Genomic DNA, 56,082 nt, shown 5'->3' with positions numbered 1-56,082 from the left:
CATCCCAATAGTAGCCACGGCGGCTGCGCTCCCCTAAATCACGCCCCTGATGGCCATGCCACCAATCGCGATCGCGCCAATCGTAACCGTCCCAGTAATTGCCGCGTTTGTCCTGGTCACCAATCTGCAGCGAGACCCCCGGCAGCAAATCAATATTGACGCTGCTGGCATGGGCGATGTGGGCGATGGGCATGAAAAGCGCCGCCAGAATGGCTGCGGTAAACAGAGGTTTAAACATTTAGGCTCCCTTGGCCGAATACCGATAATGAAGCACGTTCATCGGTATAGGTTTTGGCCATGCAAACGGTTGTTATCCCTCGCTCTTTAACGCTGTGCGTAAAATCCCTGAGGTATTTATCTGAGAGATGTTAACGCCGTGGGGCGGCCGCGCCTTTGGGCAAATTCTGAAAGCCATGGAGAACACCGGGGATTGGGAGTTATCTGAGGAGAGTGGTGAGAAAACCGCCGATACCCTACCGGCGGCTTGTAAGCGATTACATCAGGATCTGCTCTATCTTGGCGATCTCTTCTGCGCTGAATTTACGGTTGGCCAACATACCGACCGCATCTTCAATCTGGCTGACTTTGCTAGCACCGATCAAAACGGAAGTGACGCGATCGTTACGCAACACCCAGGCTAGCGCCATCTGCGAAAGCTTTTGGCCACGCTGCTCTGCTAGCGCGTTCAGTTGGCGAACCTTTTGCAGTTTCGTTTCGGTAATCTGTTCGGGAGTGAGGGATCGGCTACCGCTCGCTGCGCGGGAATCAGGCGGAATGCCTTGCAAATAGCGATCTGTCAGTATGCCTCCGGCCAGCGGCGAAAAGGCGATGGACCCTACGCCATGTTCTTCCAGCGTATCCAGCAACTCGGGTTCGACCCAGCGTTCAAACATCGAGTACTTTGGCTGGTGGATCACACAAGGAGTGCCAAGCTGCTGCAGAATGGCAAATGCCTGCCGCGCCCGTTCGGCCGGGTAATTCGATAATCCGACATACAGCGCTTTCCCTTGGCGGACTATCAAATCCAACGCCGCCATGGTTTCTTCCAGCGGCGTATCCGGGTCAGGGCGGTGATGGTAGAAGATATCCACATAGTCGAGCCGCATGCGTTGCAGGCTCTGGTTCAGGCTGGCGACCAGGTATTTCTTCGATCCCCAGTCACCGTAGGGGCCAGGCCACATGGTGTAGCCCGCTTTGGAGGAGATAATCAACTCATCGCGATAAGGCTGGAGATCCTGATGCAAAATGCGGCCGAAATTCTCTTCGGCAGAACCCGGCGGTGGCCCGTAGTTATTGGCCAGATCGAAGTGGGTAATGCCAAGATCGAAGGCACGATGCACCAGATTGCGTGCGTTGTCATACAGCGTGCTATCGCCAAAGTTGTGCCACATACCGAGTGAAACGGCCGGAAGTTGCAGCCCGCTGCGTCCGCAACGGCGATATTCCATATTCTGGTAGCGGGCAGGCTCAGCTTGATAAACCATAAGATCCTCATCGACAGCGGGGAAGGGTATTCAGTGTATGCGCTTCCACATGGGTTGTCAGAGTGTGAGATCACGCTAATTGTTCGCCATTTATTCAAACTGCTTATGGATGATCCCTGCTGCATGCTGCTGGTGCGTAGATGTAAAGCAGAGTTTCCAGTTCATCTCTGGTGATAAAGTTCGAGATTTCGGCTAAATCTCTAATACTTAATGCTAACCATTCTTCCGTTACCTAGGTGATGATCATGAGCAAGAGCTATACGGTGGCAGATTACCTTCTCGATCGGTTAGCCCAGATTGGCATTCGCCACTTTTTTGGCGTACCGGGAGATTACAACCTGCAGTTTCTCGATCATGTTATTGATCATCAGCAGATAACCTGGGTAGGCTGCGCCAACGAGCTAAACGCCGCCTATGCTGCCGATGGTTATGCCCGCTGTAAGCCAGCCGCGGCACTGTTGACCACCTTTGGTGTGGGTGAATTAAGTGCGATAAACGGCATTGCCGGCAGCTATGCCGAGTACCTACCGGTGATCCACATTGTTGGCGCCCCGGCTTTGCGAGCACAGCGTGCCGGGGATTTGCTGCACCATTCGTTGGGGGATGGGGACTTCGGCCATTTTGCTCGTATGGCGAAAGAGGTAACCATCGCCCAGGCCAGCCTGACGGCCAGCAATGCGGAAGCGGAAATCGATCGCCTATTGACCACCGCACTCTACGAGCGCCGCCCGGTGTACCTGTTGTTACCAAGTGACGTTGCTGAAGCGCCGTTGGCTTCGCGTCCGGCACCTTTGGTGTTGCGTCAACCCAATCTGTCCGACGTTTCCCTACAGGCATTTATCGCTGCCGCACGGGCAAAACTGCAGGCCGCCCATCGGGTTTCCCTGCTGGCGGATTTTCTGGCCGAACGCTTCGGTGCCGAACTCGTGCTGGAACAATGGATGAATGAGGTCAATATTCCCCATTCAACAATGTTGTTAGGCAAAAGCGTGTTGGATGAAACTCATGCCTGCTTCACCGGAACTTATGCCGCCGCCGCCAGCGATCCACTGGTCAAGCAGCAGATTGAGGGAGCTGATGTGGTGATTAACGTCGGGGTGCGCTTCACCGATACCATCACTGCCGGTTTTAGCCATAATCTGTCCGTGGATAAATGCATCGATATCCAACCGTTCGAGGCGCGGGTTGGCCAGCAGGTATTCAGCCAAATCCCTATGCGCGAAGCCGTGAAGGCTCTGCACCAACTGACGTTATCGTTAGCCAGCAAGTGGCCGCTGCCGTCGATAAAACGGCCAGCATTGCCGGAGCCGAGTGCCAGCGGTCTGGATCAACATGGTTTCTGGCGGCAAATCCAAGACTTCTTGCAGCCGGGAGATATCCTGATTGCTGAGCAGGGCACTGCCTGCTTTGGCGCGGCATCGTTGACGCTGCCGCAGGGGTGCCGGTTTATCGTACAGTCCTTATGGGGTTCGATCGGCTATACCTTACCGGCTGCATTTGGCGCGCAGACTGCTGAGCCTCAGCGTCGGGTTATATTATTGATTGGCGATGGAGCCGCTCAGCTTACCGTGCAGGAGTTGGGCAGCATGTTGCGCGATGGGCAAAAGCCAGTGATTTTGCTGCTGAATAATGACGGTTACACCATCGAGCGAGCCATCCACGGGCCAGAACAGCGCTATAACGATATCGCGCAATGGAATTGGACGCGGTTATCGCAGGCTTTTTCGCTCGATCGTCAGTTGAAATGCCTGCGTGTCACCGAACCTGAGCAGTTGCGTGCGGCGCTTGGTGAGGTCGGTGGTAGCGATCAACTGGCCTTTATCGAGGTAGTGTTGCCGAAAATGGACATACCTGAACTGCTCGATTGCGTGTCGCGGGCTATTCAATTGCGTAATGCGGCGGCTTGATCGGCGGCGTTTTCCAGTAAGCGATCCAATAACCACAGCCCCGCCGGCCCCGGCGGGGTAAGCTTGGACCATACGGCATCGACCGAGATGGTTTGCGGCCAGCCACGCATTTTCAGCTCTGTCAGACGTTGCCGCCCGTACTGTTTGACCAGCCAGTGCGGTAGTATCGCCCAACCCGCCCCTTGTTCCGCCATCTCCAACAGCATCAGATAACTGGGCGCCGACCAGGTTCGCCCGCGCGGTTTGGTTGCGTTGTTACTGGTATAGGTGTTGAGGTAAAGTTGGCGGCTGCTGGCAAGGTGGGCCTGTGTCAGGGCCGGGAGACGGGTCAGCGGATGGTCATGAGCAACAAACACCCCCATTTCAGTCTGCTCTGGCAGCCTGGCGACGGCGATCTCGGGGGGGTAGGTGGGTTGTACCGCCAGCATTCCCAGGTGAGCGCGGCCAGTCTGTAGCAGATCCAGTACATCCTCCCCTTCGGCGATCATGCATTCCAGCTCAATATCCTGATAACGCCGCTCGAAATGTTTCAGCAGGTTATCGTGATGGTTGGGTTGATAGGTATCGGAAAATACGATGGTTAGCCGCGGTTCGATATTGTCCCCCAAGCGGATGCTCAGCGCATCGAGTCGCTCGCTGGCTGCGAGGATTTCCTGCACGTGGCCCAGCACCTTGCGGCCAGCTTCCGTCAATACAGGCTGGCGCGCCTGGCGATCGAACAGCGTCAGCCCAAGGTCCGCCTCCAGATTGGCAATGGCGGTGCTGATGGTGGACTGGCTTTTGCGCAGTCTGCGTGCGGCAGCAGAAAACGAGCCTAACGCGGCAGCCTCAACAAAGGCCAGTAGGGCTTCTGGGGAATAGCGCATGATGTATCTACTTTATCGATGAAACCTATTTTTAATCTACGCAAAAAACCGATGATAATCACCTGACATTTTCAATAACGGTCACAAAACAGGTGAAGTATGCAGTTGCAAAACAAGTCGTTGGTTGAACGTATCGTTCACGCCGTGGGGTTCGAAGCTATCGCCGTGATGATCTGTGCCCCTTTGGGGGCGTGGCTGCTTAACCGCTCGATGGCGCAGGTCGGGGCGCTGGCGGTCATGTTATCTACCGTCGCCATGCTGTGGAACATCGTCTATAACTCGATCTTTGATCGGCTGTGGCCGGTGAGCCGAGTGGTCAGAACGCTGAAAGTGCGTATTGGCCACGCCTTTGGCTTTGAAGCCGGGTTTGTACTGATTGGTCTGCCGATAGCCGCCTTTATGCTCAATATTTCGTTGTGGCAGGCTTTTGTGCTGGAGATCGGTTTCTTCCTGTTCTTCCTGCCTTATACCATGGCGTATAACTGGGTCTACGATACCCTGCGCCAGCGTTGGTTTGAGCCGCGCCAGGCGAAGGTTAGCAGTTCGCACAGCAAATAATTGCTTCGTCAGTCAGGTCGTTCTCGGGTAATGTCTGGTTGATAGTGAGTCACAGCCAAGGAGAACCGAATGAAAGTGTTGGGATTATTGGGCGGGATGAGTTGGGAATCCACCATCCCCTATTACCGAATGATCAACGAGCAGGTGAAACAGCGGCTTGGTGGCCTGCATTCAGCCAAAATCGTGCTCTACAGTGTGGATTTTCATGAAGTGGAGCGCTTGCAGCACCAAGGTGATTGGGAAGGCGCTGGTCGTTTGCTGGCAGCGGCCGCCGCTTCGCTGCGTGCTGCCGGTGCCGAGGCCATTGTGATTTGTACCAACACTATGCATAAGGTAGCTGATGCGGTGGAACAGGCCAGCGGCCTGCCGCTGATCCATATTGCCGATGCCACAGCATTGCAGGTACGCCAGCAAAATATCCGCCGTATCGGCTTGCTCGGCACGCGCTTTACCATGGAACAGGATTTTTACCGTGGGCGTTTGCAGGACAAATTTGCTATCGACGTAGTTACGCCGGATGCTGCCGATCGCGATATCGTACACCGCATCATTTATGAAGAGCTATGCCTGGGCAAAATCGTTGATACTTCACGCAATGAATATCGCCGGATTATTGCCAAGCTGGAACAGCAGGGCGCCGAGGGGATCATCTTTGGCTGCACTGAAATTGGCCTGTTGGTTAGCGCACAAGATGCCACCGTGCCGGTGTTCGACACCACGGCCATTCATGCGCATGCCGCTGCCGAGTATGCTCTGGCCTAGTCTTCATGTGGAGGCTGGTATTTTACTACCAGCATCAAAGGTTTGCCCGCCAGCATCAACCAGGCGGGCAACATTACAATACACAGTATCGGTAACAGGTGCAGCTCTGGCACCACCGCTACGGCCATAAACAGGCTCAGCCAGCCGTCGCGAGTTACCACCAGCACCAACCCCATAATGGCACAGGAAACGGTGATCGCTGCCGGAACCGCCGGGACATGCTGATGCAACATCAACCCCAGCGCGACGCCGATAAATACCGCCGGGAAAATACGCCCGCCGCGGAATCCGCACGCCGCTGCGACCACCAGGGCGGCCAGCTTGGTCAGAGTGATCACCAGCAGTTGGCTGGTGGTGAAACTGCCGTCGACCACCAACAGTTTCATCTCATCCAACCCTTTGAATAGGGTGATATCTCCGCCAATGACCCCAAGGATACCTAGCAGCAGGCCACCTAGCCCGAGCATCAATACCGGGTTTTTCAGCGAATGGAACATGTGGTGCATGCGTGGGAAGCACCAGATCGCCACCATCCCCAGGGCAATAGCGATCAGCGCGACCACCGAGCCGCTGAAGATATCGCGTAGCCGGGTCACATTGTAAGCATCAAGCTGTAGGGTAAAGTTCGGGGTAAAGAACATCTGGGTAGTGACGGCACCGGCGGCAGCGGCCATCAGCGGGGCAAACAGCCGATCCCACAAGGGGACTTCGTTATTTCCCCCTAGCGTTTGCGAGAAAATCAGAGCTGCGGCAACCGGTGTACCAAACATTGCGCCAATCGTGCCAGCGGCGGCGAGGATGATCCAATCCATCTTCGGCACCTTTGGCAATAACCTGGCACCCAGTGCGACCACCAGGGCAATATTGATGGCGGTGATCGGGTTTTCCGGCCCCAAACTGACGCCACCCGCCAGGCCCACCATCAAGGCTAACGCCAACCCCGGCACGGCGGCCAGCGGCAAAGGCATGCCGATCAGTGATTCGGTAGCCGGATCTGGCCCGCCATGGCCCGGTACGAAACGTATGATCAACCCAACGGCTATACCGGTCAGCGTAAGAATACCGATGGTCCACCAGGGGGAATGGCTATCGATATTGAGCAGATCCGGGAGGCGAACCCACAGCCAATTCTGCAGCACGTTGGCACTTTCCATCAGCAAGATAAGGATCAGGCTGGAGGCGGAACCGATAACGATCGCGGGCAGGGCGAAGGCCAACATAGCATTGGCGCGCGGATGCAGCATGCGGGATCCCTTGTTGTCACGTCCCTGATTGGCAGGGAAAACAGAGAGTAAAGCCAGCAGAATCGCCAGGCCTCAGAGAAATGGTTTGCATAGTATATAGCTCCAACGGAGCGATTTCGCTAATGGTAGCCGCACGCGATCGCTTTCATCTCATGTTTTTTGCACCAATCTGTAACCGACGGTATAAATCGGTGGAATAGGGTCTGGCTGAAACGTTTTTTGTGATCTGGATCGCTATTGAGCAGCGGGCCGCAGAATGCCGATTGTTGTTTGGGCGGCGTGATTTTACAGTGTACCCAATTTCGCATTTTTCATTTTAGGGAGAAACACCGATGACCTATGCCCTCGTAGGTGATGTTGGCGGCACCAATGCCCGCCTGGCGCTGTGCACTGTCGAGACGGGCGAGATCGCCCAGGCGAAAACCTATTCTGGTCTGGAGTTCGATAGCCTGGAAGCGGTGATCCGCCAATACCTGGCCGAGCTGCAACTGGAGGTTCAGGATGCCTGTATCGCCATCGCCTGCCCGGTAACCGAGGATTGGGTCGCCATGACCAATCACACCTGGGCCTTCTCCATCAAAGCGATGAAAGAGAACCTGGGCTTAAAGCACCTGGAAGTGATTAACGATTTTACTGCGGTTTCGATGGCGATTCCGATGCTGTCCGAAGATGACGTGTTGCAGTTTGGCGGGGGCAAAGCGCAAAAGGATAGACCGATTGCCGTTTACGGTGCGGGTACGGGGCTGGGGGTATCACACCTGGTACACGTAAACCGTCGTTGGGTGAGTTTGCCGGGTGAAGGTGGTCACGTAGATTTTGCACCGAACAGTGAAGAGGAGGACATCATCCTGGAGGTGCTGCGTGGCGAAGTGGGGCACGTCTCTGCGGAACGCGTGCTGTCTGGCCCTGGGCTGGTGAATCTGTACCGTGCCATCGTCAAGGCAGACAAGCGCCTGCCGGAGAAGCTGCAACCCAAAGATATCACCGAGCGCGCGCTGGCGGACAGCTGTACCGATTGCCGCCGTGCCCTGTCCCTGTTCTGCGTGATCATGGGGCGGTTTGGCGGCAACCTGGCGTTGAATCTGGGGACGTTTGGCGGGGTGTATATCGCCGGGGGCATCGTGCCGCGCTTTATGGAGTTCTTCAAGGCCTCCGGGTTCCGCGCTGCTTTTGAAGACAAGGGCCGCTTTAAAGACTACGTGCGAGAAATTCCGGTGTTTATGATCACCCATTCCCAACCGGGGCTGCTGGGGGCTGGCGCTCATCTGCGGCAGACGCTGGGTATGCATCTGTAATCAACACAATAAAAAAAGGCGCTACCGGTTTGGCAGCGCCCTTTTTTTTACTCGCCTCTTAGCCGTTGGCTTTGGCCAACACAGGCTCTGCGTGAGACACTTCTTCCTGCTCAACCGCTTTCGGCGCTTTGATAAACAGGGTAATCAGCAGTGAAATCACCGACAGCACACCCATCACCATGAAAGTCGCGTGGAAGCCGCCGAAGTGGTTGGCCACAAACGACCCAGCCAGCGCGCCCAGACCAAAGCCCTGATAAATGATGCCGTAGTTTTTGCTGTGGTTTTTCAGGCCGAAGAAGTCACCGACAATCGCCGGGAAGACGGTAATGTTGCCACCGAAACAGAAGGCGACCGCGCCGACGCAGATAAAGAACAGCGTATGGCTCAGCGTCAGGAAGCTCAGTGCGGCAATCGCCAGAATAGTGACCAGCATGGTGAAGCTGATGACGCGCATACGACCTACTTTATCGGACAGGGTGCCTAGAATGATGCGGCCTGCGGTATTGAAGATTGCTACGGCGGAAACGGTGTTGGCGGCGGTGGCCAAATCCATCCCGGCCAGCTGTACGCCCATGTCTTTAACGATACCAATCAGATACAAGCCGCTCATGCAGGCCGCGAAGAAAATCACGAACAGCATATAGGCCTCTTTGCTGGCCAGCATCTGGCGCACGGTGTAATCGTTGCCCAGCGTACCGTGGTTAGCCTGTTGGTTAACCTGTACCGGTTCTTTGAGCAACATGGAACCCAGCACAATCAGCGCCATCACGATCACGCCCCAGTAGAAGAAGGCGGCAGAGACACCGGCACCGCTAATCAGGGCGGCGTTAACGTATTTGAACAACAGGCTGCCGCTGCCGAACGCCCCGACGGAGATGCCGGAAATCAGCCCCTTGTTGTCCGGGAACCATTTGATCAGGTTGGACAGGGTAGAGATGTAAGCGATACCCACCGCAAAACCGACCACCACGCCCGCTAACAGATAAATCATATCCAGCGATTGCACGTGGGCACTGGCAATCAGCCCCAGGCCGACCAGCACGCCGGAAACCAGCGTCAGATTACGAATACCAAAACGTTCTTGCAGCTTACCGGCGAACAGCGTGGCGAAGGCCAGGAAGAAGCTGGTGATCGAGAAGGTAGTAGCGACATCGCCAAGGCCCCAGTGGAACTTGTCTACCAGCGGCTGGTTGAACAGGCTCCAGGTATAGATAGTGCCGAGGCCCATCTGGCAGATGATGGTGCCGAGAACGATTAAGCTGCGATTTGCCGGTTTGCTGTTCATGGCCGGTCTCCTTCCTGTATTGGCGTTGCCCATTGGCAAAATTAGCAAGGCAACCAGAGCCCTGCGGTATGGGCTTATTATAAAGGGGGCGATCGTTGCCAATGGCGGATCGGGAATGAACTGCCGCTGCCGAGGAATGAAATGCCGTTATCGCTGCATGAGTTGCCGAATAAGGGCTAAAAAGCCGTTGGAATGCGGCCTGCCGGGCGTGATCTACATCAAAGATATGTCAGAAAGATGGCCAAAGCGCTGCGGCAAACTGTGTGGTAATTGTGAAGGATATGCCTGAAAGGCGTAATTGGGCTTTCGTCCTATAGAGAACGTACCGGTGCGGAACTACTGTGATCGGTAAATGGACCCGTTCCATGCTCTGGGAGAGACCTGATGAAAAAAGTGCTGTTGTTATTGGCTGCGTTGTTGCCGCTTTCATTGCCTGCGGTGAGCCATGCGGATATTTCTGTCGGCATCAATGTGCCTGGAATGTCGCTGCATATTGGCGATCGTGATGATCGGGGGCATTACTGGGATGGTGGTCGCTGGCGTGAACCGCGCTGGTGGCACGAGCATTATGGCCCCCGCGGATATTACGGCCCACCGCCAAGGGCGGTTTATTACGGCCCCCCACGTCGTGAATGGCGTGATGGCCCACGTTATTACCGCATGCCACCACCACCACCGCCACGCTATTACCAACGGGAACACGGCCCGCGAGGCCCACGTTGGTAACTATAACCGCATCAGTTGGCGAAACGCCTTGACCTTGCTGCGGCTGACCGGGACTTCAAAATCCAGATCGCTCAGCCGCAGAATATAGGTGTTGTTGAACCAGGGAACGATTTCCCGGATCTTGGATAGATTGACGCAATACGAACGGTGGCAGCGGAAGAAAAACTCTTCCGGCAGCCGCTGGTAAAACTCGGTGATATTCATCGGCATTACAAACTCTTCGCGCCGGGTATACACCCGCGTGACTTTCTCATCGGCGGCGGCGTAGTAGATGTCGTTGATGTCCGTGACGATGATGCGCTCGTCTTTGATCAGGTTAATGCTGTGGCTGGTACGATTCGCCGGTGCGCTAGGCTCTGGCGTCTGCGCTGGTCGGTTATGCAATGCCTCCAGCTTTTGCAGCATGGTGATGATGCGTGCCTCATGATACGGCTTGAGGATATAGTCGAACGCCTCGATCTCAAACGCCTCCACCGCATGCTCTTTATAGGCAGTGATAAACACGATTGACGGACGATGCGCAAACTTGCTGATGTTCTGTGCCAACAATACGCCGTCTAACGACGGAATATTGATATCGAGGAAAATGGCGTCAACCTGATGGGTTTGCAGGTATTTCAGCACGTCCAAACCGTCTTCAAAGGTGGCTTCGATGGTGATATTGCTGTGTTTGTTAATCAGATAAGTCAGCTCTTGCTGGGCGAGAAACTCATCTTCCACAATGATGGCTTTCATAGTTGTTCCCCGGCAGGTTGTGGGCTGTTTTCGCTATGCAGTTTATTGCCGTTTTTGGTGACGTAGAAGGCGATTTCCGTTCCCGGCTCCAGCCGCCGGATGCGCAATCCTTCACCGTACAGCAGTGAAACCCGGTGGTGTACGTTGAGCAGGCCGATATTGTGGCCTGGCATTTCATTGCGCGCCACGCGTTCGATCACCAGCGGATCGATGCCGTTGCCAGTATCTTTCACCGAAATCCTGACGCGATCGCCCCGATCTTTCACCGCGATCACCACCACGCCTTTCCCTTTACAGGGCTGAATACCGTGCACGATGGCATTTTCCACCAGCGGCTGGATCAGCAAGCTAGGGATGCGTACGGCAATATCGTCGTCGATATCATAAATCACCGTCAGCTTACTGCCGAAGCGCGCCTGCTCAATGGCGATATAGTCCTGGATCTGATGCAGTTCCTTACGGATATCGATCAGTTCGTCGTTCAGTTCCAGGTTATAGCGCAGGTAACGCGACAGGTTGATGATCAACTGGCGGGCGGTATCCTGATTTAGCCGGATCGACGACGAGATGGCGTTCAGCGCATTAAACAGGAAATGCGGATTGATTTTGCTTTGTAGCGCGCGCATTTCGGCCTTGTCCGCCATTTGGCGCAGATGCTCGATGCGCGAAACCTCCATCTGGGTGGAGATAATCTGCGATAGGCCAACCGCCATCACCTTCAGCGTATTAGTGATCTGATGGGCATGGCAGTAGTAAATTTTCAGCGCCCCGGTCACCTCACCTTTTTCCCATAGCGGGATCACCAGTTGGGAATGGATCTGCGGTGCGGTCTGGTTCTCGAGGTTGTTTTTGATGATGATTTTGCCCTGCTGGATGCTTTCCAGCGTGACTCGGCTCAGCCCTGCGCGCCCGAGTGGGTAATGTTCTGCTCCCACGCCAACGTAGGCCAGCACATGTTGGGTATCGGTGATGGCGACCGCATCGGCATTAATATCGTGGCGGATAATTTCGCAAATGGTGGCCAGCGATTCGCTATTGATATTACGGAAATAGGGCAGCGTTTTGCGGGCAATATCCAGCGCCAGCTTGGCCTGCCGTGCCGCAATCACCTCTTTTTCGTCTTCGACGCTTTGCACCAGCAGCACGATCAGGCCGATACACACCGTGCCGAGGATCATCGGCAGGGCAATTTTAGACACGATATCCAGCCCGAGTTCGGTGGGTTTGGCCCAGACAACGATCAGCAGCATGGTGAGTGATTCGCATAGCATGCCCCCCAAGATCCCGGCACGCCAGCGCTGGCCTTTCTTCACCTTCAGGTTGATATAACCGGCGCCGATCCCGGCAATAATGCTGGTGATCAGGCAGGGAACCGAGGTGATACCGTCGATATCGATCAGATAGCGGTGCAATCCGGCGATAATGCCGGTAATGATGCCAACCCAGGGGCCAAACAGGATCCCCCCGGCCATGATGGCGATCACCCGTACGTTAACCAGAGAACCTTCGACATTGATGCCAGAATAGGTACTGAACAGGGCGAACAGAGAGAAGATGGCCGTGACTGCGGCCAGTTCCAGCGGAGTATGATCTTCCTTTTGCAACAGCTGGCGAAACAGCCGGGTGCGGGTGAGGAAAAACAGGCAGATCAACATCAGGGCGGCACGATCGAATACCGCTAACAACATTTCAAAAACAGGGTGCACAACGGCGGCTCACTGCGACGAACGGGAGACCACAGTATATCACAGCGTGGCAATGACCGCGGTGGCCGGAGCACACCGCGGTCATCAGGGTTATTTAAACCCCAACTGTTCCTTGCCGAGCGGCGTCAGCAGCTCAACGGTGGCGCGGCCAATGAAATCCACTTCGAAATCATCTGCAGCAAAATCCACCGGGCTTTTACCTGACAGGAAGCTTGGCAACTGCCGTTGCAGATAGGCATCGTTCTTCTCGCAACCCGGCGCGGCGGCAATGTACATCACGTTGCTGTCGAACTCGCCGTTATGCTCGTTTTCTACCGAATGGATCACGTCACAGTGCCAGAATACCGTATCTCCCGGCTCCAGATCGGGAATAGGGGATAACCCACTTAATAAAAGGGGATGCCACTGTTCCGAGATTGATAACGCCCGGCCTGGGGCGGCCCCACACAGATCGTCATCCGCCACATCGTCTTGCAGGGCGCGCAGCAGGATATAGGCCATGGCGTTGGCGATCGGTACTACGTTCAGCGTTCCTGCATGGGTACGTTGCGGCGTCAGCGCTGTCCAGCCCTGGAAAGTGCGGAACATGGAACAAACCGCCGGTGAGGCGATCTCGCGCACTTCGGTGCGGCCATCGGCGGCAAAGGGATCGTATTGCTGCCAGTTGCCGGAGAACACGTGACGATAGACGTAGCGGAAATTCTCATCCAACCAGCGTTCGATGGTGCCGCTATCCACATGCGGAGAAAGGCCCAGTGAAGAGGAGTTTGGCGGACGGCGGCGGGTACGATCGGCATAGGTAGCAACGCGCGTTGGGTCAAAGTGCTGTTTGCCGTTGCTCTCGGTTGCCCACAGGCTGTTGAGGAACACCTGCACCGCATGCATGCGCTGATCTTGACGAGCCTCGACCTGAGGCTTCGACCAGTAAATGCCGTAGATCTGTGGCTTACTGGCGGCCAGTTTGCCAAAGTAGTTATCTTCGGCGGCATTTTTTAACCGCTCGACGAAGTTATTGCGTTCGAGATAGTCGCCAATCTCCTGATTCCAGGCCTCGGCTTTGCTGCGTGGGAATACGCCTCGAATAGCGCACACGCCGCGCTGTTTAATCAGGGCAATTTGTTGTTCGGTAACGCGTTGTTGCAGAATATCTTCGGCGTCCACCTGCGGCACCGGGTCCTGGCCGTTGGCCAGTTCCTGACGGATTTGCTCCACCTGCTGGCGAATATTGTCTTCCAGTTCCAGGAAGACTTCGCGATAGTTGGGTAAAGCCTGGCGTAACTGCTGCTTGACGCTTTTTATTGCGGTAGGCACATCATCGATAAGTAATGAAGCCATGGTGTTCTCCTTGGCCCGCCGGTGGGCGAGGATGTTAGTGGTAGGGTAGCGTTATAAAGTTGCTGTTTTGTTGTAACCTGGTTAATGATTATCTGGATTTAATAGGGGAAAATAAAGGGATATCTTTCATTCGTAACTTCCTCTTTTTCGTTTTTCGGAGATTTTCCTGATGAAATTAGAAACACCTCGCTTGCTGCTGACATCGCTAACCGCGGATGACTGGCCGTTATTCCTACGTCTGTTCCAGGATCCCCAGGTGATCCGTTACATTGCCGATCTGCTGCCGGAACACGAGATCCGCGAACGTTTCGAAGCACGCTTGCCCGCATGGGATAAGCATTGCGATCGCTGGCTATGCCTGGTGATGAGAGAAAAAAGCAGCGGTCAAGCGGTGGGAATGACCGGGTTTCGCCCTGAGTGGTCCCCTTGCCAGCAGGCCGAAGTGGGCTTTGGCAGCCTGCCGGAAGGGCAGGGGAAAGGTTATGGCAAAGAGTCGCTGCCTGTGATCTTGGACTTTGCCTTCAATGCCTGCGGGTTTCACAAAGTGTATGCCACGGTGACAGAGGGGAATTTAGCCTCACGGGGTCTGTTGGAGAGCTGTGGTTTTCAACTGGAAGGGACGCTGCGTGACAATTTCCGCCTGGCGGACCGGTGGTGTAATGACTGGCGGTTGGGGTTGTTGGCGACGGAATTTGCGGCTGCCGAGCGGTAAAAAAATTGTTATGCGAGGGGCTCGACAGCCTGACAAGCCTGAGTTATGTTCGATGTTCGGCCATTCTGTGGCCAACGTCGCTCGGATGGTCCGGGCGCTAACGTCTCTTCGAGGTAACTATGTCTGATAACAACCCGCGCCGTTTCACGCGCATCGAACGCCTGCCCCCTTATGTGTTTAATATCACCTCTGAACTGAAGATGGCTGCACGCCGTCGCGGGGAAGATATTATCGATTTCAGCATGGGTAACCCGGATGGCCCGACGCCGCCGCATATCGTAGAGAAACTCTGTACCGTAGCCCAGCGTGATGATACACATGGCTACTCAACCTCTCGCGGTATTCCGCGCCTACGCCGTGCTATTTCGCACTGGTATCAGGAACGCTATCAGGTCGATATCGATCCCGAGAGCGAAGCCATTGTGACCATCGGCTCGAAAGAGGGCCTGGCGCACCTGATGCTGGCAACGCTAGATCATGGGGATACGGTGTTGGTGCCGAATCCAAGTTACCCGATCCATATCTATGGCGCGGTGATCGCCGGTGCGCAGGTGCGTTCCGTGCCGCTGGTGGACGGCGTGGATTTCTTTGGTGAGCTAGAGCGCGCCATTCGTGAAAGTATTCCGCGGCCAAAAATGATGATCCTGGGCTTCCCATCCAACCCGACTGCGCAGTGTGTAGAACTGGATTTCTTTGAGCGGGTAGTGGCACTGGCGAAGCAGTATGACGTGCTGGTGATACACGATCTGGCCTACGCCGATATCGTCTATGACGGCTGGAAAGCGCCTTCGATCATGCAGGTGCCGGGAGCCAAAGACATTGCGGTAGAATTCTTCACCCTGTCGAAAAGCTACAATATGGCCGGCTGGCGTATTGGCTTTATGGTGGGGAATCCTGAGCTGGTTAGCGCATTGGCACGTATTAAAAGCTACCACGACTACGGCACCTTTACGCCGCTGCAGGTGGCCGCTATCGCCGCATTGGAAGGCGATCAGCAGTGCGTGTTGGACATTGCCGAGCAGTATCGCCAGCGCCGTAACGTGCTGGTGAAAGGGCTGCACGAAGCTGGCTGGATGGTAGAGAATCCGAAAGCCTCGATGTATGTGTGGGCAAAAATTCCTGAGCCTTACGCGCATCTGGGGTCGCTGGAGTTCGCCAAGCGTCTGTTGGCGGAGGCTAAAGTGTGCGTATCGCCGGGGATCGGCTTTGGCGATTACGGCGATACCCATGTGCGTTTTGCCTTGATTGAAAACCAGGATCGTATCCGCCAGGCGGTGCGCGGTATCAAGGCGATGTTCCGTGCCGATGGATTAATCAAGCCAGCTAAAACGGCGACTCCTCCTACCAAATAACACCCCATCTTGAGGGGACTGATGTGTTGCCTGAGATTAGGCAATCGCTGTTGCCCCTCACCCCGACCCTCTCCCACAGGGAGAGGGAGCTGGCCGGAGCGCTTGGTTGGTCCGCGCAGCTTCGGAAAGTAGGGAGCAAAAACAAGAAAGATAAGGTATTACGCAAACCAAAAACTAACTCGATCGCCACCCCAGCCAAGGTGTGCCACCGTATTTTCAGACCCACTCGATCGGTCCCCTCGCCCTACGGGAGAGGGTTAGGGTGAGGGGGATCAGTTTCCGCTATTTTTCTTCTACTTAAGGTTATCTTCAGTTGTTATCCGCTATGCTCTGCTAATACCGAATTTAGTGGGAGTCTCTATGAGCGTTCGTTTTGCAAAATCACAAATCCTCCTGCACTGGCTGACGCTGGTGATGGTGATCCTGACTTACAGTGCCATATTGCTGAAGGACTCTGTGCCAGATGACAGCGCGGCATTGGTGAAGGATCTGCACTTTAACTTCGGCCTATCGGTATTTGTGCTGATGTTTATCCGCCTTGGGCTACGCCACCGGCATCCTACTCCACCGATCACTCCGGCCTTGCCGAAACTACAGGCGCTAGGGGCGAAAATGCTCCATTGGGTGCTGTATCTGCTGTTTTTATCGTTGCCGATATTGGGCTTCTTGACGTTGGCCTATGGGGGCAAACAGTGGTTGCTGCTGGGCTGGCAGGTGCCGCAGTGGATCACGCCTGACGCGGGCATACGCCGCACGCTGAAAATGGTGCACGAAACCTTGGCAAACACGGGGTATTTCATCGTCGGCATCCATGCCTTGGCCGCCATTTATCATCACTATGTGCGCGGTGACGACACCCTGCGCCGGATGATGCCCGGCAAATAGTTCGCGCTGCAGAAACAACAAAGGGGCGCAGAAGCGCCCCTTTATCAATGTACCTGGCTAGATTGCCGTTAGGCAACCATCAGCATGAAGGTGCCTACCCATGCAACCAGCATGAATGAAACGCCCATCAAAAAGTATTTCACGTAACAACTCCTTGTGGAGTCCTCGCAAACCAACGATCCCGATTGTTGTCTGAGTATTTTGTGGCAAATCAGCGGCGGATGGCGGGTTCTTCAATCAGAAGGAACAACGTCCAGAGCTACGATTTACCGGTCGTTGCGATTCAAGTTCCTTGAGGTTAACCAGGAATCACAACAGGATCGGCGCTAATGTACTCCCAAAATCCTACCCATTTCAATACTGTGTTTTTGATCACATTTTTTGTCGGTTTTTTACCCTGCAGTGAGTTGAAACGGGCGCAGTATGCAGCATCCCTACGAGGTGGGATGGTTGATAAATGCCATAAGTAACAGTTTGTTACAAGGCATCAGGCTACGGCGCTGACGCTGGCGATCAGAATAGCCCAGAAGACCAGACAAGAAAGCAGGATAGCGGCCCAGACATGACGACGGTTGAGTTCCATTTTTAGCCTTCACTTTGCAATCGGTGGTTGTTTAATAACCCTATCGGCGCAAAACGGTAAAAATTTACTCTCTGGGCAAACTATTTATTCTGATTGCTGGCGGATCGCCACTACCGTGGTATGCACTTCGTAGCCGAGCAGAAACAGGGCTTGTTCAAGGGCCTCAACCTTCGAGGCATAGGCCACATCCAGCAACCGATCGATCTGAGCACCGTTAAGGCCCATCTGGCGTGCCAGCAGTGCTTTTGAGGTGTTGCTGCTCAACATATGGTTGTGCAGTTCCAGCTTTAATTTCACCAGCACCGGTAAATGCAGGGCGATGTCACCGCTTTGCAATGCGGAGGCCGCAGGCACCGGGCGCCCTTCTTCCATTTCAATGGCGATAGCCGTCAGCAGGCTTTCCTGCGCCTCCAGTTCGACATCCTCACGTTTGTAGCAGGCGGCTTGCTGCTCGGGGAAATCCCGTAGGGTAATTTGCCAGGCATCGCTTTCGCTATCGAAGGCGTAATGGGCGGGATAGTGGCAAGGCATCATATTTCCTGCTTGGGGGGAAGTGAGCCGCATTGTGACCGGTTGGCGACAACAATGCCAGAGATTGGCGTCCTTAAAGCACGGGGATAATCGCTGTGTAGGCCGCCAAGCTGAAAACAGGGTTATGCAGTATTTTTTTTGGACGGTGACTGATGTTTTATTAGCAACTTATGCCAGAATTATCCTATAAGCCCAATGATGATCCGGATTAACATGAAATACAGATTTAACGATCGTGTGCTGTTTGATGGTGATACCGGAACGTTGGGTCCAAGCGACTTTTCCGACGAGCCCACTGCTATTTCCAATCCCGCCAAACGTCTTTTGCTATTACTGATCGCCAACTATGGCAAACCCGTGGAACGTGAGGTGATTTTCAAAAAGGTGTGGGACGACTACGGCATGATCTCCAGCAATAACAACCTTAATCAATGCGTGAGCAAGTTGCGCCGGGTGCTTAAGGTGATGGGGATCGATGATGAGGTGATTGTCACCGTGCCGAAGATAGGGTTTATGTTGCGCCGCGAGATCCAGGTTGAAATCAGCCAGGAAGACGATGGACATTTTACCCCGTTAGTCCCTGCACAGACAGTGAGTGATGAGGCCTATTTGCCATTAGAGAGCGGGCTGGAAACCGAAGCCGAGACTGACGATGATATTGCTTCAACTTCCGAGGCAGACGATGAGCCCGATCTGCCGACAAGCGTAGAGATTGCTGCTCCTGCCAACAAAAAACGTCTTGGTTGGGGTCTGATCGCGACGGTTGCTGGTTTGGTTTTTGTACTGGGGATCGCATCTACGATGTACGCCACCAATTCACTGGCCAGACAGGAGGTGTTTCTTGGCAAGGCGGGGAGTTGCAAGGTATTTATGTCGACATCCACGCAGTCAGGGGTCCCCAGCTCCAGTCTGAATCAGGACATGTTGTCCTATGTGGAGCAACGAAAAGCCGAATGCCGGGCAGATGAATACCTGCTAGTGGTACGCAGCAACCAGGTTCGTTCTTTTATTTCTGGCGTGAGTCGCCTGTTTTTTGTTCGCTGCACCATCGTTCGTGAGCACAAAATAGAGTTTTGCTCAGGGCTAGAGAACGACAGTTTGCCGTTGTTGCAGTAAGGCTAAGTAAAAGAATGGGCCTGATCATCGCAACAGTAGTCTGGTTTTTTGGTGGGGTGAGCAACAATTAGCCGAATTGTTTAATTTTTGTATGAAATGAACATAAAACAAACAAGTTTTTTGTGCTTAACAATGAGACCGTGTAGAGTTTTACGCATAAAACAGGCCATTAAAAACATTAAATTTGGATTTTAAACCTAAATAATTCCAATTTAATAGTTAATGATTCTTTTATACCGCTTGTGGGTTAAGATTTTTCTCGTCAACGGGTGGTTAGGATTGTTCTTAAGTAACTGACTGGTGACGCTCACCACGGAACCTGCGAAGTTATCGCAGAACGGTGGAAACAAACAAGTACGGCAGGATGGTAAATAACGGACCGATGACAGTAAAGCTTCTCGGGCGCACCAATCGGCAATGTGCTTGGTTAACTACAGTTATCTTATAACGGATTAGGATCATTATGAAATTTTACAACACCAAAACTACCCTGCTGGCCGCTGTTATCGGTATGACTTTTGCGGGCTCAGCCCTGGCAGCCGATGGCACTATTACCATCAATGGCACCATTACTGACACTACTTGCGATATTTCGGTCAACAACCAGTCTAAAGACGCCACGGTAACGTTGCCGACCATTTCCATCTCTGCGCTGCCAGCCGTTGGGGCAACTGCAGGGGCAACACCTTTCAGCATCGCACTGACCAACTGTGCGGGGGCTACACTTAATACTGCCAGCACCTTCTTCGAAGCGGGCGCTTATGTTGAACAGAGCACCGGTCGCCTGAACAACTCGGCATCGGGCACGGCGACCAACGTCCAGGTTCAGCTGTTGAACGCCAATCTGGGCAGCATCATGGCGGGTAGCGCACATAGCCAAGGCGATTTGGCCGTTGATATTAGCTCCGGTGGCGGCGTAATGAATTATTACGCGCAATACTATGCGAACGGGACGGTCACGCCAGGTACGGTTAATACCCAGGTGGATTACACCATCATCTACCTGTAAGACATCCAGCCGTGGGATGAGGGCAGCCTCATCCCTTTCAGAGGACAGCGCCATGTTAAGAACTCTATTTACCGTTTCCGCCTTTAGCTTGGCGCTGACATGGACAGTTGCCGCTGATGCTGGTGTGATCATCAACGCCACACGCATTATTTATAACGAAAACAGCGGTGAAGCGATTACCCAACTGCGTAACCAAGGGACCAGCCCGGTGTTGATCCAGTCCTGGATCGATAACGGCGATGTTAAATCTAAACCCGACACCGTCAAGGTGCCTTTTACCCTGACGCCACCGGTAGCCCGTATCGATCCGGGCAAAGGGCAGGCGTTGCGTATTGCACGTACCGGCGGCGGATTGCCGAGTAACCGTGAATCACTGTTCTGGCTCAATGTGTTGGAGATCCCACCCAAGGCTACCCAAAAAATAGCCGCGGGCGACAACCTGATGCAGTTCTCTTTCCGCACCCGCATCAAACTGTTCTATCGGCCGAATAACCTGCCAATGACCCCGGCTCAGGCTTACGAAAAGCTGGATCTGAGCTTACGCAAAGGGGCTGCGGGTTATGAAATCGTCGCCAAGAACCCATCGCCTTATTACCTTACTTTCCGCCAGATTGAAATTCGTAGCGCCAAAGGTGCGCCAGTACTGGGCGATCTAGGGAAAACGCAGGAAAGGATGGTGGCACCCTTTGGCGAGTTGGTGATGAAAATTCAAGGAATGAAATCGGCACCGTCAGCAGGCTTAAAAGCGTTTTATAGCCTGATTGATGATTTCGGTGGGGATAACAAAAATGAGCGGACGTTGGCGGGCAGTGGTAAGTCTTGATTGGCGGCCCTCTTTTCTCAACCAGATTTATATTGCGGGAGCCATTTTACTGGCTCCCATAACGTTGGCTTATGCGGATGAAAGTGAGGCTATTGAGTTCAACGAGTCTTTTCTGCGTTCGTCCGTCGATGTCAGCCAGTTCTCCAGCGGTAACCCGGTTGCTCCCGGCATTCACCGCATCGATCTCTATCTTAACGATCAATGGAAAGGGCGTCAGGACGTCAACTTTTCCCTGGCTTCGCCGCAAAGCAGCATCGCTCAACCTTGCTACGATCTGAAACTGTTAAGCCTGTTCGATATTGCCTTGGATAAACTGGACAAGGCGGTGCTGTCGCGCTTGCAGCAAGGGGAACAGTGTATTGCGTTGGGTGAACTGGTACCTGGCGTGGAGGGCAATTTTGATAGCGGTGGCCAACGGTTGGACGTGCGTGCGCCGCAGTCTTTGCTGCAGCATGAAGCCCGTGGTTATGTCAGCCCTGAGCTGTGGGATAACGGCATCACGGCGGCGACCCTGCAATATGACTACAACGCTTACCGTGCTGATCATTCCGACTCATCTGCTCAAACCACCCAATTTCTGGGGTTGCGTGGCGGATTAAATTGGGACGTGTGGCGTCTGCGTTACCGGGCGTCGGCCAATTGGAATGATGACGAGGGTTTTCGCTATCAAAGCAATGAAACCTATCTGGAGCGGCCTTTGGTTGGCTGGCGTAGCCGGATGGTGCTGGGCCAATCGACCACCGACGGTCAAGTCTTTGACAGCATTGGGTTCATTGGCGCTCAGATCAGCTCGGACGATCGTATGTACAGCGATTCCCAACGTGGCTTTGCCCCGGTGGTGCGCGGTATCGCCAATACCAACGCGTTGGTGCGTGTAAGCCAGCGTGGCAGCCAGATTTATGAGACCACCGTACCGCCGGGGCCGTTTGTTATTGACGATCTCTATCCTACCGGCAGCGGCGGCGATCTGCTGGTCACGGTGACCGAAGCCGACGGCACTGAACGCAGCTTTACCGTCACCTATGCTTCGATTGCCGAACTGCTGCGGCCAGGTGTAACCCACTATTCACTGATGGCGGGGAAATATCGCAATAACTCGGTGAGCGAAGAACCTGCCATTGCGGTGGGCACCTTGAGGCATGGTTTCACAAACCTGCTGACGGGGTATACCGGTGTGATCGGTGCCGATGGCTATGCGGCGGCCTCGGGCGGTTTGGCATTCAATACCGATTTTGGTGCGCTGTCGGCGGATATTACCCAGGCACAAACGCAGTTTGAGCACCGTCCTAACGAGCAGGGGCAGAGCGTACGTCTCACCTATGCGAAAATTTTGCCGGTAGTGGATACCAACATCACGCTGGCCAGCTACCGCTATTCCAGCTCTGGGTATTACAACGTGGATGACGCCATGTTGCTGCGCGATCGCGACAGTAACGATAGCGGTTTTGCTGACTATAACAGTTGGAAACGACGTAATCGTTTCCAGATTAACGCCAGCCAGTCGTTGCCGGAGGGGTTTGGGACTGTCGCGTTGAATGCCAACGTGCAGGATTATTGGGATCATGACCAGACCGACCGCGAATATCAGCTGAGCTACAACAATCATTATAACGAGCTGAATTATGGGGTTAACTTCGCACGGACACGCAACCTGGCAACCGGAAACTGGGATAACAAAGCCATGCTGACCCTGTCGATCCCATTGGGTTCCAGCTCGCGCGCACCTAACCTGACCAGCAGCTATACCCAGCAAAAGGATCGTCAGGGGTTGCAGAACTCGCTGTCCGGTAGCCTGGGAGAGGACCGGCAGTATAACTACAGCGCCTTTACCAACTACGACTATGATAAAAATGGTAGCAACAGCGTTAGCGGTGGCGTCAACGGCTCATGGGCCGCGCCTTATGCCTTCGTTGGGGGCAGCGTTTCCGCAGGCCAGGGTTATCAACAATATGGCGCCAATATGTCCGGTGGCCTGGTTGCCTATAGCGGCGGAGTGGTGTTTACACCGATGCTGGGGGAAACGTCGGCAATCGTCGAGGCAGAAAACGCCAAGGGGGCCAGGATCACCAACTACAGCGGTCTGCGCCTGGATAACAGCGGAAAGGCGGTGGTCCCTTACCTCAGCCCTTACCGTCAAAATACCGTGGAGTTGGATCCGAAAGGGCTTTCCAGGGATGTGGAGCTGAAATACACCAGCCAGAAGATCGCGCCGACCGCCGGTGCCGTTGGGCTGTTACGTTATGAGACCGAAAGCGGCTACTCGATCCTGGTGACGGCCCGAGACGTTGCGGGTAATCCGTTGCCCTTTGGCGCAAACGTGTCCGACGAACAACAGCGTAGCGTGGGGTATATCGGTCAGGTTGGTGAAGGCTTACTGCGGGTTAACAACCCTAAAGGCCAGTTAGAGGTGAAATGGGGGGAAGGGGCCGGAGACAGTTGCCGGTTTAACTATCAGTTGCCCGCCGTATCGCCTGGGGATGAACCAGACTATCGCCGCCTGGAGGTAATATGCCAATGAAGCAACGACTGACGTTGGTCCGTTTGTTCACGCCGAGGCTCGGCGCAGGGTTCCGGCTGCGGGGTAAGCGCTTGCTTCTTGGCTTATTGCTGATATTTGGCTACGGCGGAGCTACCAGCGCCGAAGGGCTTGCGGTCAGTTGCGCGCGTAACAGCGGTTATTATCAGTTTTTCGACACGGCCACCATTGAGATTGGCAAAGACAGCGCCGTGGGTGACGTGCTGGGGCCTTGGATCAACTCTTACAACTCCACTGCCTGGAACTGCACCCCCAATAGCGCCTACCAGCAGCCTGTGCAGTTTAGCGTACAGGGTTACCCGCCTTACACCACGCGCAATACCATCGTGGTCGATGGGCAAACTTACATGCTGTATAACACCACGGTAAAAGCCGGTCTGGGGTATATCGTCCGTTGGCGTTATACCCTGAATGGTAAAACCACCAACTGGCAGCCGTTGACCATTGGCACGGGTGGGCAGCAGACCCATCCTGAGACCATTACCGTCAACTACAGCGGTAACCGCTTCTATTTGGGCGTTGATGCTCAGGTGCGGTTTGTGAAAACGACCACCGGCCTGACCGCTGGCGCAATTCCCTTGTTCGATCCAATTTATCTGCGGCATTTAGAGACGTATAACGGCATTGCTCTGCCGGGCGATCTCACCTACATGATTGCCCAGTTCAAAAGCGGCGGCACTATCGCCAGTGGCGGCACCTGCACCACTCCGAATGTGAATGTCGATCTGCCGGAGGCCAGCGTCGGTCAGTTCAACGGCGTGGGTTCGGTGGCAGGGCGTAAAGCCTTTGAGCTGGCGTTCAACCAATGCCCGGCGGGCTTGGCCAGCATTGGTTACAGTTTTGCAGCCACGACTCAGGTGCTGGATGCTGCCAATGGTGTAGTTGCACCGAACGCTACCTCAAGCGCTAGCGGCGTCGGGATACAGTTACTGCGTGGCAACAACCTGCCGGTGACGTTTGGCACTATTTATCTGCTGGATAACTATAATAGTTCTGCCAAGGCCAACTATCGGGTTCCCATGCAGGCTGGCTTGTTCCAGGTGGGTAATGCGGTAACCGCAGGTACGGCCAACACCGCAATCACTTTTACGCTCAATTATAAGTAGGGTAAAAATGGCAGCTATGTCTGGTTTCACGCCACAATATCGCAGGCTTGGCCGTTGGCTATTGATTACGGTGATGGCCTTATTTATCCCACTGAGCCACGCCGAGATATACCTGGGAGCCACGCGCCTGATTGTCAACGGCAAGGATAAGGAAGCGACGCTGCGAGTGACCAACGAGGGTCGCTCAGCGGTGCTGCTGCAAGTCTGGGTGGACAATGGTGATAGTGAGGCGGAACCGGAGAAAATCGCCACGCCGTTTACCGTAGCGCCGCCGATCTTGCGCCTGGACGGGAAGCGGGCACAGCGTCTGAGAGTGTTGTTTACCGGGGCGGAACACACGCTGCCGAGCGATCGTGAGTCGGTGTTTTGGCTTAACGTGTTGGAGATCCCGCCTAAAGTGCCCAGCAATACGGCCAGCCAGATGCAGATGGCGTTCAGAACCCGCATCAAATTATTCTACCGGCCACGGTTATTACAGACGATGAGCACGGCCAACGTGCAGGAGCAGTTGCGCTTTAGCCTGGCAAAACAGGGCGGCAACCCGGTATTGGTGGTCAGCAACCCAACGCCGTTTCACCAGACATTATTAGAAATGACGGTGGGCCGCGATAAGCAGCAGGCCGTCGTTACCCTGGTGCCGGAAAATAGCATGGTAAGCCCAAAAGGGCAGGCTGATTTTGCCTTAACCGCGGCTAAAGGTCCGGTGAATTCGGGCATGAAGGTGTTTTACTCGGTGCTTGACGACTTTGGCTCTGTGGTTACGGCAGAGCAAGTCTTGCAAGCTGCGCAATCGTCCTTGCCGCGCTAGGCATTTCTGCGAACTCTGCCCGTTTTTTAATCACACAGCACGTATGGCGTATATTTTTTAGCTTTTGCGAGTATTCTTAGAAGTGCAGCACATTTAACGAGCGATTGTCATCCTGCTTGTGGCACGTCAACTTTACTGTAAACGTTGAGGAGGAGATCATGGAAACTTTGGAAAAGTGCTATGTCTATGCCAAGAACACCAGCAACATGGATTTTCTCGCTTCTACGGTGGCATTCTTGGAGTTTCAGGGTCGTGAAGTCGATGCTAACGGCGTGGCGGGTAATATGTCGCGTGAACAGAGCGATAACTTCTTCGAACGGCTCAATCATTACCGTTCTATCTACAAAAAGCAGAGCCAGCCAGCTTGAATTCACCCCTAAGGCCCCGTTTTCGGGGCTTTTTCATGTAAATACGATTTTGCGTGATTTACTTGGCAGGATGAAAAGACAGGTCGAAATGCCCCTGCGGTTGAGCTCAAGGGGCGTTGTTGCTTAGGGGCTGGTCGCTGTAAGCATCTGGAAAGTTTGTTTACCACATCAGATCGTCAGGCACGACAAAATCGGCATACGGATCTTCTTCATCTTTAGCCTCTTTGCTCAGCTCGGCATTTAATACAATGCTGCTCGCATCACGCTGCGCAATTTTATCGGCCACGATCGCGGGTATAATCGCGTATTCGCCTTCAGGGTTCTTATCGGTAATCAGACGAGCAATGGCAAGGCGGCCACTAATCAACTGAGATTGGGTCGTCTTATCCACATATATTTTTTTAATTAAATTATTATCTGTGAAGTTATAACCAATATCGCCATTTGCAATAACGATGCGGTTCATTTCAATAAGCTGCTTAACCTGGGCTTTATATTCTTTCGCTAAGGCGGCCTGCTTTTGCTGCTCATTCAACTGTTTATCACGTTCAACCTGAGCCTTTTTGTTTTCTTCCACGGCCTCTCTTGCCTCACGAGCCTGAACCCGCGATTTTTTAGCCGTTCTTTCCACTTTCGCCAGTTTTTTACTGTTGACCAGTCCAGCTTTAAGCAGCTGCTCTTGTAATGTTAGCTTTGCCATGTTCGTTTCCGAAACCGATTAAATAATGCCTTGGATTATACCCTTAACCTAACAGGTTGTGCCAGGGGACGGAAAATTTCCACGCAAATTACTGATAGCAATGACTATTATACCCTCAACCTAATCAAGGCCTGTGCTCATCAGCCATGGCGATAAACCTGAACAACCTGACAATGGGTAATGAACATTATGCATGAAATTCAAACAATTAGATATGTGACTGGATTAATAGGTTCTGCTTTATGAAGTCTTCAACATCCTCCTTCGCCTGCTTTAAGGATCCCTCCGAAGGTAGCGTGAACAGATATTCACTGTAGCCAAATAGCATCGCGTCTAGCTGTCGTGCTACGCGGGGTGCTTCAACACTGCGAAATGCTCCTTCTTCCATACCGGATCGAATAATTTGGGTAAGAACCTGATGCCACTCTTCTAAAATCGACTGCATCAGACTGGCATAAGATTCATTATGCGTGGAGAGTATCCATAGGGATCCGTACAGCTTCCTGGTAGGGTCAGGCGTTGCAGAAATATTACCATCAATAAATTCTTGCAATTTCTGATGGGCAGGTAATGGTTTAAGCATTATGCGAAACTCTTCCAGTTCCGTAAGCATAAATTTTGTTACTGCTTCGAGACATAGCGATTGCCAGTTTTTAAAGTAGTGATAAATATGGCTACGGGAGAGGCCTAAGGACTCGGTGAGATCACGTGTTTTCACATTCTCAACGCCTTTTTCAATAAACAGTTCGACAACAGCACTGAGAATTTTATCTCTCATCGGTTCTGATTTACATTTCACGGCCCATCTCCTTCTTGACTTTGAGCAACTGCTCAAATAGCATGTTCTTATCATTTGAGCGATTGCTCTATTATTATTTTAACAGAAACCCCTTCAATGAACAGTCGAAATATTCCCGCTCCTCCAGTGGCCGGAAGTGCTTCCAACACTCTGAAATCACTGGCGAGTCGTCACCGAAGAAAGTTATCCCTGACTTTTTTCCTGGTAATTGCCGAGAACGTTACCTACCTGCTCTATCCAATACTGGCAGGTGTGTCCATCAACGCCATCCTGGCAGGGCAGACGTTAAGTGCTGTGCTGTATGGGGTAATGATCTTATTTATCTGGTGCCTTGGTGCGACACGAAGGAGTGTGGATACGCGTGCTTTCGCCAGAATTTATGCCGCGCTGGCGGTCTCTGTGGTGATGACGCAGCGTAAAATAAAGCTGAATTATTCTACCGTGGCGGCCCGCGTAGCGTTATCAAGAGAGTTTGTCGATTTCTTTGAGTTGCATTTGCCGATGCTCATTACTTCTCTGGTCTCTATGATTGGTGCTGCCGTCATGTTACTGCTCATTGAATTTTGGGCCGGTGTGGCTTGTCTGGTCATATTGGCCTTTTTGGCCTGCTTCCTCCCAGGATATGCCATTAAAAATGAAGCACTGTATAACAGACTGAATAACCGCCTTGAAAAAGAAGTGGATTTTGTCAGTACAGCCACCAGGCTTTCCCTGGAACGGCATTATTTGACACTTGCGAGGCTGCGCATAAGGCTATCCGATCGCGAAGCCATAGGCTATCTGTCTATTGGGGGGCTGGTTGCCCTGTTGTTTAGCCTAACTATCGTCTGGATGACTCAGGCGAAGGGCATCAGTGCTGGTCATATCTATTCTGTGATGACCTATATGTGGATGTTTGCTACAAGCCTTGATGATGGTCCGCAGCTATTGGAAAAATATTCACAACTTAAAGATATTGGTAAAAGGATCAACACTGAAATAGTGGAAAAGGACTAATGCCGCTCACTTTTCATTATGTTTGGAATACACACGGTATTTCTAAATAAATCATCATCAATACGGATGTCATTCAATGTCCCAGTTTTTTATCAATAGGCCAATTTTTGCCTGGGTCATCGCCCTATTTATTATTCTGGGAGGGGGCCTTGCTATCCCGCAATTGCCGGTGGCCCAATATCCAGCCGTTGCACCACCCAGTGTGTCGATAACGGCAACCTATCCTGGAGCAACGCCAGAGACGATGAATACGTCAGTTATTTCACTTCTCGAACGCGAGATAGCAGGGGTTGATAATCTGCTTTATTTTGAGTCGTCCAGTGACACGTCGGGTATGGCATCCATTACGGTGACGTTCAAGCCTGGCACGAATATCAACCTTGCCCAAATGGATATTCAGAACCAGATAAAAGTGATCGAACCTCGCCTTCCTCAGGTGGTGCGTCAGAATGGTGTCAATGTTGAAGCCGCCAATTCGGGGTTTCTGATGATGGTGGGATTGACGTCGCCTTCCGAGCAATATGAAGAAGCCGATTTGAGCGACTATTTTGCACGCCATGTGTCTGATGAATTGCGGCGAGTGCCTGGCGTGGGCAAAGTTCAGTTATTTGGTGCCGAAAAGGCGATACGTGTTTGGTTGGATCCCATCAAGCTGTTCACCTATAAACTGTCGGTTAATGATGTGCTCACGGCGTTCGGTCAGCAAAACATCCTGGTTTCACCGGGGCGTATGGGTGATGAGCCCGCCCTTTCTGGACAGCGGGTTACCTACCCACTGACAGTTCAAGGACAGCTTTCTTCACTGGACGAGTTCCGCAATATTACACTTAAAGCAAACAACAACGGCTCGCGATTGAGATTAGCGGATGTTGCCCGAGTGGAGTCCGGTTTACAAAGTTATGCTTTTGCGATCCGCGAGAATGGGTTGCCTGCAACTGCAGCGGCGATCCAGCTCTCCCCTGGGGCAAATGCAATCAGTGCTGCCGAGGGTATCCGTATGCGTCTTGATGAACTGTCCGCAAATCTGCCGCAAGGGATGCAATTTACAGTTCCTTTTGACACGGCCCCGTTTGTGAAACTCTCGATCGAGAAAGTCATCCAGACCTTTGTTGAAGCAATGATCCTGGTGTTTCTCGTGATGCTGCTTTTTCTGCACAAAATTCGCTGTACGGTGATCCCTGCCATTGTTGCGCCAGTCGCTTTGCTGGGCACATTGACCATCATGTTATTCAGTGGTTTTTCCATAAATGTACTGACCATGTTCGGTATGGTGTTAGCTATCGGCATCATTGTGGATGATGCGATCGTGGTTGTTGAGAATGTCGAACGTCTCATGGCGGAGAAAAAGTTGCCGCCCAAGCAAGCGACACGTATTGCGATGGCGGAAATTACCCCGGCAATTATCGGTATCACCCTGGTATTGACCGCCGTATTTATCCCTATGGGCTTTGCCAGTGGTTCGGTCGGTGTTATTTATCGGCAGTTTACACTCTCGATGGCGGTGTCCATCCTTTTTTCGGCATTTCTCGCCCTGACGCTGACACCTGCATTGTGCGCTACCTTGTTGAAACCTCATGGACAAAAAGAAGGTTTGGGGAGTAGATTTTCACACGGCTTCAATCGTAAGTTTGATGGCTTATCTGTTCGCTATGGATCTGGATTGAAGTATGTGTTGAAGCGTACAGGAAGAATGATGCTGCTTTATGTTGCTCTATGCGGCTTGCTGTTTTTCGCGTTGCAAAAACTGCCTTCATCGTTTCTGCCGGAAGAGGACCAGGGCTATTTTATGTCCTCAATGCAACTTCCTTCAGATGCGACTATGGAGCGGACTCGTGAAGTCGTACAGCAGTTTGAACAGACAATAGCGACACGTAACGCCATTGAGAGCAATATTTCTATTCTGGGATTTGGATTTTCGGGGTCGGGCCCAAATACGGCAATGGCATTCACCACATTAAAAGACTGGAAAGACAGAAAGGGTTCGACGGCTCAGGGAGAAGCCGATTTTGTTCAGACAACACTGGGCGAGGTGCCTGATGCCACAATTTTAAGTTTGTTGCCGCCAGCGATTTCAGATATGGGGACATCATCAGGATTTACGCTGTATGTTGAAGACCGGGGGGGAAAAGGTTATCCCGCATTAAAGCAAGCGGCAGAAAAGCTCGTCGCACAGGCTAATCAAAGTCCACTATTAACCGATGTCTACATTGATGGATTACCTCAAGGCGTGAGTGTTGCACTGAATATAGACAGGGAGAAGGCTGAAGCATTCGGCGTTTCTTTTGACGAGATCGGCCAGGCGCTTTCTGCCGCCGCTGGTTCTTATTATGTGAATGATTACACGGAACGCGACCGCGTTCAGCAGGTCATCGTTCAGGCTGATGCCGATTATAGAATGCAGCTTACTGACTTACTGAAAATCTCCGTCAGAAATAGAACCGGTGAAATGGTGACGCTTTCGTCTTTCGTGAGCCCGTCTTGGACTTTAGCCCCAAGTCAATTGAATCGCTATCAGGGATATCCTGCATTCAGGGTAATGGGAAGCGCAGCGGCGGGCCAATCGAGTGGCACGGCGATGGCTGAAATGGAACGATTGGCTGATTCGTTACCTCATGGATTCCAGGCCGAGTGGGCCGGGAGCTCTCTGCAGGAAAGAGAATCTGCATTACAGTTTCCCATGCTTATTTTGCTGTCCATTCTTGTGGTGTTTATGGTGCTGGCGGCACTCTATGAAAGTTGGTCAACGCCTTTTGCCGTTATGTTGGTGGTTCCGTTGGGGCTCGCTGGTGCAGTATGTGCGGTGATCATTGCTGGTATGTCAAATGATGTCTTTTTTAGAGTTGGCATGATCACCATCATCGGACTTTCTACTAAAAACGCCATTCTGATCGTTGAGTTCGCTCGGAAACTACGTATGCAGGGGATGGATACTGTTACTGCAACATTGCTAGCGGCTAAACAAAGATTACGGCCGATTGTTATGACTTCTCTGGCCTTTACGCTGGGTGTTGTTCCCTTGATGCTTGCTACTGGTGCTAGTGATAAGACTCAGCATGCAATAGGTACGGGTGTCTTTGGCGGTATGATCAGTGGGACTTTATTGGCAATATTTTTTGTGCCCGTCTTTTTTGTCTTTGTCAGTGGATGGGTAGAAAGAAAAGGCAACGTTAAATAGATAAGGCAGTATCTGGCCATGGTTATATTTCCATCATGGCCAGCGTTAATCTTTTTTGTCCCCGTTATGATTCTGTTCTGGTTTACTGGCATGAACAGTCCCAAAAGGCCAAAGCCGTTTCCGCTGTCGTGCGTTGTGATACGTATTCTAACGAACCTATATCTATCGATGGTGTTGCTATTTTAGGTTTCAAAATTAATCAGTATTATTGATTGATTTTGCGACCATAACAAAGTGAAATTGATATTTTTGTTTGTGCTGCCAGTTGAGAGTGTTGTTCGGTCTTGTAAAAGTTGTTGTTGTGCTATAACTGGCTATCATCTCTCTTTTAAGTTTTTGCCGCCTTTGAAAGGATTGTCTATCGTTATGCCCGTTAATTTTGATCTCAACGATCTTTATGCCTTCCGCGCTTTGGTTGAATACGGTAACTTTAGGCTTGCTGCGGAGTCCATCTGCCTTTCACCGTCAGCATTGAGCCGCAGGATCGAGAAGCTGGAATCAGCGCTTGGCATAAAATTGTTCGAAAGAACCACCCGGCGCGTTACGCTGACACTTTATGGGCAGACCTTTGCCGAGCGTTCAGATCAACTATTGATGAACTTTGAGTTGGTATTAGCGGATATCAATAAGGCCAGTCAGACTCGAACGGGGTTGGTCACTGTTGCCACGGTGCCTTCGGCTGCCTATTATTTTATGCCCGACGTCATTCGTCGCTTCCAGGCTCGCTATCCGCGTGTTCGCGTTAAACTGATTGATAGCAGTGTAGGTAATGTTATCGAAGCGGTTACGAGTGGGCAGGCGGACTTCGGCATCTGTTTTGCGAGAAGCCTGCAACCCAATATTGAATTCCTTCCCTTGATAGGGGATGTTTACGTGGCTGCCTGCAGGCGCGATCATCCCATCGCCAGTAAAAAAAACCTCACCTGGCGCGAATTTTATCAGCAGGACTATGTGGGGTTGGACAAGACGTCAGGAAACCGTAATCTGCTCGATCAGATGTTGGCACATATCATTCCCGAACGCCCCAGTGTCTGCGAAACTCGTCATGTGACGACTCTGCTGGGTATGGTTGAAGCGGGCATCGGCATTGCTGCCGTGCCCGCTATGTCAATGCCATCTTCAGAGCATTCGGTACTGACCCACCTGCAGTTAACCGATCCAATTGTGAAGCGTACAGTTGGCCTAATCAAACGCAGTGGACGCATTCAGTCCTATATTGCTGCCGAGTTAGAAAAGTTGATTACTGAACAGTATCACTCTAGTTAACCGGCTGTTCAGCTTTCACGGTTCTCATCCCTGTGGCCCGAATGACCTTTTGAGCCTGGGCGGAAGACAGGAAATCCAGCAGCGCTTTACCCCCTTGACGATGTTCTGCTTTCGCGGTGATCGCGCCAGCAAAGCGGGTAATGTACTGCACATCTTCTGGCAGTTCGCCAATAAAGGTTACGCCCGGAACAGGAAGCAGTTCACTGACTTGCTGGAAGCCCAGCTCATATTTTCCTTTTGCCACTTCTGATGCCACAGGAATACGTTCAATCATATAAGTTTTCTCTTGCAACTTGGCTTCAATACCCAGCTTTTTGAACAGCTGGCTGCTGACATAGCGGCCGCTGGCACTGTCAGAATAGGCAATGGATTTAGCATGTAGCAGAGCATTACGTAGATCTGCAGTCTTCTCGATATTGGGTATCGAGTCCCCTTGCTTTACTACCATGCCAATTGGCGAGTCGGCCAACTCCACGCGTGAACCTGGTTGGATCCAATTATCCTTTTCTAAATTTTCCAGTGCGCCTCCAACCATTATCACCACATCGGCCTTTTCACCGCGCGCCAAGCGTGCAGGGATCGCCTGGGGAGTCTTCCCCATGGAGGGGCCGGATACCAAAATGATTTTGTCGCCACTCTTCGCTTCGAATTGTGGGGTCAGTTTCTCCAGTGCGGCTTGAAAGCCGCCTGAAATCATGACGGTAATGTCTTTGGCCTGTACGCCCACGCTGACAGAGGAGAGCACCAGTGTTGCAAGGAGTGAACGAGAGATCTTTTGCATGATGTAATCCCTGATTTAACGTGCTGTTTGTAGTGATAACGTGCTGCGGCGGTATAGATATAGCGTCGCCAGCAATGCGCACAAGGCGGCAAAGCACATCCAATAGCCAGGTGAAGCTTTATCGCCGGTATACTCAATCAGTGCGGTAGAGATAACCGGTGTGAATCCGCCAAAGACCGCGGTTGCCAGACTGTAGGCCAGCGAGAAACCTGCAACCCGAACTTCGGCCGGCATGATCTCTGTCAAGGCTGGGATCATGGCACCGTTATAGAGGCCGTAGATGAAGGACAGCCATAACAGTACTGTCAGCATCATGGAAAAACTTGGGGCTTGCGCAAGCAGGCTGAGTGCTGGATAAGCCGTGAGCAACGTCAACAGTGTCATGCTAACCAGAACCGGCTTGCGGCCGAAACGATCTGACAGGGCGCCGCCTATTGGCAGCCAGAGGAAGTTAGAGATTGCGACCAACAAGGTCACCAGCAAACTGTCAGATGCGCTAAGCATCAACACTTTTTTACCGAAGGTTGGTGCATACACTGTGATCAGATAAAACGCGGTGGTCGTCATGGCAACCATTAGCATGCCAGCGATAACAACTTGCCAGTTCGTTAACAGGGTTTTAAATACGTCACGCATTGCCAGGTGGGTGCGACGGGCAGTGAACTCCTGTGTTTCTTCCAGTTTGCGGCGCAGGAAAAAGATGAAAGGTACAATCAGGCAGCCAAACAGGAAAGGAATACGCCAGCCCCACTCGCGAATAGCGCTTTCTTCCATGGCTGCATTCAGCGCGAAGCCCATCGCCGCGGCCACCATAATGGCCACTTGCTGGCTGCCGGACTGCCAGCTGGTATAAAAGCCTTTACGGCCCGGAGTGGCAATCTCAGCCAGATACACGGATACGCCACCCAGCTCTGCTCCTGCCGAGAAACCTTGCAATAAGCGCCCCCCCAGCACCAGCAATGGGGCCCAAAGACCGATTGTCTGATAGGACGGAATGAGCACAATCAGGAAGGTTCCTGCGGCCATAATCGACAAGGTAACAATCAGTCCTTTGCGTCTGCCTACTTTATCAATGTATGCCCCCAACACCACGGCACCGATAGGGCGCATCAGAAAGCCAGCGCCAAATACTGCAAAGGTCATCATCAACGAGGCGAATTCACTGCTGGCAGGAAAAAAGGTATGTGCAATGTAGGTGGCATAAAACCCGAACAGAAAAAAATCAAACTGCTCCAAGAAGTTGCCAGAGGTAACACGCAGTATCGCGTCGGCTCTTGCTCGAGTCGTCATGGGAATGTTGGGTGAATTCATCGTTATCTCCAGTTGGCTATTGACGCTTTTGTTGCGTCTGTTTCTGAAGACTGGAACAGGAAAATAAACTAATTAAGCGCAATAAACTCATGAACTGATGCGTATCATGCATCAATGGCCATTAACAATTGGATGTGACAGTGGTAACGGCTTGTTAACAAGCTTGGCGTGTGCAGCCTTCTACAAAGCCCACAAAAAACATCATTCACGTTTTGTGACCAGCTTCATACAAGGATAATGGAAGAACAAGCTTGAATCGCCACGGGTTTAACAGACACCTCAGAGTCATTTAAAATGGCCTAAAGAGAGGTGCACATGAGCAGTAAGCGTTATCCTGAAGAGTTTAAAATTGAAGCGGTCAAACAGGTTGTTGATCGTGGCCATTCTGTTTCCAGCGTTGCAACACGTCTCGACATCACCACCCACAGCCTTTACGCCTGGATAAAGAAGTACGGGCCTGACTCTTCCACCAACAAAGAACAGTCAGATGCTCAGGCCGAGATCCGCCGACTCCAAAAAGAGCTGAAACGAGTTACTGACGAACGGGACATATTAAAAAAAGCCGCGGCGTACTTCGCAAAGCTGTCCGACTGAGGTACGCCTTTATCCGTGATAACACCTGTTGTTGGCCTGTTCGTCTGCTCTGTCGGGTGCTGGATGTTCATCCAAGTGGGTTTTACACCTGGCTTCAGCAGCCACATTCACCACGGCATCAGACAGATATGAGGCTGACAGGACAAATCAAACAGTTCTGGTTGGAGTCCGGTTGCGTTTATGGCTATCGTAAGATCCATCTCGACCTGCGAGATAGCGGGCAACAGTGCGGGATTAACCGGGTCTGGCGGCTGATGAAGCGTGCCGGGATAAAGGCTCAGGTCGGATACCGAAGCCCAAGAGCTCGTAAAGGGGAGGCCAGTATCGTGACACCCAACAGGCTCCAGCGGCAGTTCAACTCGGAAGCACCGGATGAACGTTGGGTAACGGACATAACTTACATCCGAACCCACGAGGGCTGGCTGTATCTGGCCGTGGTTGTTGACCTGTTTTCGCGCAAAGTTATCGGCTGGTCAATGCAACCCCGGATGACAAAAGATATTGTCCTGAATGCGCTTCTGATGGCCGTGTGGCGGCGTAATCCTCAAAAACAGGTGCTGGTTCATTCTGATCAAGGTAGTCAGTATACAAGCCATGAATGGCAGTCATTCCTGAAATCACATGGACTGGAGGGCAGTATGAGCCGTCGTGGTAACTGTCACGATAACGCAGTTGCAGAAAGTTTTTTCCAGCTACTGAAGCGTGAACGGATAAAGAAAAAGATCTACGGAACGCGGGAAGAAGCCCGCAGTGATATTTTTGATTACATCGAAATGTTTTATAACAGTAAGCGTCGGCATGGTTCGAGTGATCAGATGTCACCGACGGAATATGAAAATCAATATTATCAACGGCTCAGAAGTGTCTAGATTATCCGTGGCGATTCAGCTAAATACGGGTGGAGCAGGGCACTATCTGGTACATCACTGAGCGGGACAAAGTAGAAATCTGAGCGACTTCCGCATTTTTAATGCGTGAGGTTGTGACCTGTTTCAAGGTCAGCATGGGTAAAATATGTTGTCCGATATTTGCCTGCGATGGAGTACCACCGTCAATGAACCGATGCGAACTGGGTTTAAAGGGATTTTGCGAACTAATACGGAGGGTAGCGAACGATGGACTGGTGTCCCCTGCAGGAATCGAACCTGCAACTAGCCCTTAGGAGGGGCTCGTTATATCCATTTAACTAAGGGGACTTTGGGCGGCTTTGATTTGAAGTGTTCGCCTGAATTTCTATCCTACCGTAAATCCTCAAGTTTTATCAAGCCTTATGTTTCTTTCCTTTCTCTATCATCCCTCCTAGTTTCGCCGTTTGTTCGCTTCGTTCACTTGCCTTTAAGTACAGATTGAGTACAGAATGCATTTAACGATTGTGTACAGGATCTATAACATGGCCCTTAGCGATACCAAACTGCGCAGCATACACAACAAACCATATTCAGGGCCTGCGGAGCTTACCGACAGTGACGGCCTAAGTGTACGCATAACCCCGGCTGGTACTGTTACTTTCCAGCATCGATACCGCTGGAATGGTAAGCCGGTGCGCCTAACTGTTGGTCGCTATCCGGTTATGTCACTCAAGGATGCGCGGGTAGCAGTTGGCGAGATGCGCGAATTGTACCTGAAGGGCATCAACCCTAAAACCTATTTTGTAGGCGCAACGGGAGAACTGACCCTTAAGGAGTGCCTAGATCAGTGGTGGGATAAGTATGTAAAAGGGCTTAAGCCTAACACCCAGACGCTTTACCGTTCCGTTGTGTACAACACGATGTACACACAATTCGAAGATGTGCCAGTGGCTAAAATCCCCGTATCGCTATGGGTGCAATTTTTCGATAAGCAGGAAAAACTTAACAAGAAGAAAGCCCGAGTTTTACTGCTCCAACTGCGTTCGGTGGTCAACTGGTGTATCAGCAGGCAGTTGATCCCTTCATGCGAACTAACCAAGCTGAGCGTAAAGAATATAGGTAAAAAGCCCGATACCGGTAGCCGTGTCTTGACGTTCACAGAACTTGCAAAAGTATGGTTGGCGTTGGAGAACAACAAAATCGTATCTTCCAATAAGTTGCTTCATCAGTTGCTTTTACTGTGGGGTGCCCGGTTGTCAGAACTTCGCCTGGCCAGGGTTGAAGAGTTCAATATGGAAGATCTGATTTGGACTACACCCGGCGCACATTCGAAAATGGGTAACGTGATCCGCCGTCCTATATTTGCTCAAGTTAAACCGTACATAGAGCGGCTGATAGCAGCCAAAAACCCGGTTCTCTTTCCTGGGCAAGAGCTGGATAAATCGATTGATCGGTCTTCGGCAAACCTGTACATGAAAAAGCTTAGGGATAAGATTGATATTCCGGAGTGGCGTACGCACGATTTCCGGCGTTCGCTGGTGACGAATCTTTCAGGGGAGGGGGTCATGCCCCATGTCACCGAAAAGATGCTGGGGCATGAATTAGGGGGAGTGATGGCCGTGTATAACAAACACGATTGGTTGGCAGAACAGAAAGAAGCGTATGAGCTGTATGCTGATAAGATTTTTTGGCACGTTAAGCAACTCGGTTAACGCCGCCCTCGTTGATCCATTGTTCAACCGCCTGGCGGCTGTAGCGTGATGGGTGAGTAAGCACGGGGGAAGGAAAACCGTGCTTAGTGCGCAGCCTCCATAGCGCTGTACGTTTTTTACCAACACGTTCAGAAACTTCTTTTTCAGTCATGAAGTCAGTAATCATTTTAAACCTCTCTTCATTAGGTATAAAAAACCCCGGCGCGTAGCCAGGGAGTTTTCGTTCAACTATTTTGCTATTTAAGCCTTCGCAAAGAACTTGCTTGGTACGTACGGCCAACACGCAGCACGGTGGCGATCAGGGATTCAACACAACGCGCCGCTTGTGGGTCTACTGCCAGTAAATCACTGTTTATCTGAGCCCACGATTTTTCAATCGTGTTAAAGCATTCAAAAAAACGCTCAACGTCTATCGCTGAAGCATCAGGTTCTATTTCAGCACTCTCTGTAAAAGGAACGTTATTAGATGACATATGGCCTCTCTAATTAATTGAAAATAATGGACAAATGTCCTTTCACGAGTGCGCACTGATTGAGTGTTGTTAATGAGTGATAAACAATCAAATAGAACCTAGCGATCAATTACGCCTTATCGATCGGTTTAACAGATCGATGATGGTAAGTGACTAATTTTGCTGGTGGGGCGCAAGTAGCCGCTGATAGATTGCCGATACATATTTAGCCTGGTGTATCGCATCATGCAGAGCGTTATGGGGCTCGCCGTCGAAGGGCATGTCCCGCTTAGGGTTGAACCCGATTTCACGGCCTAACTCTACGATGGTGCGTACATCGCGATCATTGAACCAGTTCCACGGCTCAGGAAGAGCGGTGCGGTTGTAGGACTCACGCAGGATGACATTATCGAAAACGGCACCATTTCCCCAAACACGAAGGTAGGCGGGGTTATTGGCGTTTGTCTTGATGAATTCGGCTAACTGTAGAAGCGCCCCATTGAGCGATGGCACTTCTTTGTTACAGACCGCCGCCCGTGCTTCTGCTGACTGCTCCAGCCACCATAGGATTGTTTCTGGCTCAGCAATTGCGCCACTATTCATTGCACTTTCAAGATTTACCGCGCAATAGAACTGTTCGCCAATCTCCCCAGAGTGAGGGCTGAAGAACACGGCTCCGATAGAGAGAATTGGCGCTGTTGGCTTTTTCCCCATGGTTTCGATGTCAATCATTAAATGTTCATTAACCATATGTTTTATCTCTCTTATTTCATGATTTACGGGAGTGAGTAAAACCCATAATTGCAAAACACTGTATGAATAAACAGTATCAGCGAATCAAGGATTGATCAATCTGGGGGAGGGGTAATAAGGACACTTTGCATACAACATAATGATTATTGTGTTGTATTAGGCACTGCACACAACAACTAGGAATTTCTTAGTCAGCCTTGGGTGTAGTTGTAAGAACGTCGCGGTAGGCGTTCCATGCTGATCTGGCAATATCAAGGTTAACAGGACAACTCAGGGTTACTTCACGATTATAATCGCTGTGTACCCAGGCTTTAAACTCGGCATCCCCTGGTAAAATTGGCGCTGACTTTGAGGCTGCAAGGCGACGCAAGTCTGAAACGAGCTCGTTAGCCCAATCTTTCCATTCGTCGGGTAGCCCGCCCTCTGAGCCTGCAATGTGATTAGCTATGTTGATTAGCTGTTCACCCAACACTGCTGGCGGCGTCTGTTCTTCGGCTCGAATACGATCAGCCAATTCTTTGGCCTCTCCAGCCAGCTTAAGTGCGCGCTTAAGCTGGTCAGATTGCTGTATCCCTGTCAGCTTGTGAGGCTCGCATGAGGTGTGGCAGGCTTCAGGAGGAGTGAAACCTATGACCTGATCCCCTTCAGTAACCAGGCGGATCAACATAGCCAGATTATCAATGATTTCACCTTCGACGTTCACCCACTCTTCGCGCCCTTCGGTGTAGTGGATTACAGCCTTGATTACTTCTCCGCTTTCCTCAGCTACTTTGTTCAGTACATAGTTCGGTTGCGGATATTTACGCATAGCCTTGTCAGCTGATGCTCGTGCCTTTCGCACCAAGAGGCCGAAGTAATCATCCGACAGTGCTGGCTGTAATGTTAGATTTGGCCCCATACTCACCTTAAGAGCCTCATAGAAACAGCCTTTGAGATTGTTAAACCGGTGACCATTCAGCTGGCCGTGCTCTGTCAGCATGTCGTGGAGTTTCCACGCGGCCTTATTAACCTCAAGAGAACCAAGGGTAGGGATAATCGGCTGTAGTCGCTGCTCTGCTGCCTCCGCACGATGCTTCATTTCACCCAATGCAACAAGCAGCTCGTCATGGCTATTGAGCAACGCTTTTACTGCTGGAGAGTAACGCCAGTTCTGGCTATCCGGTCCAGTGGCAGCGTCACGAAGTGTTGCTTTCGCGTCTTCCAGTGTGATTTTTAACTTACTCATGCTTTCTGCTCCTGCATCAACTGATAGACAAAGAACTTATCCATTGCAGAGTTAACCAGGTTGCGCCGGTCATACAGTTGGATACCCCAGACGATCGCGTATAAGCACCACAGGTAGTGGAAAGACGTAATTCTACAGTTACCACTTTCCCAGAAGTCGTCCATGCTGATATGTTCACAGTAGAAGTCGCGTATGGCCGCAACTGCGCTCCACTCGTCTTCACCTTCACTTTTTAGCTCGTCGATCTCCTTTTTGACTCTGGCTTTGACGGTTTCGGCGTCGGCCTCATAATCATCCGGATCGAAGTCATCTAACCATTGGTCATGCAGTTCCTGCACTTGCTCTTCAAAGGCATCTGATGACCATTCCGTATAGGCCTCGCGTCTGTGACCTCCACCTGTTTGCAGTTTTTCAGCCCAATAGCCGGTATTGATCACTGGATCATCACCGTGCTGATAGCAGCGGTGATCCATACGGAAGAAATTGAACATGTCGTGCACGCGGCGGAAAACATAAGTACCCATATCACCGCCTATGCACAAATGGCCGGGCCAGGTAGTGAGGGTGAAGTGATAAAAGCTGCTGTTGCCCCGCGAAAAGTGCAGGTGGCGAAATACGCCGTTATCATTTTCGACGGACATAGAGTGGTTGCGGGTATCATGCTTGAAGCGTTCGAGGGCGTTTTCTTCTTTCATGGGGCCTCACTCATCAATAGCGTTGTTGTAATCATTATGTGTAAGCAACTGCCAATTCTTACCTTTATCGCGAGACAGCAAACGCCACCGCTTGTTAACACGGAAAGTCATATAGGCGTTTACTTTGGTTCTGCGGGGAATTAATCGGTTGTTGCTGAATTGAGATAAGATATGCAGCGCCTTTGCTGTTATCCACAAAGGCGCATTGTTAAAGTTAATATTGCTCATCGCTGGTGGCCTTCATTTCGATAGCGGAATGGATTTCGGCACGTAGCATTCTGATGTTTTCCCATTTATCACAAGGGATGGTATCTACAAGTGAAATAAAGTCGCCCATATTCATCACTGGACTTTCCGGATCACCCATAGTCTCAGACGAGACATCATGTAGCCGCTCAAACATCGAGTCTGGTACTTCAGCATTACCGAACTTTTCATTAAGCCAGGTTCGAAGCTCTTGAGCTTCCTGATATTGGGTAATAAGCGCTTTGGCCTTATAGATTGTCTCTGTTGGCACAACAACGGCTTCTGGATTTTCGAAAGAATCAGCCGCCCAGGTGTGAGCGAACTTCGACTCGTGAAACAGAAAATCATCTTTATCGCCAAATGCTGCTGCCGCGCATGCCCATACCTCTATTCCACTCTTAATGATAATGTCGGTTTTCAGTAAAGGGAGTTGATCGCCATCGGTCTGCACTGGTTCACTTGTAGATGCCGTGTAGCTAGTGCTGGTAGGCTTATTTTCGTGACGATATTCCTGGAGGATAGAGAGTAATTCAGCTTTAACTGAAGGGTGGATGCGCAAAAGGTGCTCGTCGCCGTTCTCTACTGTTTCAGCATCGAACAGGAGTTCAAGCGCTCGACGGGCTTTTTTGGCGCTGAACTGCGGCTGTGCAATGCTTTTGGTAACTTTGGTTTTACCAGCATCTTCAGCTTTTTTCATGAGTCGCGCTGCTTCGCGGTCTGCGTAAACACCATGCTCACGATGGATTCCAATAGCAATGGCGTAATTCATGGAGCCAGCGCGGACAAGGCTCTTAATATAACCAGAGCATTCTTCTAACTGGATATGCTGAAGAACATCTGACTCTGAGCGTTTTACCTTCTTCGCTATCTCGGCTGGAGTCCAGTTTTGATTTGCCAAGCGTTGATATGCTGCGGCCCGTTCTAGGGGGGTTAACGCTAAACCCTGAGAGCTGGTAACCATGAAGGCGATTTTATCCGCCTCAGTGCCTACAAAGTCTTTACACTCAAGGCGTGGGATTTCATGCCCGGCCTCAGTAGCGGCAAGAGCACCATAATAACGGTGGTGACCGTCAATTACTTTCACACCTTTTTCAGTAACTTCAACAGCCAACGGCGGAATATACTCACCTGCAATAAATGCATCGCGGAATTCTTCTACGTGGGGCTGGTTTAATTCACGAACGTTATAGCCTTCTTCGGCATAAATTTCAGAGAGAGGAACCAGAAACGTTTTTTTAGTAGAGATTTCTGAGTTTTCTGCTTTCTTATTAGCATAGCGTTGACTTAAGGTTGCCATGATGACTCATTCCTTAATTTATGATTGGAAAGTGCTTCACTATGCGCCACACAAGGCGGCGCATAAGACAGCACTTTAATAGGTGGTTAATATTTAAATGCGGCCTTCAAAAACCGGCACATCCGGCAACTGGCTTTGCAGATCAACAAGAATTTCATTGTATGCATGCTCAATGATTTTCTTCGGTTCAATCAGCTCGTACCAAAGTGTTAGCTTGCCTTCACGCAGGCGGTAACGAATACGGGCATCAATCTGATAAGGAGTACCATTATGGAAAGGGGAGATTGCCAGGCTGATTTTTTCAGGTAGCTTTGTGTTACCCGCGCCGGTTTTCTCGTTGCTGAATGCCATTTGGTAAGTGCCATCACTCAAACGTGTCACAGCCTTAAATTCAGATGTGCGCGTTTCCTGGAAGGCCAACACCATTTCAAGCAATTCAGTGCCCGATGTTGGGTTTGAATCAGATATAGGGGCAATACAGTTAATATATTGCTCAATGAACTCGGCAAACTCAACCTGGTTCATCGTTTGCTTATTGCAACCAACAAAGGCTTTCCACTCTTCTGAGTGTGGGCAGTCATACGTAACAGTATGCGTATTTTTGAAGGGACTTTTACTATCCAAATGATAATCCAGCACGCCGCGAAAACGCGTATTTTCGGTGTCTGCAAAAATAACGCTGCGGTCATCTTTGAAGCGTACAACATAGGCGATCAAGGAAGAGGCAGACATCACTAGTACGCTCTGTTTAATCTGCTCTTTATCAATCATGTATTTTTCAAGTGATTCTACTTCGTAACCGCGCGGCACAACTGCATAAGGAATATCAGTTTTAACCAGGCTGCTTGCTACCGCTAGTTCTGCAACATGCTTAACTGACTCGTTGGTAATATCCATTTTAAATCCTTTCTTTATGGTGAGGGTTTAACTGCGGGTGCTATTAGCCGTTCTGCGTCAAACGAATTGGCGCGGCGGCTGGCTGTGTATCAATAACTTTCAAATCCATCTGAACTTGTGAGGGGTCGTCACGCATTAAATCGCCATCTGCCGTTGAGAACATAATGGTGTCTGCGCGGCCAAGTTCAGGGATAGACGTTTTGACAGTTGGCGTGATTTTCATTGTGTTTTCATCACGCGTGTTGAGCATGGAACAAGTAAGGACTAAGGTAACTGCCCCTTTTTTACCTGTTTCACGCACGGCTTTAATTACTCTTGCCAACTCTTCAGAAAGTTCGCTGTCAAGAGTGCCTTTATTGATATATGAAAGATGTTGACTGAACGATGTGACCTTATTTTCACTCATTGATTAATCTCCTGAGTTACACATTTTAGATGAATGGCATAACGCAAACGTTATTAGGCCCAGACAAGCGCCTACGACAGCTCCAATTACAAACGCAATTAGCAGCATTTTTGATATTCCATTGATAAGTAAAAAGGGCGACTATCCGCTGAACATTGTCGCCATCCTCCGTTAAGTAGTGATTGGAAGAACGGATAGCCGCCAAACTGTTACCACAACGAGAAGAGCACTGCCGAGCGCGCCAACACTCTACGCATGGATTGGGTTATGAACCCGTCATACGCCAATGCTCTTATCTGTTGTGAGCTGACCTTCCAGCCAGCATGGCGGGGATTGCAAGCTAAACTGCTGAACTTACCCGCTCGGCGGAATCACCATTTCGGATGCCGCCACATTACCCCGAATAGCAATATTGTTGGTTATGACAAATATTCGACGTTAGAAACCTGATCAGCCTGGATAAGGCGGTAAGAGGTGTAATCCAGAACATTAGAAAAGAAAAGTCCGCTCACCGCGCCGTAGTCAACATCAATTTCTGGGTCGGTAATGTTTTGTTCAAGAATCTCGCCAGTGTTCAGAGTGATACGCATCTTTGGAACGCTCACTGAGATATGGAACTTTTCGTGCGGTTGTTGATCGCGTAACTCATCAGCGCGGTCGTGAGCGTGAGCCTCTGCATCAACGCCAAAGCGCGCCTTGCTGAACATATCAACAACTTGGTTGCCGTTACGTACTACGTTGTAAGTGATCATTGTGTAACCCTCTGCTATTTCCCGTTGCCGGGCGGTGTGGGACGTTGCTCAGGAAAGCGCTTCTACAAACTCGGCAAAGCTCATTGCTTCTTCGCCTTTTGCGAGGCCGTTGAAATACTCTTCATATGCTTTTTGCATTCTCTTACCCTTATTCAGTGGTTTTATGCCTACCGCCCCGAACTGGCAGCGGCAGGGTAAATCCACTCTGCGTTTTAAGGCTGGTTGCTGCGTTAATGGGTCGCCATGCCAAACTGCCCAGTGCGCAATGCGCCTCCTTTCCCCTGGTGCGTCGCTGTGGGAACTGGCTATCTAGTAGCCGGTATACCGCTTATCTGTTACATGATGCCGCCCTCCGGTTGTCGCCTGTTCTCATGCTGGGTCAGGCTCCCGCGCTTTTATTCCCTTACACCCGTCATAGCCGAAGCTGATAGATGTGAGGGCTCATAAAAAACACTCATTGCGTTTCATACCCGACATCATTGGAACCTAGTCGCCGTCACAGCCGGATCGCGACTGGTATTCGTTGTGCGCCAGAATCACCTATGAACCCGGTATTTCATCCGACTTTGCTGATTGTTAAAGAGCGGGCGGCGGGTGCCGGTGAGAAAGAAGATACAATGTGTACTCTTTTCATTCAATACTTAATGTATCTTAAATGAAAGAATAAATACTATGTGTATGTTTTTAGGTGGTATTTATTTTTTAGTTCGTATCGGCTGAAGAAAGACAGAAATCGGGAAATAATGATTTTTGAGGGGGGTAAAAGAGTAGGGGCTATTGATAGATAAAAGAAAACCGGCTCAATGGCCGGTTTCTGTAATGATTATGTAGGGTAGAGAACGAGTTAGAACCTATCATCGCTCCACTTGGCGGCAACAACCTTACCTAACAAAGTCACCCCCCTCTCTTTGCAGTCTGTCATGGGGAATGAAGGGTTTAGCGCCATCAGAAAATCTATGCCAGCCTCATTGATGATCTGCCTAAAGATAGCTTCAGGGCTATTGCTCACTTCAGCAGCGCAGAAGTCACCAGGCTTAATATTGTCTCTTTCCATTGGGTCAACGAGTATCAATATCCCATCAGGAAAACTAGGGCTAACGCCTACCGGAGCTGTCATGGATGGGCCTTTAACTTCAAGCCAATATGAGGCTAGGCTTGCTTTCTTGTCTGAGCGGATAAACATCAAACTGGCTTCTTTACCGAGGCTGTCAGGTTGACCATTCAACACCCCGGCTTTCAAAGCTGTAAGCAGCGGGTACTTGTATGAGGGTTCAACTCTTTGCTCAGGAGGAACAATCGGTAAGTTGGGGTCTTCGACCATCCCATTTGCATGAACAGTAAACTTTTCAAAGCCTACCATCCCCATGATCGTCGCAATCTGATCAAGGTTAGGGGTTCTACGACCTGTTAGCCAATGGCCAACCGCGCCAGGGGTAACCTCTAGCCGATCGCTTATGTCATCCCTTGTGAGTCCAAGGGGCCTCATCCTGGCTTTTGCCAGTTCATACCATTTTTTCATTTCTCGATTATCACAAATAGTATCCATTTCTCTAAATACCATAAGTATCTTTTGTCTTGTCATGAATGAATACATGATGTATCTTTCTGCCTTATGAAGAGGAGTTTCTATGAATAACCTAAAAACAATCCGAAAGAAGGCAGGGCTAACAAGCTTTGATCTCGCTCGTGAAATGGGATGTACACGAGGATCAATTGGTCACTACGAAACTGGCCGACGTTTGCCAGATATCAACACGGCTAAGCGCTTGGTTGCGTCACTCAATAAGTTAGGGGCTGAGTGCTCACTAGAAGAGGCTTTTCCTTCTGAAGTGATTGCTCCATCAGAGATGCAGTAATTATCCATATTCCGACACGGGATATAACCACAGCTTGAGGAGTTGAACTGTGACACAGGAACAAGCGCCAGATTGGCAGGCAGAAAAGCAGCCTGAATGGGTGATCACCGTCGCCCGGAAACTGATTACCGGTCTGCCGGGCGGTTACGCTGAGGCGGCTAACTGGCTTGGGGTGACCGAGAATGCGTTATTCAACCGGTTGCGCCCTGGTAGCAACCAAATATTCCCTATTGGCTGGCTGATGGTTTTGCAAAATGCTGGTGGAAATACCCATTTTGCCGACGCAACTTCCCGCCAGTCTCGTAGCGTCAACGTTCGCCTTCCTGAAGTGGAAAATATCGGGCGTGAAGACATCAACGCAAAGCTGATGGAAGCGATCGAGTACCTCGGCAAGCATTCCGAACTGGTACGGCGATTCACTGAAGACGGCGAGATAGACGAGAGAGAGCGTCAAGAGCTTGATCACAACACCTACCACCTGATAGCGACATTCCAAGAGCACGTCATGCTGCTTTACAGCGTGTTTTGCCCTACTGAAATCAGAGCCATACCGATCATGAAGTCCTGTAAATGGAAGGTCTAGCCATGTCTGCCAACTGGAGGCACATCACTGTGACGTAAGCCATAGGGGGTTGAGCATGTACGAAAACACGTTCGTGAGAACAGTAATGCCCACGGCTTATTGCCGTGAGGATGCCGCATGGATACAGGCAAGGTTGGGTGAATTACCGATCGGGACGCGCAGCAAGGTAGCAAGCCAGTATTCGGATGTTTACCAGGCTGCATACGACGAGGAACCGATATCGTTCAAGCAGGAGAACGCAGGGCGTAGGGCAGCAAACAAGCGATTGAGGTTATTCGCTGACAGGTACGCAAGGGCAAGTATTGGACACACGCAACCGCCTCCACTGGCTAGATGAAATGGGTGATTGGATGTTTGGACGGCTAGAAGTCTTTTTGTCTTTTGGGGGAGAGGGGAAGGGTAAGAGGGGGGTAAGGGGGGTGATCGGGTTGGGGTGTGGGGGAAGGAACAGGCTTAACCAAGAAGGTGATCTTAAAGGGATCGAGTAGTTAAAAATGCCGGACAGACATTTAGACGGCTAAACATCTAAACGAGGAATAGAACGAATGCTTACCATCCAGCCACGCGAAAAACAGATTGTTGCACTGAATATGCTGCGCTCGGCATGGAAGCAACACGCATCATTCATGATGTATGCCCCGGTAGGGTTTGGCAAAACTGCGATAGCGGCGTTGATTACTGCTGGGTTTATCAGTCGCAACATGCGCGTAATGTTTGTGGCCCCGTACACCGTGCTGTTAGACCAGACCGCCACACGCTTTATTGAATACGGCTTGCCTGCTGAAGAGATCGGTTACATCTGGCGTGATCACCCGGCATACGACCCGCGCCGCCTGATCCAGATTGCTTCTGCCGATACGCTGATCCGTCGTGACTTCCCTGAAGATATCGATCTGCTGATCATCGATGAGGCACACCTCAAGCGTAAAAAGATTCTTCAGACCATCGAGCACCTGACAACTAACACCGCCGTGAAAGTGCTCGGTCTGTCTGGCACCCCGTTCGCCAAGTTCCTCGGAACGTATTACCAGAAGCTGATCAAGCCAACGACCATGAAAGAGCTGATCAGCATTGGAGCTCTGAGCCCTTACGAGTTTTACGCCCCGTCACAGCCTGATTTAAGCGAAGTAAAAACCTCCGAGCAAGCTGGCTATGGACGTGATTACAACGAAGATCAGATCGGCGACATCATGAGCGACGTTAAGCTTGTGGGCGATATCGTTAAGAACTGGCTGGAGAACGGCGAAGACCGCCCAACCATATGTTTCTGCGTAAACGTGGCGCATGCCAATTTCGTCACTGTTGAATTCAACCGGGCAGGTGTCGCCGTCGAGATAATGACAGCCGCCACGCCGCATGAAGAACGCCAACTGACTATTCGCCGCTTTGAACAGGGTATCACCAAAATAATCGTTAACGTTGGTGTGCTGGTGGCCGGTTTCGATAGTGATGTTCGCTGCATCATCTTTGCCCGCCCTACCAAGTCAGAAATCCGTTGGATTCAGATTTTAGGGCGCGGGCTGCGACCTGCACCAGGCAAAGACACCTGCCTGATCTTCGATCACAGCGGCACCATCCATCAGTTGGGCTACCCCGACGATATCGAGTACGACTACCTGCCCGCCACCTCTGACGGCATGGAAAAAGCCCCAGCTCGTGTGGTTAAAACCGACGAGCTTGAACGCCTTCCGAAAGAATGCCCCGAGTGCCATTACGTTAAGCCAGCAGGCATCTACATCTGCCCGAAATGCGGTTTCAAGCCGATCGGCGGCGAAGACGTAGAGACAGACAAAACCCGCAAACTCAAGAAGGTGAAGCAAACCAAGGAAGTGATCACCAAAGCGGTGAAACAAGCCTGGTGGAGTCAGATCCTCTATTACCAACGCTCCCGTAGCGCCCAAGGCCGACCAATCAGCGAAGGCTGGTGCAAACACATGTACCGGGAAAAATTCAGCGAGTGGCCTAACGGCCTGCATTACGCGCCAATGGAGATCACCCCAGTGGTTAGCAACTTCATTAAATCAAGACAGATCGCTTTTGCTAAGGCGAAGCAGAAAGAAGGGAAAGCCGCATGAATACCAAACAAGCAGCAATTGGGCGCTGGCCTGAAATATTTAAGTTTTACGGCTTACCCCCGGTGACGGGCAAAAACCATTTTAAGGGTGAATGCCCGTTGTGTGGCCGGAAAGGTAAATTCCGCTGTGATGATAAGAACGGGACAGGCTCTTATGTCTGTACCTGCGGCGCTGGCGATGGTTGGGCCTTGCTGACCGGTGGCACAGGAAAGGATTTCAAGACACTGGCGGCAGAGGTAGACAAGTTGATCGGCAGAGTATTCGTGCCTGGTGAATCAGTCGCCGCTCCCCGTTCTAGCGTTGAGTCTATGCGTGAACGTGTCAGCCGTAAGTTTGCCAAGCTCACGCCGTTGCGTGGTACTGGAGCTGACGCATACCTGAAAAAGCGGGGGATCACGTCTTTGCCAATGGAATACGTGCGGTACTGCGATAGTCAACGTGCCGCTGGTGGGGAGTTCCAGTCAATTTACGCGCTAGCAACCGACGATAAAGGCGAGCTGTGCTACCTGCACCGCACCTTGCTTGATGGTGACCAGAAGGCTGTTGCTGGTGGAGCCCAAAAGAAAATGCTCAAGCTTCAAGAGGACAGTTACTTAGAGCATACCGGTTCAGTTGCCGTTCGCATGTTCCCCCCTTCAACCACGCTGGGTATCGCTGAGGGCATAGAGACAGCACTTTCCAGCCATCAAATCACCAAGTGCAACACCTGGGCGACATTGAACACGGCCTTCATGAAGAAATTCCGTGTCCCACTGGGAGTGCTGACGCTAATCATTTTTGCAGACGCAGACCGCAACGCTGCCGGGCATGCTGCGGCTTTCGAATGCGCCCGCGCCAATCTTCATGCAAAGAACGATCTCCAAAGGGTGTTGGTTCGCTGGCCCAAATCTGGCGACTTCAATGATCTGCTGCAAAACGGCTCAGAGGTTTACGAGTGGGTATTCGAGAGGGAAAGCAAATGATAGCCAAGAAATTAAAAATCGACGATGAGCCGCCTAAGTCTCACATGCTCATACCAAAGCTTGTTAGGCAGGAAGACAGCAAATACATCAAATGGGTTAAGACCCGGCCTTGTAGTGGCTGCGGTGGTTCATCCGATGACCCACACCATGTAATAGGCCACGGCCAAGGGGGGACAGGAACCAAAGCACATGACCTGTTCGCTATCCCTATGTGCAGGCGATGCCATACCAAACTGCACGAAGACCCGAAAGCATGGGAAGAGGAACACGGTAGCCAGGTAGTGATTTTATTCAGGTTCTTAGATTATTCAATTGGCATAGGAGCGATAGCATGACCCCGAATCAGAAGAGAAAGTTAAAGCATGAGGCATGGACAACTGTTGCTGGGGTGACTCGCAAGAAGTACCTGGGTAAATTCCAGCGCCTGACCCGGCTGCAAACATTGTGGATCACCTCACTGCTGAATGCTTGGGGTGATATGTACGGCGGCAACCCTGACGGGAAATTGAGCTGTAGCGGTGGGAGTGGTGTCTGGGGACAGATAATGCCCGAGCAATGGGATGATGAAAGCGCAGCCCGGATTGTGAAGGTAATGGCAGATCTACGCAATCTCGGCTATCGCGGTGAAGAGCAGATAAAGAAGGCAACTGCAATCCTGTGGCCTCATCGCTCGTTAGAATCAATGCTGGAAGTTGCAGACGCAGGGGAAGAGTGCGACTTCATGGAGAAAGCAGTATTGGCATCTATGAAGCATGACAACCCAGTTTATGTAATTGGTAAGTTGTTTTACACAGGGCGCAATAACACATTCTCCGTTCTGGGTCGCTTTATGCAAAATCATTACGCCCCATGGTTATCCCGCGATCAAGTTGATGATCGGGTACGTTGGTGTATAGAAATATTCAATTCTTCGGTGTTCTTCGCCGTTCGTGAGGCTATCTGCATCGAAAATGAAGAAAATAGCAAAAATAACTTGAAAATAGCCAAAGAAACTGCATAATACATGTATGCTTTCGCGAAGCTGTACCATCAAGCGACTGAACAAAATGACCCGCCATCTGAGCGGGTTTTTTTATGGGAAAATGAAAGCTGAATAATGTTTGTGAGGTGGGCAGCAATGAAGTGATGCAACACTCCATTGCCGGGTTGCTCATGTAGAAGATCACAAGCGAACCTTTGCCCGTGCTGCGAACAGCAGGACGAGCTTACCAAACAAGGGCGCTTATGATTTCAAACACACGTCTTATCAACGCTGACACAACAGCATTTATTAAAACCCTGCCGGATAACTCCATCGACTTGATCGCTACCGACCCGCCTTATTTTCGGGTTAAATCTTGCGATTGGGACAATCAGTGGAAGACTGAAGCTGAATATTTAGAATGGCTTGATTCTCTGCTTGTGGAGTTTTGGCGAGTACTCAAGCCGAACGGAAGCCTCTACATGTTTTGCGGTAGTCGGTTGGCGTCTGATACTGAGTTGCTCGTTCGCCAGCGGTTTGATGTGTTGAGCCATATTGTGTGGGCTAAACCATCGGGACCGTGGAAGCGCCAGAATAAAGAGAGCTTACGGGCATTCTTTCCGGCTACTGAGAGGGTCATATTTGCTGGTCATTATGCCGGGCCTTTACAGCCCAAAGCTGACGGCTACGCGGTGAAATGTGTAGAGCTGAAGCAAAACGTTTTAAAGCCCTTGATTGACTATTTCAAGGCTGCTCGACAATCCCTAGGGGTATCAGCCAAAGATATTAATGCGGCAACAGGTACGCAGATGACTAGCCATTGGTTTACTGAAAGCCAGTGGCAGCTACCGAGTGAGAGCCAGTACCATGCCCTTCAAGTATTGTTTGATCGCATAGCTAATGAGAAGCACCAGGCTGGTGGGTTGGAGCGCCCTCATCATGAGTTGGTGAGGGAGTACCGAGCGCTTAATCGGGAATATCTGGATTTATGCCAAGAGTATAAATCGTTACGGCGTACCTTCACGGTGTCGTCAGAGGTTCCTTATACCGACGTTTGGAACTATGCGCCGGTAGCGTATTACCCGAATAAGCACCCATGTGAAAAGCCTGCCGAAATGATGGAGCACATTATCAGCGCCAGCAGCCGACCAGGTGATGTTGTGGCTGACTTCTTCATGGGGTCGGGTTCAACGATTAAGGCGGCTATTAAGCTAGGCCGTATCGGCCTCGGTGTGGAGCTTGAGACAGAGCGATTCGAACAGACCACTCGGGAGATATACCCGGATTAATCAATGAGCCTCGGTGCATTCCGGAGCTTTCTATTTAGGCTGCCAAATGGTGGCCTTTTTCATTTCTTGCGCCCGGCGTTTGCTGAGCGAACAGCAAACAAAAAGGAGCAAATATGAGTGAGCCGATCTCTAGTTCTGGGGCGGCAGCAGCGGCAGTTACCGGCGTGACAATAGTCGGGGTATTTTCCAATCTTGATCCTGCTGTTGTTGTCGGAGCATTCGCAGGCGCGGCGGTATTCGTCCTGTCTTCTGGTGACCTTTCAAACTTCAAGAAAGTGTGGATGTTCGCTTCTTCATTCTTGGTTGGAATGTTTTCTGCGGAGTTTTTTGCAGACGTGATAGAGGCTTTCCTTTCTGTACTGCCGGGAAAACACATTGAAGTAGGGGACACAATCGGGGCGCTGGTGGGCGGTGCTGTAGCTGTACGCTTGCTCATGTACCTCATTGCAAAATCTTCAGACCCAACAGCGCTGGACGACATTACCCGGCGAGGGGGAGACAGATGAATGAATACCTGCTGACAGTAAACGCAATTGCGTGTGGTGCAACGGCCTTTCGCCTTATGGCATACCGGAGGAACGGGGCAACGCATCGACCCATAGTTACATTCTTTGCCTGGGTGCTGATTGTAGCTTGTGCCTCGGTAACTATCCGCATACTGACCGGCGATTATCAAAGTGCTAACTGGTCGGAAACATTAATTAACATTGGGTTCTGTGTAGCCGTCTGGTCTTCAGGTGGCAACGTCATGCGCCTGGCTAAACCCCTTCAGAGAAAACAGCTATGACACAAAATGAATCGCCACGGATAATCTAGACACTTCTGAGCCGTTGATAATATTGATTTTCATATTCCGTCGGTGACATCTGATCACTCGAACCATGCCGACGCTTACTGTTATAAAACATTTCGATGTAATCAAAAATATCACTGCGGGCTTCTTCCCGCGTTCCGTAGATCTTTTTCTTTATCCGTTCACGCTTCAGTAGCTGGAAAAAACTTTCTGCAACTGCGTTATCGTGACAGTTACCACGACGGCTCATACTGCCCTCCAGTCCATGTGATTTCAGGAATGACTGCCATTCATGGCTTGTATACTGACTACCTTGATCAGAATGAACCAGCACCTGTTTTTGAGGATTACGCCGCCACACGGCCATCAGAAGCGCATTCAGGACAATATCTTTTGTCATCCGGGGTTGCATTGACCAGCCGATAACTTTGCGCGAAAACAGGTCAACAACCACGGCCAGATACAGCCAGCCCTCGTGGGTTCGGATGTAAGTTATGTCCGTTACCCAACGTTCATCCGGTGCTTCCGAGTTGAACTGCCGCTGGAGCCTGTTGGGTGTCACGATACTGGCCTCCCCTTTACGAGCTCTTGGGCTTCGGTATCCGACCTGAGCCTTTATCCCGGCACGCTTCATCAGCCGCCAGACCCGGTTAATCCCGCACTGTTGCCCGCTATCTCGCAGGTCGAGATGGATCTTACGATAGCCATAAACGCAACCGGACTCCAACCAGAACTGTTTGATTTGTCCTGTCAGCCTCATATCTGTCTGATGCCGTGGTGAATGTGGCTGCTGAAGCCAGGTGTAAAACCCACTTGGATGAACATCCAGCACCCGACAGAGCAGACGAACAGGCCAACAACAGGTGTTATCACGGATAAAGGCGTACCTCAGTCGGACAGCTTTGCGAAGTACGCCGCGGCTTTTTTTAATATGTCCCGTTCGTCAGTAACTCGTTTCAGCTCTTTTTGGAGTCGGCGGATCTCGGCCTGAGCATCTGACTGTTCTTTGTTGGTGGAAGAGTCAGGCCCGTACTTCTTTATCCAGGCGTAAAGGCTGTGGGTGGTGATGTCGAGACGTGTTGCAACGCTGGAAACAGAATGGCCACGATCAACAACCTGTTTGACCGCTTCAATTTTAAACTCTTCAGGATAACGCTTACTGCTCATGTGCACCTCTCTTTAGGCCATTTTAAATGACTCTGAGGTGTCTGTTAAACCCGTGGCGATTCAATGCGAACGTTTGGCCCGCTCACTAACGCTAAACGGTTGAGCGAGTATCAGTGCAAAATGTTAGGCCGCACAATTCAGCAAAGCGCCAAACAGGAAGCAATCGCAAACCTGGTCTATGGTGGCCGGATGGGGAACAGCGCGCCAGGTGATGGTTGGAAATATCGCGGGCGTGGTTTAAAGCAGCTTACTGGCTTGAATAATCATCTCGCATGCGGCACGGCTCTTAAGCTCGACTTAGTGAGCCACCCTGAGCTATTGGAACTGGACGCTAATGCGATGCGTTCTGCCGGTTGGTTCTGGTCAAGCAATAATTGCGGGCAATATGGTTCTGATGTAGTCGCTGTAACTAAAGCAATCAATGGTGGCCTGAATGGTATAGATGACCGTAAGTCCCGGTTTGAGAAGGCCAGTAAGGTGTTGCTATGACACCGCTAAGCAAATACGGGCTTATCGGTGCGTTGTTGCTAGCCATCTTGCTAGGCTGTTATGCATTCTCGCTATCAGACGATTTAGATGTTGTGCGGGAGTCCAACGTAAAGCTAGTGAAAGCCGTTGAAAGCAGGGATGAAACTATCAATGCACTAAAAGGTGCAGCTGATTCCGATCGTCGCGCCACGGAAGCACAGCTCAAGATTGAACAGCAAAAGAGAGTAAAGGCCGATGCTGAAAACCGAACGTTACGCGAGGCGCTGGAGCATAGCGGCTGCAATCAGCAGCGTTTGCCTGATGATGCTCTCCGTATCTTGCGCCGAGAGAATGCCCCCGCCAGCCCCTAGGCTGATTTACGTATACCCGCCCGCCGTGCTGCTTCAACAGTGCGAGCAAACACCGTTTAACGGGCAAACCTTCGGTGATGCAGTTGTGGCCTTGCAGGTAGCACAGGTCGAGTTGGATGTATGCGCATCTCGCATCGAAGGGGTGATTAAGTGGAAGAGGGATAACGGGCGAAAGTAGCATTACAGAGCATCTATACCTAGGACGAGACGGTGAGCTACACCTTGGCGCTGCAAACAGCTTTTTTGATATGCGCCAGGCAGGTGGGAACGATAAATCGGTGGCGTATAGGACTACCTGAGGAATGAGGTAAATGATATGCTCATCTTTCATTCAATCTTAAAATGGAAGAGAATTAATGAAAAGAGGCATTGTTACATTTCCTTGTTCCTTTAAAGAAATATCAAATGGGAATGGCTTCACTACTAGAGATGAATTATCCGCCATTGATATCAACTACTATACTTTATACTGGGATTCGATAATCATAAGTAATATGGAAATGTTCCATTTTCCAATTCCAAATGAGGAAGAATTGATATCATGCGGGGTGATAGAGCGACCCATCTTACCAATTAAATACCCTATACACTCAGGTGATATCCCTAACCAGTTTTTGAGCTCTCAGTCTGGCTTGCTGGATTATTTAAGAAAAGAGCAGAAAGGAACAGATTGGCGTTTGCATCAAAAAGGCGATACTTTCGTATCAACAAATGAACAGTCAAAGTTACAGGATATTTTAAGGTTGGAATTAACTAATGCCTTGCCTGTTCCGGGAAATGATGTGCCCTTATGTGATATATTAGAATTTAAAATGAGACGCGCAGATGAGTTGTCAGCTTTGCATATATACCTTGAGGAATTATATAAGGAGGTGATGACTTCTCATGATTTTCATTTGGCCAGAGCATCCGCATACTCA

General features: G+C 51.0%; 58 protein-coding genes, 1 tRNA gene and 1 pseudogene (2 of these 60 cut by a window edge). 33 read left to right on the top strand and 27 right to left on the bottom strand.

Annotated features, from left to right (window positions below; all coding sequences use genetic code 11):
* Window positions 1-238, bottom strand: partial view of a DUF2502 domain-containing protein gene (locus tag KGP16_RS18650; RefSeq protein ID WP_021807034.1) — the 5' portion only. Its footprint begins 158 nt before the window's first position; the window shows 238 of its 396 coding nt (coding positions 1-238); its start codon is at window positions 236-238; its stop codon lies beyond the left edge, outside the window.
* A gap of 256 nt (window positions 239-494) precedes the next feature.
* A complete protein-coding gene (gene mgrA, locus KGP16_RS18645) occupies window positions 495-1,484 on the bottom strand; it encodes an L-glyceraldehyde 3-phosphate reductase (RefSeq protein WP_223500179.1) in 990 nt (329 codons plus the stop codon).
* A 245-nt stretch (window positions 1,485-1,729) separates the two neighbouring features.
* Between mgrA and KGP16_RS18640 the strand changes: the two genes are divergently transcribed.
* A complete protein-coding gene (locus KGP16_RS18640; RefSeq protein ID WP_223500178.1) occupies window positions 1,730-3,391 on the top strand; it encodes an alpha-keto acid decarboxylase family protein in 1,662 nt (553 codons plus the stop codon).
* On the opposite strand, the gene KGP16_RS18635 is transcribed toward KGP16_RS18640, so the two are convergent.
* Window positions 3,367-4,257 carry a LysR family transcriptional regulator gene (locus tag KGP16_RS18635; RefSeq protein ID WP_094982027.1) on the bottom strand — a complete coding sequence of 297 codons (891 nt, stop codon included), beginning with the start codon at window positions 4,255-4,257 and terminating at the stop codon, window positions 3,367-3,369. The two genes, KGP16_RS18640 and KGP16_RS18635, sit on opposite strands and share 25 nt — an antisense overlap.
* 99 nt (window positions 4,258-4,356) lie before the next feature.
* Here KGP16_RS18635 and KGP16_RS18630 point away from each other — a divergent pair, with 99 nt between their 5' ends.
* Window positions 4,357-4,815, top strand: coding sequence for a multidrug/biocide efflux PACE transporter (locus KGP16_RS18630; RefSeq protein WP_021807030.1), 459 nt, complete (start codon window positions 4,357-4,359; stop codon window positions 4,813-4,815).
* Window positions 4,816-4,884: 69 nt separating this feature from the next.
* The gene (locus KGP16_RS18625; protein WP_209524214.1) at window positions 4,885-5,577 is read left to right on the top strand and encodes an aspartate/glutamate racemase family protein; all 693 of its coding nucleotides are present in this window, start codon (window positions 4,885-4,887) and stop codon (window positions 5,575-5,577) included.
* Here the strand turns inward: KGP16_RS18625 and KGP16_RS18620 are convergent.
* Window positions 5,574-6,821, bottom strand: a complete 1,248-nt coding sequence (locus KGP16_RS18620; RefSeq protein ID WP_209555391.1) for an ion channel protein — start codon at window positions 6,819-6,821, stop codon at window positions 5,574-5,576. The genes KGP16_RS18625 and KGP16_RS18620 overlap by 4 nt on opposite strands.
* 332 nt (window positions 6,822-7,153) lie before the next feature.
* On the opposite strand from KGP16_RS18620, the gene glk reads away from it, so the two are divergent.
* Entirely contained in the window at window positions 7,154-8,116 is a 963-nt protein-coding gene (gene glk, locus KGP16_RS18615; RefSeq protein ID WP_021807027.1) for a glucokinase, read from the top strand.
* A 58-nt stretch (window positions 8,117-8,174) separates the two neighbouring features.
* On the opposite strand, the gene KGP16_RS18610 is transcribed toward glk, so the two are convergent.
* Window positions 8,175-9,401, bottom strand: a complete 1,227-nt coding sequence (locus KGP16_RS18610; RefSeq protein WP_223500177.1) for an OFA family MFS transporter — start codon at window positions 9,399-9,401, stop codon at window positions 8,175-8,177.
* 384 nt (window positions 9,402-9,785) lie between these two features.
* Here KGP16_RS18610 and KGP16_RS18605 point away from each other — a divergent pair, with 384 nt between their 5' ends.
* Window positions 9,786-10,127 (top strand): DUF2502 domain-containing protein, encoded by a 342-nt coding sequence (locus KGP16_RS18605; RefSeq protein ID WP_059201426.1) that lies wholly within the window; start codon window positions 9,786-9,788, stop codon window positions 10,125-10,127.
* Here the strand turns inward: KGP16_RS18605 and KGP16_RS18600 are convergent, their stop codons facing one another.
* The 3 genes from KGP16_RS18600 to KGP16_RS18590 all read right to left on the bottom strand — a co-directional run bounded on the left by KGP16_RS18600 (window position 10,128) and on the right by KGP16_RS18590 (window position 13,903).
* Window positions 10,128-10,862, bottom strand: coding sequence for a LytTR family DNA-binding domain-containing protein (locus tag KGP16_RS18600; RefSeq protein ID WP_021807023.1), 735 nt, complete (start codon window positions 10,860-10,862; stop codon window positions 10,128-10,130). It lies immediately after the preceding gene.
* Window positions 10,859-12,550, bottom strand: coding sequence for a sensor histidine kinase (locus KGP16_RS18595; protein WP_037376373.1), 1,692 nt, complete (start codon window positions 12,548-12,550; stop codon window positions 10,859-10,861). The genes KGP16_RS18600 and KGP16_RS18595 overlap by 4 nt, the downstream gene beginning before the upstream one ends.
* 108 nt (window positions 12,551-12,658) lie before the next feature.
* Window positions 12,659-13,903 carry a DUF1479 domain-containing protein gene (locus tag KGP16_RS18590; RefSeq protein ID WP_021807021.1) on the bottom strand — a complete coding sequence of 415 codons (1,245 nt, stop codon included), beginning with the start codon at window positions 13,901-13,903 and terminating at the stop codon, window positions 12,659-12,661.
* Between the two features lie 169 nt (window positions 13,904-14,072).
* Here KGP16_RS18590 and KGP16_RS18585 point away from each other — a divergent pair, with 169 nt between their 5' ends.
* From KGP16_RS18585 to KGP16_RS18575, 3 genes are all read left to right on the top strand, one after another.
* Window positions 14,073-14,615 carry a GNAT family N-acetyltransferase gene (locus tag KGP16_RS18585; RefSeq protein WP_094982025.1) on the top strand — a complete coding sequence of 181 codons (543 nt, stop codon included), beginning with the start codon at window positions 14,073-14,075 and terminating at the stop codon, window positions 14,613-14,615.
* A 119-nt stretch (window positions 14,616-14,734) separates the two neighbouring features.
* On the top strand, window positions 14,735-15,967 hold the full coding sequence (alaC, locus tag KGP16_RS18580) for an alanine transaminase (RefSeq protein WP_021807019.1): 1,233 nt from the start codon (window positions 14,735-14,737) through the stop codon (window positions 15,965-15,967).
* 360 nt (window positions 15,968-16,327) lie between these two features.
* Window positions 16,328-16,852, top strand: a complete 525-nt coding sequence (locus tag KGP16_RS18575) for a cytochrome b (RefSeq protein WP_021806091.1) — start codon at window positions 16,328-16,330, stop codon at window positions 16,850-16,852.
* A gap of 68 nt (window positions 16,853-16,920) precedes the next feature.
* On the opposite strand, the gene ypdK is transcribed toward KGP16_RS18575, so the two are convergent.
* Both ypdK and KGP16_RS18565 read right to left on the bottom strand, forming a co-directional pair.
* Complete coding sequence (ypdK, locus tag KGP16_RS18570; protein WP_099782600.1) at window positions 16,921-16,995, bottom strand: membrane protein YpdK; 75 nt, start codon at window positions 16,993-16,995, stop codon at window positions 16,921-16,923.
* A 524-nt stretch (window positions 16,996-17,519) separates the two neighbouring features.
* Window positions 17,520-17,966, bottom strand: a complete 447-nt coding sequence (locus KGP16_RS18565) for a hypothetical protein (RefSeq protein ID WP_021806090.1) — start codon at window positions 17,964-17,966, stop codon at window positions 17,520-17,522.
* A gap of 213 nt (window positions 17,967-18,179) precedes the next feature.
* On the opposite strand from KGP16_RS18565, the gene KGP16_RS18560 reads away from it, so the two are divergent.
* From KGP16_RS18560 to KGP16_RS18530, 7 genes are all read left to right on the top strand, one after another.
* A complete protein-coding gene (locus KGP16_RS18560) occupies window positions 18,180-19,082 on the top strand; it encodes a transcriptional regulator (protein ID WP_021806089.1) in 903 nt (300 codons plus the stop codon).
* 463 nt (window positions 19,083-19,545) lie between these two features.
* Window positions 19,546-20,091, top strand: coding sequence for a fimbrial protein (locus tag KGP16_RS18555; RefSeq protein WP_021806088.1), 546 nt, complete (start codon window positions 19,546-19,548; stop codon window positions 20,089-20,091).
* A gap of 52 nt (window positions 20,092-20,143) precedes the next feature.
* Window positions 20,144-20,914, top strand: coding sequence for a molecular chaperone (locus KGP16_RS18550; protein WP_021806087.1), 771 nt, complete (start codon window positions 20,144-20,146; stop codon window positions 20,912-20,914).
* Window positions 20,880-23,432 (top strand): fimbria/pilus outer membrane usher protein, encoded by a 2,553-nt coding sequence (locus KGP16_RS18545; protein ID WP_223500176.1) that lies wholly within the window; start codon window positions 20,880-20,882, stop codon window positions 23,430-23,432. The genes KGP16_RS18550 and KGP16_RS18545 overlap by 35 nt, the downstream gene beginning before the upstream one ends.
* Window positions 23,423-24,556 carry a fimbrial protein gene (locus KGP16_RS18540; RefSeq protein WP_059201419.1) on the top strand — a complete coding sequence of 378 codons (1,134 nt, stop codon included), beginning with the start codon at window positions 23,423-23,425 and terminating at the stop codon, window positions 24,554-24,556. Before KGP16_RS18545 ends, KGP16_RS18540 begins: the two co-directional genes overlap by 10 nt.
* 7 nt (window positions 24,557-24,563) lie before the next feature.
* A complete protein-coding gene (locus KGP16_RS18535; RefSeq protein WP_223500175.1) occupies window positions 24,564-25,364 on the top strand; it encodes a molecular chaperone in 801 nt (266 codons plus the stop codon).
* Window positions 25,365-25,522: 158 nt separating this feature from the next.
* Entirely contained in the window at window positions 25,523-25,732 is a 210-nt protein-coding gene (locus KGP16_RS18530; RefSeq protein ID WP_021178640.1) for a hypothetical protein, read from the top strand.
* Window positions 25,733-25,892: 160 nt separating this feature from the next.
* Here KGP16_RS18530 and KGP16_RS18525 read toward each other — a convergent pair whose 3' ends face one another.
* Together KGP16_RS18525 and KGP16_RS18520 are read right to left on the bottom strand one after the other, a co-directional pair.
* The gene (locus tag KGP16_RS18525; RefSeq protein WP_021806083.1) at window positions 25,893-26,432 is read right to left on the bottom strand and encodes a DUF2058 domain-containing protein; all 540 of its coding nucleotides are present in this window, start codon (window positions 26,430-26,432) and stop codon (window positions 25,893-25,895) included.
* A 208-nt stretch (window positions 26,433-26,640) separates the two neighbouring features.
* Window positions 26,641-27,231 (bottom strand): TetR/AcrR family transcriptional regulator, encoded by a 591-nt coding sequence (locus KGP16_RS18520; protein WP_037375551.1) that lies wholly within the window; start codon window positions 27,229-27,231, stop codon window positions 26,641-26,643.
* A gap of 96 nt (window positions 27,232-27,327) precedes the next feature.
* Here KGP16_RS18520 and KGP16_RS18515 point away from each other — a divergent pair, with 96 nt between their 5' ends.
* The 3 genes from KGP16_RS18515 to KGP16_RS18505 all read left to right on the top strand — a co-directional run bounded on the left by KGP16_RS18515 (window position 27,328) and on the right by KGP16_RS18505 (window position 32,668).
* On the top strand, window positions 27,328-28,227 hold the full coding sequence (locus tag KGP16_RS18515) for an ABC transporter six-transmembrane domain-containing protein (RefSeq protein ID WP_037375550.1): 900 nt from the start codon (window positions 27,328-27,330) through the stop codon (window positions 28,225-28,227).
* Window positions 28,228-28,303: 76 nt separating this feature from the next.
* The gene (locus tag KGP16_RS18510) at window positions 28,304-31,402 is read left to right on the top strand and encodes a multidrug efflux RND transporter permease subunit (RefSeq protein ID WP_223500174.1); all 3,099 of its coding nucleotides are present in this window, start codon (window positions 28,304-28,306) and stop codon (window positions 31,400-31,402) included.
* Between the two features lie 366 nt (window positions 31,403-31,768).
* Window positions 31,769-32,668 (top strand): LysR family transcriptional regulator, encoded by a 900-nt coding sequence (locus tag KGP16_RS18505; protein ID WP_223500173.1) that lies wholly within the window; start codon window positions 31,769-31,771, stop codon window positions 32,666-32,668.
* Here the strand turns inward: KGP16_RS18505 and KGP16_RS18500 are convergent.
* Window positions 32,661-33,449, bottom strand: a complete 789-nt coding sequence (locus KGP16_RS18500) for a substrate-binding domain-containing protein (RefSeq protein WP_021806079.1) — start codon at window positions 33,447-33,449, stop codon at window positions 32,661-32,663. The genes KGP16_RS18505 and KGP16_RS18500 overlap by 8 nt on opposite strands.
* A 15-nt stretch (window positions 33,450-33,464) precedes the next feature.
* Complete coding sequence (locus KGP16_RS18495) at window positions 33,465-34,760, bottom strand: MFS transporter (RefSeq protein WP_021806078.1); 1,296 nt, start codon at window positions 34,758-34,760, stop codon at window positions 33,465-33,467.
* 315 nt (window positions 34,761-35,075) lie between these two features.
* Here KGP16_RS18495 and KGP16_RS18490 point away from each other — a divergent pair.
* Window positions 35,076-36,223, top strand: a protein-coding gene (locus tag KGP16_RS18490; protein ID WP_223500153.1) for an IS3 family transposase whose coding sequence is annotated in 2 segments (ribosomal slippage) — window positions 35,076-35,313 and window positions 35,313-36,223 — 1,149 coding nt in all. Because the reading frame shifts where the segments join, the coding sequence is not laid out codon by codon here.
* 252 nt (window positions 36,224-36,475) lie between these two features.
* Here KGP16_RS18490 and KGP16_RS18485 read toward each other — a convergent pair.
* Window positions 36,476-36,550, bottom strand: a tRNA-Arg gene (locus tag KGP16_RS18485).
* A 194-nt stretch (window positions 36,551-36,744) separates the two neighbouring features.
* Between KGP16_RS18485 and KGP16_RS18480 the strand changes: the two genes are divergently transcribed.
* Window positions 36,745-37,914, top strand: coding sequence for an integrase family protein (locus KGP16_RS18480; protein ID WP_223500171.1), 1,170 nt, complete (start codon window positions 36,745-36,747; stop codon window positions 37,912-37,914).
* Here the strand turns inward: KGP16_RS18480 and KGP16_RS18475 are convergent.
* The 11 genes from KGP16_RS18475 to KGP16_RS18425 all read right to left on the bottom strand — a co-directional run bounded on the left by KGP16_RS18475 (window position 37,898) and on the right by KGP16_RS18425 (window position 46,231).
* Window positions 37,898-38,080, bottom strand: coding sequence for an AlpA family transcriptional regulator (locus KGP16_RS18475; protein WP_161714084.1), 183 nt, complete (start codon window positions 38,078-38,080; stop codon window positions 37,898-37,900). The two genes, KGP16_RS18480 and KGP16_RS18475, sit on opposite strands and share 17 nt — an antisense overlap.
* A 70-nt stretch (window positions 38,081-38,150) precedes the next feature.
* A complete protein-coding gene (locus KGP16_RS18470; RefSeq protein WP_161714083.1) occupies window positions 38,151-38,387 on the bottom strand; it encodes a hypothetical protein in 237 nt (78 codons plus the stop codon).
* Between the two features lie 153 nt (window positions 38,388-38,540).
* The gene (locus KGP16_RS18465) at window positions 38,541-39,098 is read right to left on the bottom strand and encodes a 3'-5' exonuclease (protein WP_245398410.1); all 558 of its coding nucleotides are present in this window, start codon (window positions 39,096-39,098) and stop codon (window positions 38,541-38,543) included.
* Window positions 39,099-39,306: 208 nt separating this feature from the next.
* Window positions 39,307-40,344: a hypothetical protein gene (locus KGP16_RS18460; RefSeq protein WP_223500169.1), complete on the bottom strand. Its 1,038-nt coding sequence runs from the start codon at window positions 40,342-40,344 to the stop codon at window positions 39,307-39,309.
* Window positions 40,341-41,039, bottom strand: a complete 699-nt coding sequence (locus KGP16_RS18455) for a hypothetical protein (RefSeq protein ID WP_223500168.1) — start codon at window positions 41,037-41,039, stop codon at window positions 40,341-40,343. Before KGP16_RS18455 ends, KGP16_RS18460 begins: the two co-directional genes overlap by 4 nt.
* Before the next feature lie 6 nt (window positions 41,040-41,045).
* Window positions 41,046-41,267: a hypothetical protein gene (locus KGP16_RS18450; protein WP_223500167.1), complete on the bottom strand. Its 222-nt coding sequence runs from the start codon at window positions 41,265-41,267 to the stop codon at window positions 41,046-41,048.
* Complete coding sequence (locus KGP16_RS18445) at window positions 41,254-42,582, bottom strand: DNA-binding protein (RefSeq protein ID WP_223500166.1); 1,329 nt, start codon at window positions 42,580-42,582, stop codon at window positions 41,254-41,256. The genes KGP16_RS18450 and KGP16_RS18445 overlap by 14 nt, the downstream gene beginning before the upstream one ends.
* A gap of 93 nt (window positions 42,583-42,675) precedes the next feature.
* The gene (locus tag KGP16_RS18440) at window positions 42,676-43,479 is read right to left on the bottom strand and encodes a DUF2303 family protein (protein ID WP_223500165.1); all 804 of its coding nucleotides are present in this window, start codon (window positions 43,477-43,479) and stop codon (window positions 42,676-42,678) included.
* A 43-nt stretch (window positions 43,480-43,522) separates the two neighbouring features.
* Window positions 43,523-43,885 (bottom strand): hypothetical protein, encoded by a 363-nt coding sequence (locus KGP16_RS18435; RefSeq protein ID WP_024529216.1) that lies wholly within the window; start codon window positions 43,883-43,885, stop codon window positions 43,523-43,525.
* Window positions 43,886-44,304: 419 nt separating this feature from the next.
* Complete coding sequence (locus KGP16_RS18430) at window positions 44,305-44,637, bottom strand: hypothetical protein (RefSeq protein WP_223500164.1); 333 nt, start codon at window positions 44,635-44,637, stop codon at window positions 44,305-44,307.
* 844 nt (window positions 44,638-45,481) lie between these two features.
* On the bottom strand, window positions 45,482-46,231 hold the full coding sequence (locus tag KGP16_RS18425; RefSeq protein ID WP_051372367.1) for a LexA family transcriptional regulator: 750 nt from the start codon (window positions 46,229-46,231) through the stop codon (window positions 45,482-45,484).
* Between the two features lie 34 nt (window positions 46,232-46,265).
* Between KGP16_RS18425 and KGP16_RS18420 the strand changes: the two genes are divergently transcribed.
* The 9 genes from KGP16_RS18420 to KGP16_RS18380 all read left to right on the top strand — a co-directional run bounded on the left by KGP16_RS18420 (window position 46,266) and on the right by KGP16_RS18380 (window position 53,150).
* Window positions 46,266-46,493, top strand: a complete 228-nt coding sequence (locus KGP16_RS18420; RefSeq protein ID WP_211136911.1) for a helix-turn-helix transcriptional regulator — start codon at window positions 46,266-46,268, stop codon at window positions 46,491-46,493.
* A 49-nt stretch (window positions 46,494-46,542) separates the two neighbouring features.
* Window positions 46,543-47,076: a YmfL family putative regulatory protein gene (locus tag KGP16_RS18415; protein WP_223500162.1), complete on the top strand. Its 534-nt coding sequence runs from the start codon at window positions 46,543-46,545 to the stop codon at window positions 47,074-47,076.
* A 545-nt stretch (window positions 47,077-47,621) separates the two neighbouring features.
* On the top strand, window positions 47,622-49,151 hold the full coding sequence (locus tag KGP16_RS18410) for a DEAD/DEAH box helicase (RefSeq protein ID WP_223500161.1): 1,530 nt from the start codon (window positions 47,622-47,624) through the stop codon (window positions 49,149-49,151).
* Window positions 49,148-50,113 carry a toprim domain-containing protein gene (locus KGP16_RS18405; RefSeq protein ID WP_223500160.1) on the top strand — a complete coding sequence of 322 codons (966 nt, stop codon included), beginning with the start codon at window positions 49,148-49,150 and terminating at the stop codon, window positions 50,111-50,113. Before KGP16_RS18410 ends, KGP16_RS18405 begins: the two co-directional genes overlap by 4 nt.
* Window positions 50,110-50,448 (top strand): DUF968 domain-containing protein, encoded by a 339-nt coding sequence (locus KGP16_RS18400; protein ID WP_223500159.1) that lies wholly within the window; start codon window positions 50,110-50,112, stop codon window positions 50,446-50,448. Before KGP16_RS18405 ends, KGP16_RS18400 begins: the two co-directional genes overlap by 4 nt.
* Window positions 50,445-51,113 (top strand): hypothetical protein, encoded by a 669-nt coding sequence (locus KGP16_RS18395; RefSeq protein ID WP_223500158.1) that lies wholly within the window; start codon window positions 50,445-50,447, stop codon window positions 51,111-51,113. The genes KGP16_RS18400 and KGP16_RS18395 overlap by 4 nt, the downstream gene beginning before the upstream one ends.
* 224 nt (window positions 51,114-51,337) lie before the next feature.
* A complete protein-coding gene (locus KGP16_RS18390; protein ID WP_223500157.1) occupies window positions 51,338-52,363 on the top strand; it encodes a site-specific DNA-methyltransferase in 1,026 nt (341 codons plus the stop codon).
* 113 nt (window positions 52,364-52,476) lie between these two features.
* Window positions 52,477-52,869: a putative holin gene (locus KGP16_RS18385; protein ID WP_223500156.1), complete on the top strand. Its 393-nt coding sequence runs from the start codon at window positions 52,477-52,479 to the stop codon at window positions 52,867-52,869.
* Window positions 52,866-53,150, top strand: coding sequence for a phage holin family protein (locus KGP16_RS18380; protein ID WP_223500155.1), 285 nt, complete (start codon window positions 52,866-52,868; stop codon window positions 53,148-53,150). Before KGP16_RS18385 ends, KGP16_RS18380 begins: the two co-directional genes overlap by 4 nt.
* A gap of 25 nt (window positions 53,151-53,175) precedes the next feature.
* Here KGP16_RS18380 and KGP16_RS18375 read toward each other — a convergent pair.
* A protein-coding gene (locus tag KGP16_RS18375; RefSeq protein WP_223500153.1) for an IS3 family transposase occupies window positions 53,176-54,323 on the bottom strand; the annotation gives its coding sequence in 2 pieces (ribosomal slippage) (window positions 53,176-54,086 and window positions 54,086-54,323; 1,149 coding nt in all).
* Between the two features lie 63 nt (window positions 54,324-54,386).
* Here KGP16_RS18375 and KGP16_RS18370 point away from each other — a divergent pair.
* The 4 genes and pseudogenes from KGP16_RS18370 to KGP16_RS18355 all read left to right on the top strand — a co-directional run.
* A pseudogene (locus KGP16_RS18370) lies at window positions 54,387-54,812 on the top strand (glycoside hydrolase family 19 protein); the annotation flags it as partial.
* Window positions 54,809-55,162, top strand: coding sequence for a DUF2570 family protein (locus KGP16_RS18365; RefSeq protein ID WP_223500152.1), 354 nt, complete (start codon window positions 54,809-54,811; stop codon window positions 55,160-55,162). The pseudogene KGP16_RS18370 and the gene KGP16_RS18365, both read left to right, overlap by 4 nt.
* Window positions 55,047-55,340 (top strand): Rz1-like lysis system protein LysC, encoded by a 294-nt coding sequence (gene lysC / locus KGP16_RS27700; protein ID WP_223500151.1) that lies wholly within the window; start codon window positions 55,047-55,049, stop codon window positions 55,338-55,340. The genes KGP16_RS18365 and lysC overlap by 116 nt, the downstream gene beginning before the upstream one ends.
* 178 nt (window positions 55,341-55,518) lie before the next feature.
* Window positions 55,519-56,082 carry the 5' portion of a DUF6236 family protein gene (locus KGP16_RS18355; protein WP_223500149.1) on the top strand. It continues 297 nt past the right edge of the window, so the window shows 564 of its 861 coding nt (coding positions 1-564); its start codon is at window positions 55,519-55,521; its stop codon lies beyond the right edge, outside the window.

Source organism: Serratia sp. JSRIV006 (genome assembly GCF_019968685.1).
GTDB classification, from domain to species: Bacteria; Pseudomonadota; Gammaproteobacteria; order Enterobacterales; family Enterobacteriaceae; genus Chania; species Chania fonticola_B.
This window is presented reverse-complemented; position numbering and strand designations above follow the sequence as displayed.

Excerpts from the sequence above, each read along its gene's own strand:
- mgrA (WP_223500179.1), bottom strand. The coding sequence starts at position 1,484 with ATGGTTTATCAAGCTGAGCCTGCCCGCTACCAGAATATGGAATATCGC.
- KGP16_RS18640 (WP_223500178.1), top strand. The coding sequence starts at position 1,730 with ATGAGCAAGAGCTATACGGTGGCAGATTACCTTCTCGATCGGTTAGCC.
- KGP16_RS18635 (WP_094982027.1), bottom strand. The coding sequence starts at position 4,257 with ATGCGCTATTCCCCAGAAGCCCTACTGGCCTTTGTTGAGGCTGCCGCG.
- KGP16_RS18630 (WP_021807030.1), top strand. The coding sequence starts at position 4,357 with ATGCAGTTGCAAAACAAGTCGTTGGTTGAACGTATCGTTCACGCCGTG.
- KGP16_RS18625 (WP_209524214.1), top strand. The coding sequence starts at position 4,885 with ATGAAAGTGTTGGGATTATTGGGCGGGATGAGTTGGGAATCCACCATC.
- KGP16_RS18620 (WP_209555391.1), bottom strand. The coding sequence starts at position 6,821 with ATGCTGCATCCGCGCGCCAATGCTATGTTGGCCTTCGCCCTGCCCGCG.
- glk (WP_021807027.1), top strand. The coding sequence starts at position 7,154 with ATGACCTATGCCCTCGTAGGTGATGTTGGCGGCACCAATGCCCGCCTG.
- KGP16_RS18610 (WP_223500177.1), bottom strand. The coding sequence starts at position 9,401 with ATGAACAGCAAACCGGCAAATCGCAGCTTAATCGTTCTCGGCACCATC.
- KGP16_RS18605 (WP_059201426.1), top strand. The coding sequence starts at position 9,786 with ATGAAAAAAGTGCTGTTGTTATTGGCTGCGTTGTTGCCGCTTTCATTG.
- KGP16_RS18600 (WP_021807023.1), bottom strand. The coding sequence starts at position 10,862 with ATGAAAGCCATCATTGTGGAAGATGAGTTTCTCGCCCAGCAAGAGCTG.
- KGP16_RS18595 (WP_037376373.1), bottom strand. The coding sequence starts at position 12,550 with ATGTTGTTAGCGGTATTCGATCGTGCCGCCCTGATGTTGATCTGCCTG.
- KGP16_RS18590 (WP_021807021.1), bottom strand. The coding sequence starts at position 13,903 with ATGGCTTCATTACTTATCGATGATGTGCCTACCGCAATAAAAAGCGTC.
- KGP16_RS18585 (WP_094982025.1), top strand. The coding sequence starts at position 14,073 with ATGAAATTAGAAACACCTCGCTTGCTGCTGACATCGCTAACCGCGGAT.
- alaC (WP_021807019.1), top strand. The coding sequence starts at position 14,735 with ATGTCTGATAACAACCCGCGCCGTTTCACGCGCATCGAACGCCTGCCC.
- KGP16_RS18575 (WP_021806091.1), top strand. The coding sequence starts at position 16,328 with ATGAGCGTTCGTTTTGCAAAATCACAAATCCTCCTGCACTGGCTGACG.
- KGP16_RS18565 (WP_021806090.1), bottom strand. The coding sequence starts at position 17,966 with ATGCCTTGCCACTATCCCGCCCATTACGCCTTCGATAGCGAAAGCGAT.
- KGP16_RS18560 (WP_021806089.1), top strand. The coding sequence starts at position 18,180 with ATGAAATACAGATTTAACGATCGTGTGCTGTTTGATGGTGATACCGGA.
- KGP16_RS18555 (WP_021806088.1), top strand. The coding sequence starts at position 19,546 with ATGAAATTTTACAACACCAAAACTACCCTGCTGGCCGCTGTTATCGGT.
- KGP16_RS18550 (WP_021806087.1), top strand. The coding sequence starts at position 20,144 with ATGTTAAGAACTCTATTTACCGTTTCCGCCTTTAGCTTGGCGCTGACA.
- KGP16_RS18545 (WP_223500176.1), top strand. The coding sequence starts at position 20,880 with ATGAGCGGACGTTGGCGGGCAGTGGTAAGTCTTGATTGGCGGCCCTCT.
- KGP16_RS18540 (WP_059201419.1), top strand. The coding sequence starts at position 23,423 with ATGCCAATGAAGCAACGACTGACGTTGGTCCGTTTGTTCACGCCGAGG.
- KGP16_RS18535 (WP_223500175.1), top strand. The coding sequence starts at position 24,564 with ATGGCAGCTATGTCTGGTTTCACGCCACAATATCGCAGGCTTGGCCGT.
- KGP16_RS18530 (WP_021178640.1), top strand. The coding sequence starts at position 25,523 with ATGGAAACTTTGGAAAAGTGCTATGTCTATGCCAAGAACACCAGCAAC.
- KGP16_RS18525 (WP_021806083.1), bottom strand. The coding sequence starts at position 26,432 with ATGGCAAAGCTAACATTACAAGAGCAGCTGCTTAAAGCTGGACTGGTC.
- KGP16_RS18515 (WP_037375550.1), top strand. The coding sequence starts at position 27,328 with ATGAACAGTCGAAATATTCCCGCTCCTCCAGTGGCCGGAAGTGCTTCC.
- KGP16_RS18510 (WP_223500174.1), top strand. The coding sequence starts at position 28,304 with ATGTCCCAGTTTTTTATCAATAGGCCAATTTTTGCCTGGGTCATCGCC.
- KGP16_RS18505 (WP_223500173.1), top strand. The coding sequence starts at position 31,769 with ATGCCCGTTAATTTTGATCTCAACGATCTTTATGCCTTCCGCGCTTTG.
- KGP16_RS18500 (WP_021806079.1), bottom strand. The coding sequence starts at position 33,449 with ATGCAAAAGATCTCTCGTTCACTCCTTGCAACACTGGTGCTCTCCTCT.
- KGP16_RS18495 (WP_021806078.1), bottom strand. The coding sequence starts at position 34,760 with ATGAATTCACCCAACATTCCCATGACGACTCGAGCAAGAGCCGACGCG.
- KGP16_RS18480 (WP_223500171.1), top strand. The coding sequence starts at position 36,745 with ATGGCCCTTAGCGATACCAAACTGCGCAGCATACACAACAAACCATAT.
- KGP16_RS18475 (WP_161714084.1), bottom strand. The coding sequence starts at position 38,080 with ATGATTACTGACTTCATGACTGAAAAAGAAGTTTCTGAACGTGTTGGT.
- KGP16_RS18470 (WP_161714083.1), bottom strand. The coding sequence starts at position 38,387 with ATGTCATCTAATAACGTTCCTTTTACAGAGAGTGCTGAAATAGAACCT.
- KGP16_RS18465 (WP_245398410.1), bottom strand. The coding sequence starts at position 39,098 with ATGATTGACATCGAAACCATGGGGAAAAAGCCAACAGCGCCAATTCTC.
- KGP16_RS18460 (WP_223500169.1), bottom strand. The coding sequence starts at position 40,344 with ATGAGTAAGTTAAAAATCACACTGGAAGACGCGAAAGCAACACTTCGT.
- KGP16_RS18455 (WP_223500168.1), bottom strand. The coding sequence starts at position 41,039 with ATGAAAGAAGAAAACGCCCTCGAACGCTTCAAGCATGATACCCGCAAC.
- KGP16_RS18450 (WP_223500167.1), bottom strand. The coding sequence starts at position 41,267 with ATGAGCAATATTAACTTTAACAATGCGCCTTTGTGGATAACAGCAAAG.
- KGP16_RS18445 (WP_223500166.1), bottom strand. The coding sequence starts at position 42,582 with ATGGCAACCTTAAGTCAACGCTATGCTAATAAGAAAGCAGAAAACTCA.
- KGP16_RS18440 (WP_223500165.1), bottom strand. The coding sequence starts at position 43,479 with ATGGATATTACCAACGAGTCAGTTAAGCATGTTGCAGAACTAGCGGTA.
- KGP16_RS18435 (WP_024529216.1), bottom strand. The coding sequence starts at position 43,885 with ATGAGTGAAAATAAGGTCACATCGTTCAGTCAACATCTTTCATATATC.
- KGP16_RS18430 (WP_223500164.1), bottom strand. The coding sequence starts at position 44,637 with ATGATCACTTACAACGTAGTACGTAACGGCAACCAAGTTGTTGATATG.
- KGP16_RS18425 (WP_051372367.1), bottom strand. The coding sequence starts at position 46,231 with ATGTATTCATTCATGACAAGACAAAAGATACTTATGGTATTTAGAGAA.
- KGP16_RS18420 (WP_211136911.1), top strand. The coding sequence starts at position 46,266 with ATGAATAACCTAAAAACAATCCGAAAGAAGGCAGGGCTAACAAGCTTT.
- KGP16_RS18410 (WP_223500161.1), top strand. The coding sequence starts at position 47,622 with ATGCTTACCATCCAGCCACGCGAAAAACAGATTGTTGCACTGAATATG.
- KGP16_RS18405 (WP_223500160.1), top strand. The coding sequence starts at position 49,148 with ATGAATACCAAACAAGCAGCAATTGGGCGCTGGCCTGAAATATTTAAG.
- KGP16_RS18400 (WP_223500159.1), top strand. The coding sequence starts at position 50,110 with ATGATAGCCAAGAAATTAAAAATCGACGATGAGCCGCCTAAGTCTCAC.
- KGP16_RS18395 (WP_223500158.1), top strand. The coding sequence starts at position 50,445 with ATGACCCCGAATCAGAAGAGAAAGTTAAAGCATGAGGCATGGACAACT.
- KGP16_RS18390 (WP_223500157.1), top strand. The coding sequence starts at position 51,338 with ATGATTTCAAACACACGTCTTATCAACGCTGACACAACAGCATTTATT.
- KGP16_RS18385 (WP_223500156.1), top strand. The coding sequence starts at position 52,477 with ATGAGTGAGCCGATCTCTAGTTCTGGGGCGGCAGCAGCGGCAGTTACC.
- KGP16_RS18380 (WP_223500155.1), top strand. The coding sequence starts at position 52,866 with ATGAATGAATACCTGCTGACAGTAAACGCAATTGCGTGTGGTGCAACG.
- KGP16_RS18365 (WP_223500152.1), top strand. The coding sequence starts at position 54,809 with ATGACACCGCTAAGCAAATACGGGCTTATCGGTGCGTTGTTGCTAGCC.
- lysC (WP_223500151.1), top strand. The coding sequence starts at position 55,047 with ATGCTGAAAACCGAACGTTACGCGAGGCGCTGGAGCATAGCGGCTGCA.